Source organism: Pararhodobacter sp. (genome assembly GCF_034676545.1).
In the GTDB taxonomy this organism is placed as follows: domain Bacteria; phylum Pseudomonadota; class Alphaproteobacteria; order Rhodobacterales; family Rhodobacteraceae; genus Pararhodobacter.
The window spans coordinates 1-50376 of sequence record NZ_JAUCBZ010000013.1; the positions used below are offsets into that span (position 1 = coordinate 1).

The window sequence follows — 50376 nt, forward strand, 5'->3', positions numbered from 1 at the left end:
ATTGAAGGAAAGAGTATTACCCACATACTGGCCGAAGTCTTCCGCCTCCTGCGAAATTCTTCTGCGCTGCGTGGAAGAGACCCGCGCCAGGGGTTATGCCTTGAACCAAGGCATTCTGATGCCCGGTTCCTGGGGGCTTGGTTTGCCGGTGCGCGATACACAGGGCCGTCCTGTTGGTGCGCTCTCGATCGCGGCAATCGAAAGCCGTCTCCAGGAAGACCGTTGCGCTGAGTTGGTACCGCTTCTGCGCGAAGAGGTCCGCATTCTGGAGGCTGCATTGCGCCAGCCCTCATCTCGCACGGCTGAAACACAATCGAACATCAAGCGTGCGCCCTCCACGGTCGCCACGCGCAACAGAAAGGTGTCCAGATGACACGCGCCTGTATTGTAGGTTACGCCCATTCCCCGTTCGGCAAGCTCGAGGATCCCGATACCGAAAGCCTGATGGCGCGCGTCTCCGGTGCGGCGCTGGAGCATGCCGGCGTTTCTCCCGAACAGGTTGACGGCATCTATGTCGGCGTCATGAATTCCGGCTTCCAGAAGCAGGACTTCCAGGCTGGCCTCGTGGCCCTTGCCGATGACCGCCTGGCCTATACACCTGCCACGCGGTTGGAAAATGCCTGCGCCACCGGCTCTGCCGCCATCTATTCGGCGATTGATTTTATCGAATCCGGCCGTGGGCGTATCGCACTCGTGGTGGGTGCAGAAAAGATGACCGCCAAGCCAACTGCTGAAGTGGGTGATATTCTGCTGAACGCCTGCTATCGCAAGGAAGAAGCAGATATCGAAGGCGGTTTCGCCGGTGTGTTCGGACGCATCGCGCAGACCTATTTCCAGCGCTATGGTGACCGGTCTGAAGAGATCGCCCGTATCGCCGCCAAGAACCACAAGAACGGCGTTTCCAATCCTTATGCGCAGCTGCGCAAGGATCTGGGCTTCGAGTTCTGCAATACGGTATCGGATCGCAATCCGCTGGTCGCCGGTCCTCTGCGCCGCACCGACTGCTCTCTGGTTTCCGATGGCGCAGCTGCGCTGGTTCTCGTTTCGGAAGATCTTGCCCGCGAGATGCCCCGCGCCGTGGCTTTCCGCGCACGTGCGCATTTCAATGACATCATGCCGCTTTCGCGTCGTGACCCGATCGCCTTCGAAGGCGCGCGCCGCACCTGGGCTTCAGCTCTTGAGCAGGCCGGCATGACGCTGGATGACCTCAGCCTGGTGGAGACGCATGACTGCTTCACCATCGCCGAGATGATCGAATATGAAGCGATGGGTCTCGCCAAGCCGGGTGAAGGCTACAAGGTGGTGCGTGAAGGCATCACCGAGAAGACCGGCCGTCTGCCGGTCAATCCCTCGGGCGGTCTGAAGTCCAAGGGGCATCCCGTTGGCGCCACTGGCGTTTCCATGCATGTGCTGTGTGCCATGCAGTTGCTGGGTGAAGCCGGCGACATGCAGATTCCCGGTGCAAGCGTCACCGGCATCTTCAACATGGGCGGCGCTGCCGTCGCCAATTATGTCTCTATCCTGGAGCGTCTGAAGTGAGCATCGTTGCACCAAAGGGGGGCGTTGCGCCCTATAGCCGGCGTGTGATGAATCTGGCGCATTTTTTGCGCCAGTCTGCTCGCCGTTTTCCGCAGGAAGTTGGTTTTGTCCATGGCGCGCAGGTCCTGGACTGGAGCCAGATTGATGCGCGCGTAGACGCCATGTGCGTGGCGCTGGCCGCCCGTGGCGTGACCAAGGGTGATCGGGTTCTGGTGCAGTCCAAGAACTGCGCGCAGATGTTCGAGTCCATGTTCGTCTGCTTCCGCATGGGTGCGGTGTGGGTGCCCACCAATTTCCGGCAGACCCCGGATGAGGTGGCCTATCTCGCCGAAGCCAGTGGCGCGACGGCGATGATCTCCCACGCCGACTTCCCCGACCATGTGACCGCCGCGCGCCGCGATGCGCCCGGCATCACCACTGTCGTGGCCATTGGCGATGCACCGTTTGGCGAGTCCTATGACGCGCTGGTGGCAGAACATCTCGGCACCCGCTTCACGCCGGCGGATGTCGAGCATGATGACCCGTGCTGGTTCTTCTTCACCTCCGGCACCACCGGTCGTCCGAAGGCCGCCGTGCTCACCCATGGCCAGATGGGTTTCGTGGTCACCAACCATCTGTGCGACCTGATGCCCGGCACCACCCAGGCCGATGCATCGCTTGTGGTCGCCCCACTTTCCCATGGCGCGGGCATCCACCAGCTGGTGAACACCGCCCGTTCGGTGAAGACCATCCTCCTGCCCACTGACAGCTTCGATATTCCCGAAGCCTGGCGCATTGTGCAGGACTGGAAGGTGACGAATATCTTCACCGTGCCCACCATCACCAAGATGCTGGTGGAACACCCCTCGGTGGATGATTTCGATCACTCCTCGCTGCGCTATGTAATCTATGCCGGCGCGCCGATGTATCGCGAGGACCAGAAGCGGGCGCTGAAGAAGCTCGGCAAGGTTCTGGTGCAGTATTTTGGCCTCGGTGAGGTAACCGGCAACATCACCGTGTTGCCGCCTGCACTGCATGAGCCGGATGACGGCCCGCATGTGAAGGTTGGCACCTGCGGCATTGAGCGCACGGCCATGCAGGTGCAGATCCAGAACGACGAAGGCGCAGAAGTCAGCGCCTTCGAGACCGGCGAGATCTGCGTGTGCGGCCCGGCTGTGCTGGCTGGTTACTACAACAACCCGGAAGCCAACGAGAAGGCCTTCCGCAATGGCTGGTTCCGCACCGGCGATCTTGGCCACATGGATGAGCAGGGCTTCGTGTACATCACGGGCCGCGCTTCCGACATGTACATCTCCGGCGGCTCCAACGTGTATCCGCGCGAGATCGAGGAAAAGATGCTCACCCATGCTGACATCGCTGAAGTGGCGATCGTCGGTGTGCCAGACCCCAAATGGGGTGAGGTGGGTATTGCGGTGTGCGTCGCCCGTGCAGGTTCAACCGTGTGCGAGGCGGATGTGATCGGCTTCCTGGAGCCGAAGGTCTCTCGCTACAAGCTGCCCAAGCGTGTGCTGTTCTGGGACAGCCTGCCCAAGTCCGCCTACGGCAAGATCACCAAGAAGATGGTGCGCGAGGCGCTGGAAGAACGCGGCGAGATCTCTGCGTAACACACAACTGTGGAGGCGGCCCGGCCGGGCCGTCTCCCTTTAACAAGAAGATTGGGAGGATATCTTGGCGCGTGAAGGTTCCGTGATCGTCACTGGCGGTGCATCCGGCATTGGTCTTGCCCTGGTGGAAGATCTTCTGAACGATGGCTGGCATGTGATCGCCGCCGATATTGGCGAGGCGGCGCTGGATGCTGCACGCACGCGGCTGGCCGCCCATGGCGACAAGGTGCGTTTTGCCCGTCTCGATGTGTCGGACGAAGCCGGTGTGATCTCGGCGGTCGCGGACTGGGCGAAAGATTTCGGCCCTCTGCGCGGGCTGGTGAATTCTGCTGGCATCGGCGCTGCGACGCCCGCATTCGAGACCACGGTTGAGCAGTTCCGCCGCATTCTGGATATCAATCTGGTCGGCAGCTTTGTCATCTCACGCGAAGTGGCAAAGGCGATGAAGGAGAGCGGTGGCGGCTCCATCGTCAATATTGCGTCGGTGTCCGGGTTGGTCGGCAGCCTTGGCCGCACGGCTTATGGCTCCTCCAAGGGCGGTGTCATCCAGATGACCCGCATTCTGGCGGTCGAATTCGCAGAATTCGGTATCCGCGTGAATGCGATTGCGCCCGGCCCCATCGAAACTCCAATGGCGAAGGCGATGCATTCCGCCGTCGTGCGCAAGAATTGGGAAGACCGTGTGCCGATGCGCCGCTACGCCGAGCCAGAAGAAGTGGCCGGCGCGATTGCCTTCCTGCTGGATGAGGCGAAGTCCAGCTACATTACCGGCCAGACCATCGCGGTTGATGGCGGTTTCAGTATTGGCGGTCTGTTGCAGTCTGAGTGACAGACCACTTCCGAGCCCCTGTCTGCCCCAGGGAAGGACGGCCCCGCATCTCAAGGTGCGGGGCCGTTTTGTTTGGTGCCTTCGGGCTCTGTCTTGAAGCGGTGCGCGTCAGATGAACTCAAGAGTCGCGCAGATTGCATCTCACGGCCCATGCGTTCTGTGTAAGAGCCTTTGGCGTCACGAAAAATCCATCGGGTCCACGGAGATGGAACGTTTCAGCGCACGTAGGGCGAAGGTGGAGCGCGACTGGCGGATACCCTCGATGCGGTAGAGGTGCTCGCGCAGGAAGCGCTCATAATGCTCGGTGCCCGCCACCGCCACCTTGACCAGGTAATCATATTCCCCGGTTACGAGATGGGCTTCAACCACCTCGGGAATGCGCGCCACAAGTTCGCCAAACCGGTCCAGAACCTTGTCATCGTGGCGCTCCAGCGTGATCTCGATGAAGACGATGTCGGTGAGGCCGATCGCCTTGTGGTTGAGCACCGCCACATAGTCCTCGATCACGCCGAGTTGCTCCAGCCGCTTCACCCGCGTCCAGCAGGGCGACTGGGAGAGCCCCACCTTTTGCGCCAAATCCGCCATCGTGAGGCGTGCATCCGTGCGCAGGGCGGAGAGGATCTTGCGGTCCATCGCATCGAGTGGCCGGGCGGCCGATGGCGTGCTCACCTTCGGGGCAGATCGGCTGTTCTGTCGGGGCATCTATTTTTCCCGTTTTCGTTCTATGCATTCTGCCAGAGGCGGGAAAATAAGAAAGAAATTTTGATGGATCAGGTCTATCATGAAAGAACAATCCGGCGCTGAACGTAAAGGCCGGGAAGGCATCCTTCAGAAGATGCCCTGATATGGGTGAGGAATGTTGTTCCGTTGTGCGCTGCCGAATTCGCAGTGCGGCATAGAGTATTTCTGTGCCTTTCAGGCATGAGATGCCAGCACATCAGGCGGAATATTACCATTCTCATGCAATCAGGGCGGGTATGAAGCGACCATGACGGGTGCTGCCCGGCCAGAAGCCGTGCCATCGCCTGCGCACGAATTTGGAGACTCCAGATGAGAGCTGCTGCATCGACCCAGTTTCCGCGCTCGCGCACCCTGATTCATCCGGGGCGCTTCAATCCGGTGCGCATCCAGAGCATGCGCTCGGAAGCCGCGCGCCATATCCGTCTGGCGTTGGAGCCGGGCCTGAGCCTGTTTGATGCGCTGGTGAAGCCATTGGCGGAAATTGGCGTCACCAACGCCTCCACCACCATTCTTGGCGGCTATTTCGAGACGCTGGACTACTGCGTCGCCCCGCCGGATCCGAGCGGCAATGCCGTCATCGCCTATACCAAGCCGATCCTGGCTGGAAAGACCTATATGGTCTTTGGCAATGCCACCATCGGTGTGAACATGAAGGGCAATCCGCTGGTGCATTGCCATGCGGCGATCCGTACGGAAAGCGGTGTGGTGAAGGGTGGTCACATCCTCACGGAAGCCTCCATCGTCGGCCCCTATCCCATTCCGGTTCTGGTGACCTCGCTCGACAGTTTCGAGCTGCGCCAGGCCTTTGATCCGGAAACCAATATTCCCCTCCTCCAGCCCCATGCGAAGGCGGAAGTCCATGACTGAGACCGTGACATCCGAGACCAATCCCGTTGTTGAAGCTGGACGCATGGGCCGCGTAGCCTATGCCCGCATCGCGCCGAACGAGGATCTGGTGCAGTGCATTGAAAAGCTGTGCCTGGCCGAAGGCTTCCGCAATGCCTTCGTGCGCGGTGCGCTTGGGAGCCTTGTGGATAGCTGCCTCGGCACGCTGGATGGCAAGATGGTGCACATCAAAGGCCCGGCGGTGGAAATCGTCAGCCTTGCCGGTGAAGTGCGTGAGCAGGCCGATGGCTCCCTCACTGCGGCCCTCACCGGCGTGGTGGCGGACCCGGAAGGCAATGTCTATGGCGGCCCCTTCATTGCGGGTTCCAATCCGGTGTGCATGACCTTTGAGGTTACACTGGAAGAGTGGCTGCCAGAAGCGGCCTGACCAGTCCTGCCTTTGTCAGCGGCTTTGAATAGCAAACCCCTGTCCGGTGAAAGCTGGGCAGGGGTTTTCGTGTTTTTGGCACGTCTGAAACTCGGCCCCGTTTCAGTGAACTTGAGAAACCGCTCTGCATGTTAAGCGACGGCATCTTTTCACGCGAACCGATTGAAGCGTGCCACGCGGTTTTGCAGCGCGGGACACCGGAATTTGCACCACTCATAATAGCCGCTCAAGAGGGCAATTAGAGCCTCTTGAGCGGTGTTGACTGTGCCAGCGAACAGAGCGTGTCTACTGCTCCTTAATGGAGAGCACGCACATGACCACCGCCATCGCCACCCACCTCGAAGCCATTGCCCAGATCCTGAAGGATGCCGCCCACGCGGCCGAGGAAGCGGCGCGGGCGGCTCAGGATGGTCAGGTCAATCTGGCCATTGGCACGGTGGCTTGGGTCGAGGCCAGCCTACCCGATGCGCAGGCCCTCTTAGCGGCCGCCCTGATCCTCCATCGCCGGGGAAACCCGGCCCCCGTCACCCGGACAGGGGACGTATTAACTGCCCGGCCACACCACCTGCGCCGCAGCGCGTGCCCCGGCTTCATCTACCGCCGCCATCACAGCAGCCTTGCCCGCCAGCCGGGCGCGCTCAATCGCCCCGCCAATCTGCTGCCACTGGGTGTATGCGGTCAGCACAACGGCCCCCACATCAGCCAGCGTATCGCCGGTGATGCCGATCTCGGCCGAGAGCAGCGGATAATTGGCCGGGTCCGGGTCAGCATCCTGTGCCAGCCGCTCGGCTTCGCCGGCTTTGGCCAGATATGTCATCGCCTGCCCGCTGCCGGGCGTGATGTAGCGGGCGCGCTCTGCTTCGGCGGCGCTGTCAATTTGCGCCGTCAGATCCGCCTTGAGCGCCGCCAGATCAACCAGCACCGGCTCAGGCTCTGCCACAGGTTCCGGGGCCAGCCACACGTCATCCACCAGACGCCAGCCCGCGCGGACCTCGGCTGGCACCTCATCAAACTCAGCCGCCAGCAGGGGATGAAACGCGGTAGACGGGTCGGCCGCAACATCCACGGCCACGTTATCAATAATGCGTGCGTACATATTCACCACTCCACCACAACAAGGCCAGTACCACCCGGAGCATTGATGCTGCCAGCACCGCCGCCATTGCCCACGGTGATAGTCGTTATCGCGCCTTCCGCGAGATCGAATTCGCCGTGAGCCCAGCCGCCGCCGTTGCCGCCTCGGGATGCGCCATTGGGCACAGACCCCACGGTCCCGCCCGAACCGCCGCCATGCCCCCCGTTGCCGGGGTTTGTTGGTGCGGATGCGCCACCCGCCGCGCCACCGCCACCGCCAAGATCACCGCCATTGCCGCCCGAGCCACTCGGCGGCGAGCTGTTGATCCGTTGATAGCTTCCGCCACCACCAGCACCCGCGCCCCCAGCACCAGCAGTGACTGTGGGGGTGCCAGCCTCTCCCCCGGAACCGGCCAGAATATCTGTAGGGAAGCGCGGCGTCCGCAGTCCACTGATACCCGCCCCCGGCACCCCCGCTGATGCCGATGATGCAGCCCCGGCACCCGCTCCCGGCGCAGCACCGGCCCCAATTCCACCGGCGCGCCCGCCAACTCCTCCTCCGCCGCCAGCGGCAGTCTCAGTCGCATCAGCGTTCCCGCCATTACCGCCATTCCCGAGGTACGACCCCGCCGCCGCACCGCCGCCACCGGAATAGCTGCCACCGGCCCCACCAGTCCCGCCCTGCGCCTGGAAATCCCCGCCGACACCATTGCCAGGAGCCGCAGCCGTAGCGCCTGTGGCTGACATGTGCGCCCCGAACGAGGATGTGCCACCGTTACCCGTGCCGGCAGTGGCCGCATTGGCGTATGAGCTCTCGCCGCCGCCAACGCACCGCACGCGATAAGTGCCGGCAACCGGGGCGCGGAACGAGAACGTGCCGGCCACTGGAAACACCACGAACATGCCTTGGCCATAGATGCCAAGCGTATGTGTCAGGTTACTGTCTCCGCCACCGCCGCCCGCCGCCGCGCGCAAAGTCTCTGAATGATACCGATGCATAGATCACTCCTCCCGCCCGATGAGGGTCACGGATACGTCTGATGTTGTGGTGCGCACATAGACCCGCGCCCCGGCAGGCAGTGGCAACGGATGGCGGGCCAACACGTCACCGGCCTTGATGAGCGCTTCCCACTCGATCCAACTGGATGGGGCGGGCGCAACACCATTGGTGACAGCCACGGACACCCGCCCTTCAGCGCGCCCCCGATTGACGATGGTGAGCAGATATGTGCCGCCGGCAGACACGCCGCCGGCCGTGATATCCAGAAGTTCGTCGGCCGCCGGCGCGGCCTGATAGATGGGCATTGGGGACCTCACAAACATCCGTAGAAGAGGAGAGCTGGCGGCTTGTTGCGCGCCTGTGGTGAGACCAGCCGCCATGCGGCCCCGTCATTGAGCAGATCCAGCACCGCGCCCGCTTGCCAGTCCCGCCCCAGCAACGGCCCGCCATTGTCGGCGCGCACGATGGGCTGTGGCGGCAGGTCACCCAGTTGCAGTGTCGCGGGTCCGGTATTTTGAGCACTCACAACCACCCGGAGCGGCATGCCCGTCAGATCGACCAGCGAGAGTGGTGCAGGCTCAAGGGCGAGGCTGAGCGCATCACCGGTGCCTTCAGCGGCTGCAAAGTTGGCGCGCTGGGATCGGATGGCCCGCAGAACCTGCACAAGGTCATCCCCCGAAAGGTCATACCCCGCGCGCGCGATCAGGGCGGCAAGTTCTTCCTGCACGCCGTTGAGCCAATCGGCTGTAATTTCGGTGCCGACGATCCCGGCAGGCAGGTTCTCGGCCCGGAACCCGCGACGCCCGTCGCCAATGTCGAACGTGTCGTGACCATTGACGCGGTCCATCAGCCAACCCCTTCAAATGTGATGACAATGCTGGTGTGTGCGGGTGCGATACGCCGCAACTCGCAGTCGAGGGTCAGGGCCATGGCTGGCGGCGTGCCCACCGGCACCATGACCTGCCACACGAACTGCGCCCCCTCTGGCCTCAGGCGATGGCCGGCCCGCGCGACATTGGCTCGGGTGGGCCAGAATTCCCGGATGTTAATTTTTACGCCCAGTTTTGAGGCGACGCCGGTGTAGTAGGCGATGGATTGCCCCCCGCGCGCAGTCCAGCGCTGGTGGGCAAGACGACGCCGGTCTGCCAGAGGCAGGGTTGAGGGATCGCCTCCGCATGATGGGCCAAGCACTCGTTCGAAGTCCGGCAGGCAGTGCGTGGCGGTGCGCGGATCAATCTCATCCATTGCCGCGCCGGCGGCTGCCTCGATCTCGCTGATCAGGGTCGCGGCCGGCATCAGGATCGCCGCGAGCAGGCTGCCCTCATCACGGGCCGGCCAGATCCAGCCCGATGGCAGGAGGGCCATCAACCCGTCATGCACATCTGAGGGCGTGCGGCTCATTCGGGAGGCTCAAGAATACGGATCGTCCCCGGAACAGCCAGCTCCTGCCGCTCCACGGCAATGGTGGCCGCTGGCGCAATCAGGCGGTGCCGATATTCACCGGCGGCAGACGAAATAGATTCTGAGAGACGGGACAGGTACAGATTCCCACCGATGTGCGCTTCAGCGGCGAAGAACGTCCGAACGGATGCTTCCGCTGCCGCGCGGACAGGGCCGTCGAACGGGTTGATCTCAACCGTCAGATCGACCGGCCGCAAGATGGCTGGCAGGATGACAGGGTGCGCCGTCACCGGCCGCTCCCGCTCAATGAGCGACGCGATGGCCTCCATTTCAGAGGCGCTGGGCGGGCGTGGTGTCAGGCGCGAGCCCATGGCCACAATGATGGCGACAGTGCCGGCACCCGCCCAGTCGCCATAAACACGCACGGACGAGGTCGCGAAGGCATTCGAGATCCAGCGTGGATAGTCGGATGCCGCACCACCCTGCGCTGGAGTCTGGATCTCGACCAGCAGCCGCGCAAGCAAGGCGTTGTCGGCTTCAATGGCCGCTCCGCCCACCAGACCGCCATCATCGACGACGGCGACCTGGTCTGTGATGGGGATAACCGTCGGCACATTCAGGGCAATGTAAGCTGCCGCATTGCCCGAGGGGCCAACCTCGGCCGCGCGCAGATCCAGCAGCGCCGTGCCAGCCTCTCCGATCGTGACCGTGCTGTCCACGATATAGGCCACATCACCAGACAGCACCGTGCCCATAGGGATGATGGTTCCGGGTGCGCCGCTAACTTCGGCGCGACCGATCGCTGGCGTCGCGGGCCGCCGCACCACCCCCCAGATGGAGGCGTGGCGCTCCAGATGCTCCGCATCCGCCGTATCCGGGAAGTATTGCTGCCCCCACCAGCGCAGATGAAGATGCGTCTCATAGATGCCCATCACGAAAGTGCGGATGAGGGCCGCAATCATGCCGCGCGGTGAGCGCACGGCCCGTGAGATGGCGGCAGGGTCGGCGTCTGGTCGCGCCTCACGGATGGAGGCTTCCATGAGCGCTTCCATGCGGCGGGTCAGATCGCGCGGGCTGGATACCGGGAAGGGCATCAGGTCAGCCCTCCAATGTCACGGGATTTGCGCAGCTCTCGCCCGTCGACCCGGATACGCTGCAACAGCCTGCCCGGATGCGGGCGCGTCACATCGATTTCCGCGCTCTTTCCGGTCTCTTCCTCGGCCCACGCGAAGGCCTCCTTAAGCCATTCGGTGCACATGAGGCTGGCAATACTGCTGTCCTTCGCACGCTCCAGCAGCCACAGGCGTGAGCCAATCGGACGATAATCAATGTCCAGTGCATCACCGGCCCAGCCGCGCCGCTCCACGACGGTTGCTGGCGCATTGAGTTCGGAGACGCCGCTGGGAAGCTCGTCATCCTCACGGGCGCGCCGGTCACTGCCGAAGCTGATCAGCATGGCGGTGGCGGGCGTTTCATCCAGCAGCAGATCGCCATCATCCCCCAGCTGAAGGTCACAGCGGCGGGTGGCAGGATCATACGCGAAGGCGATGTCGAGGAATGCGGCCATGTGCGCGAGTATCTCGCGCGCGCGCAATTGAGGTCATGGCCGCATATGCGTCACGGCGTGCCGACAATCAGATGTCGGGGGCAGGATCAGGCCCGATCACGGGTGGGACGGATACCGTGATGCCGCCCTTGGTGACGGCCACATGATGACCGCCCGCCGCAATCTTGGCCCAGCCTGTGCCGGCGGCAAAGCGGGAACCATCCGACATCCGCCCGCGCACAAAGCCGGCCTGCATATCCACGGTGCCGCCCGCATAGGTGCATGTGATTGACCCTCCGGACGTGATCGACACTGGCGCGGGCGTCGAGACATCGACAGGTCCGGCGCTGGTCACCCTCACGGCACCGGTGGCGATGACATCTATTGATCCATCTGCCTTGATGTGGACCCGGGAACCGTCAACCGGGCTGTAAAGCGCAACTTCTCCCGGCTCGAGATTGCCCAGCCGGTTGCCCGGTGAAGCAATGGGCAGTGCAACGCGATCACCCCCATCGCCACCGATGGCCAGCACCACAACGAGGCCATTGTCCTCGGCCCGCGATGCGAAGCCCGTAGGATACAGCACCTCGACATCTGTCAGATCATGCCCGGCATAGAGGGACACATCCACCGTCTGCGTTTCGGCCTCATCCTTCGTGGTGCGCACCACACCACGGCTCACCATGCCACGCATCTGCAGCGCAAGTTCCGAGAGTTTCAAAGCGGCCTCGCTGTGCTGTCCAGTGGTCCGGAGTGCCCGGATGACCCGCGTTTGCGCCCCTTGTGCTGCCCCTGCCTGTTCGTGCGGCGGCCGCCCACCGGCTCACGGTCATAGGCATCAGGAGAGGTCACCCGCAATGCGGTCACCTCTCCCCCATCCTCGCTGTAGCGATAGGTCACGCCCGCAATCAGCATGTCGCGATCCACATCGAGGAAGGCATCACTCACGGCAGAAATCTCATTGGGCCGCCAGAGCTCCCCGCTCTCGCCCCGATAGCCCTTGACCTCATAATCAAGGCTCTCCGCACTGCCGCGTGAGGTGCGCTCCATCCATTCGGCCTGGCATTGGGCGCCATCATCCGTCAGCTGGGTTCGGCCGAGGGTGACAAGGGGCCGGTAGCGGCGCATCTCTTCATCGCGCGCGCGCCCCCATATACCGACGCCTGCCATCTCATGTTCGAGTTGGGCATCAATCCATGCAGGATGATTCATTGCCAGCGCTGGCGCGAACAGGGCGCGAGCAAACAGGGGCTGCGCCGTGCTGTCGAGTGGAGACTGCTTCGCGTTATGCTTGGCACGCTTGCGGCGCTTGCCGCCGGCAGCTTCTGCCTGCCCCTTCACGTGGTATTCGGAGTGACGACCTTCCGCCGAGAACTCGCCGGATGACCCGAGCAGATTGCCGGGGAACCTCAGGGGCGATGGCGCGCGCCGCGCACCGGTGCGGGTCACGACGAGCCCTCCGACACCATCACTGGTGAGCAGGCCTCCGCGCTGGCGCAGCCCCTTTTCCAGCGCACTCAGTGCCGTTTCACCGGGCTCGAGCACATACCGCTCAAAGGGCTCACCGACATCAACCTCGCTGCGCCACTCGAGGCCATAGGGTCGCACCACTTCGCGACCGATTTCGTCCATGGTTTTGCGCCGGAACTCGGAGGGTCCCTCGACGGTCGCAGCGCCATCGATCAGATCTCGCGCCTTGTCCGATCCGGATACCGAGACACGGGCACCATCCTGTCCGGCGGCTGGCGAGAGCGTATCCACCCAGCCCACCAACACCAGCTCGCCACTCACATAGACCTTCGCTTCAAGCCCCAGCGCCACCTTGTTGCCATAGCGCCCAAGGGTCGCGAACGGGAATGCTGCCCAGTTGCGCGCACCATCCCGCAACTCGAAGCGGAAAGACCCGGTCATGTCCTCGATGTCGCGGGTCACCTCGGCACTGGTCCACTCATCATATGGGGTGCCATCCAGCACCAGCGTGAAGGCGCGCGTCGCCCGGATCATGGCAGCACCTCAATGGTGTCGGTCAGCACCGTGCCGGGATGCGGCAGACGGTTGCGGGTGACGATGTCGCCATGCATGGCGATCACGCTGCGCGGATCGTCTCCGGCATAATGCTGGGCCAGAAGCCAGACACTGATGCCCATTGGAGGCCTGACAGTCAGCACCGATGGCAGCCGCCCGACCACCTCGTGCAGGTCGCGTGCGAGCTGGGCGCGCAGCTGGGCGATGGCCGACCACAATGCGCCGCCCGCACCCGGCAGTGCGAGCGCTGCATCAGCCGCCATATCCATGGCTCCGGCAAGATCCGCATCGAGCGCAGCGCGCATGGCATCTGCCTCCTGCCGGCTCTCATAGGCGATGTCGGTCGCCGCCCGCACCGCATCAGCCAGCACGGCGCAGTAGGCTGCCAGCCGCGCCGCCTGCGCTTCAGCACCCAGCGCATCGAGCGCCGAAATGTCTGCCGCTATGGCGCGCAGCAGCGCGACGGCCCGGCGCGGGGTGATGATGGCGGCAGGCGCGATATAGCCGGCCGCAGCCCCTATGGCCGGGGCAGGCCGGGAGAGCGCGGCATCCGCGATGGGGCGGGCAATCGCGACAAGAAGAGATGAGAGCTCTGTCATGACGCACCCGAAATGGCAGCACCGATCTGCTGGATACCCGTCTGCACCAACGGCATCAGGGCCGCACCTTCCGGTGCCATGGCAATGCGGGAGGATATGGCCCCGGCAACGGCACTGGCGGTCGAGTGCACTTGCGCGCGCGTGGCAACCGTCGTGATGCCGCCAAGGGCCGCGCCGCCATATCCGCCAGCGGCAGCGCGCAATCCGCCAGCGGCGGACAGCACCTGCGAGGCTGTATCCACCAGCGGGGCAAGGCTCAACTCAACCGGGGTGAAGCCCACATCGATCCACGCCACGCCCAGCTCGTTGTCGGCAAGGGAGATCTGGGCCGGGCGCTCGATCAGCACCCGCTTCTCTCCCAGCCATGGATGCAGCAGCGTGCCGATTCCGGGAGTCTCACAGGCCCGCCGGAACGCCTCGGCTTGCGCCACGTAGTTATCACCCACGAGGAGGGCGCGGACATCGATCGTGCCCGGCAGACGCCCGAAGTCGTCACTGGCCGGCGTATCGACACCCGGCATCCATGTCAGCAGGATGCGCCGGCCAACCTCATGCCGGCTGTTGATGACGTGGAACCTCACACCCCGGAACGCCGCCGGCATGAGGCCGGGCAGCAGGTCGCGCCAGCCAGTCCAGATTGACATCACACCCTCCCGACGACGCGGCCATTATCGGCTTTCTGCAACGGCACGGCCTTGTTCGTGGTTTCCACCTGCCGCACTTCGGAGCCCGGCGCGGCGGCAACAATGATGCGCCCGCCAATATCCGTCTTGCCGGATACGGCAGCGGCCGAGGCGAATTTGGGGCCAGCGACAGGCGCAAAGCCCTGCTTCTGCGGTGCGGGGGCGCTGGCGGGGCCGGACACTGGCGCAGCGGGAGCGCTGGCACCCGGCGTGTTCTCGTTGGCGGCGGCGGGCGCGGCGGGGCTACCCCCCATCCATGCCGGCAGGGATGGCATCTTGATGATGCCGGACAGATCAATGGAGCCGATGGCCCCGAGGATGCGCCCCGGCAGGCCCGCGAACCAGTCCACCAGGCTGTTGATGGCTTCTTTCACCGAGTTGGAAATCTTGTTGCCGATGTCCGTTCCGATTTTGGCCCAGTCCTCATCTTTCCAACTGGAGAGTTCGTTGATCAGGTTACCTGCCCAGTTTCCTGCCCATTGAAGAACTGAAGATGCGACCGACTTTGCGCCGTTCCATAGCCCGTTGATCAGTTCCGCACCCTTGGCCGTCAGCGCAGCCGGATTGGTACCGAAGGCCCCAAGGATGCGATCCAGAAGCCCCTTCCCCCACGCGTAAACCTGCCCTCCAATCACTCCAAAGGCAGACCCGATGGCAATGCCAATGCCACGCACCACGCCCGCGATCTTGGACGGCCAGCCGCCGAACAGATTGTCCAGCCAGCCCAGCAACGCCGCACCGCCAGCCCGCAAGGCATTGCCGATCATCGGCAGCAGCCGGGCCGCGATGCGCACGAGGGCTTGGCCGGCACGCGACAGGCCAGCCTGCGCCTTCGCCAGCCCCGCTTCCATGCCCGCCCAATCCCCGGCAAAGAGTGCTTGAAAGAACTCGATAAGGCCGCTGAAAGAGGTCTTTACCCCCTCCCAAAGCTCGCTGAAGAACGGCGCGAAGCCCTCCCAGTCCTGATAGATCAGGTAGGCAATGGCCGCGAGCGCAGCCAGAAGCAGGCCGAGGGGCGAGAGCACAAGCGCGATCACGGCAGCCAAGGCACCAAAGGCAGCCGAAAGCACCGTGAAGACAGGCCCGGTCAGCGCCAGCCCGGCGACAAGGGCGAGGAATGCGCCGAAGCCGCTTACAATCGTGTCGACCATGCCCGGGAAGTCTTGATCGAGCTGATGTACCCATTGGAGCAGCGTTGTGCCAAAGGCATTGATCCACGGCAGGTTCTGGCCGAAGGCAATGCCGATGCGGTTGGCCATCTGCGTGCCGATCTCTTCCGTGATTGCCAGCTGGGTCTGAAGCCCCTCAAACTGGGTCGCAAAATCCTTGGCGATGACATCAAGCCCAGCCTCGGAAATGGCCTGCTTAAACTCTTTGTACTTCTCGATATTGGCCAGCATGGGCAACAGGAAGTCGAGCACCTGCATATCGCCAAAGATCTGCGAGAGCTTGCCGGAGCCTGCAATGGCCTTGATCTGCTCGACAGCGGCCGCTGCCGCCTCGGCATCCGTCATGCCCTCGCCCTTGCGCGCCCGGAAGATGTCCATCGCCTTCTCGGTTGAGACCCCCGTGACCTGCATGATCTTCTGGATGGCGGACTCGATCGGGTTGAGCCCCTTGGCCGAGGCATCCTGCATCACGCCAAGAATGTCGACGCCCGCTTTCTTCTCAAAATTCTTGACCACTTCGGGGGATAACAACTTGGACAAGAAATTCTTGAAATTGTTTGCCGCCGCCGAGGTGTTATCGGTGCCGAACATGGCGACCTGAAGGGATGCGCCGATGGTCTCCACCGCTTCCAGTCCGGTGACCCGGAACTTGGCGAACTGTGACGCGAGCTCAGGCAGTTCTTTTGCCATATCCCGGAATTCGAAACGGCCGAGCTTGCCCGCTGTCACCAGCTTGGCGAGCGCGATCTCCATTTCTCCGGCACTAATCTTCAGAGAATTTGAAAGGGCGAATGTCACCTTCGCGACATCTTCCGGGACCGCGCTGGATGCCTTGGCCACGCGGCCAATGGTGGGCATGAGCTTGTCGACCAGTGTCTCTTCCGCGCCAGCCGCGATCAGGAGGCCCTGCGCTTTGAGCAGATCATTTGAGGCAATGCCAACCTCAAGCGCGAGCTTGCTGACAGAGGACGCCAGTTCGCGGATGCGCCGCTCGGCAGCTGTGCCGCCATAATCGGCCGTGACGACAATATCCCGCAGTGCCTGGTCAAATGCTGCCGCGCTCGCGATGGGGGCCGCAAAGCTGATGGCGGCTGCCGCAGCGCCGAGAATGCCGATGCGCTGGCCAAGGGCCGCGAACTGCGCAAACCGGCGCTGGAGCGCGCCGAGCGGACCCGTGATCCGGTCAACCAGCCGCACGAGTATTGATAGGTCCATCGTGCGGCCGGCCATCTGCTACTCCTCTTGCGCCTCCTTCACCCGCACCCGGTAGGCGGCGATCGCGTTCCACCAGAAGCGGGCATCGTCGATGGTAAGGCTGTCGATCTCGCTGGCCGTGAAGTTGGATTCGACGACCAGCCCGCCGATGATCACGAGCGGGTTTTCGTCTGCTTCCCATTGCCGAAAAAATGCTGGACGCACTCCTGCGCATCCATGATGTCGCCGCCATCCATCCGGTCGAACAGGGCATTCATGACCGCCTCACGGATTCCGGTTGCGCGTGCCATCAGGACGATGAGCCGGCTGGCCTCGCTCGCGGCGGAAACCGCCCGGATGTCTGCCCCGACAAGGCCACGGAAACTCAGCTTGTCATAGGTTTCCGTGCGATCCCCGTGTCGCGCCGAGCGCACGGTCAGTGCGACAGGCTTGCGCAGGGGCAGCGTCACTGTGCCATCCGGATTGAGGATGGCGCGCACAGGCAGCCCGCCGCCCAGCTCCGCATCCTCATCCACCACGGTGACAGTGCCATCCTCATCGATGACAGTGGCCGGGCCAGTGTCACGGCCAGCATCCTCATTGGGCAGATCATCCAGATTGATGATGGCGGCATCCTTGGTCATGTCAGCAACTCCAAAAGACATTGTGCGCGCAGGCGCAGAGGTGCATGGGGGCGTCACGCCACGATCTCGAGATAGTCGCCAGCCGCCCATTTCAGGTCGATCGATCCGCCCTCGCCGGCGGTCATGGTGGGGATGTCGCCTTCCAGAAAGGCGTCGGGGAAGGTGTAGGTCTGGTTGGTGTCACAGATGACCTGCAGTTCACCTTCAACTTCGCTGCTGTACTGGTCACGCCAGCGCTGCCCCTTCTCGAGGTGCGTCTTCGCCGAGACCTCGGACCCCTGAAACTCAGCAGACCGGGCAACCTTGCGCCCGTAGGTGACAGCAGTGTTCTTGATGCCACCAAGACGCAGCTTTGCGCCCTTCTCGACCGGGATATTGCGGCCGAGCCAGATGATGTCGACGATGCCGAGAACCTGCATCCGTTCCTCCTCAGACCTGGAATTCGAGCGCGCCGGCCAGCACCATCAGATTGCCGATGATCTGCACGCGCTTGCGGGAATTGAGCCGGTTCTTGTCGCTGTCATCTCGCGCAAAGACACTCTTGCCCACGGTGGTTTCGGCATCCTCGATCCAGCCTCGGCGCTCATAAAGGTCACAGCGCGCCCCCCAGCTGCCATGGACGCGGCGGGGCGTTGCGACATTGTCCGCATGATTGGCTGCCGCAGTGCCGTCATTGGCCAGCTTGTGGCGTGGCCACTGGAGCTGGGCATAGGCCCCCCAGTCGTACCGGATGCGCGACAAGGTCTTGGGGACCATGATGTCCAGCCATGCCGTGTCGGCGACGCCAAGGTTCGAGACCCGATAGGCAGTAATGACGCGATCCAGCGTGACGCGCCCGTCCTTCAGGCGCGAGAAGGTCGAGATACCCTTGCCGAGCAGCAGGTTCTGTTCGCCCTCCTCAAAGCAATCGGGTGCGGCAGGTGCTTCAATTCCCACGAGCACGAGAGAGCGCAACTGGCGGGCCGGATCATTGGTCAGATAGTGGGATGCGACACCGGCGAGCGAGGCGGCCCATTTGTGGGGTGCGGAAGGCGAGCCGTGCGCACCGATCAGGGTCAGGTGACGCGAGTTGGTGAGCCCACCCTTTGTCACCAGTCCGGCGTAATTGCCCCGCACGCCGGCATAGGCATGAGCGTCCAGCCGGGCCATGGCCGAGTAGCGCTCATCCAGCCATGCGGACAGCTTGGAGAGAGTGGTCGCATCGGTCCACGGCACCACCAGATCCGTGAACCACTCATTGCCGATGGCATCGAGGGCATCATCAATGTCGGGGTTGGTCGCGCCGCCGCTCATGGACGAGACAGCAACAGACAGGCCAGCCGGCACGGCATCACCCTGCCGGCGCGCAACAGCAATGTGGTAGCCATTGCCAACCTCGCCCTTGTGGCGGGCTGTCAGGGTCACCACGCCCTCTGCGGCACTGGCCGTCACCGGCAGATGGGCCATGGCATTGATAGCCGCGGCGACGGCGATCGCGATGGCAGCAAGGCTCTGGCCTGCCGTGACCGCGATGGCGAGACGCTCATCCTCGACGTAGACGGGCAGCGGACCGCCAAAGGCAGGCGCGCCTGTAAAGGTCAGGGTTCCGGACGCGGCGATACCGGCTGCCGCATCCGGCAACAGGATCAGCATGCATTCCGTGGCGCGGTTCGCGCGTTTGAAGTAATCCACCATCTCGGCCCCGACCGAGCCAGCGCCAGCCAGCGCAAGGCCCTGTTCAGGGCGCGTGATGGCAGTGATGACTTCAGGGGCAGCGCTTCCGGATGCCAGCTTCTGGCCGATGATGATGGTGCGGGCCGGATATTCAGCCAGCCCCATGTCGTCATAGACCGGCTTGACCTCGGTATAGACGCCGGGCTTCCGCCAGTTCAGCGGGATTTCGTCGAACGAGATTTCAGTCATTTGTTTCCCCTGATTTGCGGCGAGGGCTGGCGGCCTTTACGGCTTCAGCGGGCGACGATGGCTCAGCCTGCCGGGGGACACTGTCCCGGCGTGGGCGACCGGTCACGACTGATCCGTCCCGTAAGCGGCGACGCCAGAAACGATCCATCTCGACATGGTCTCCTTCCGCCGGCAGCACACCGCCGGGATAGGGCAAGGGGTCGCCGGAGACCGGGATCAGATAGGTTTTCATGGCGTGGCTCCGGGTAGAGAGATGACATCCTCGACCTCAAGGCCGGGCGCATCGAAGGATGAGACGAGGCGAGTGAAGGCAGGTGCATCGGCACCTGCACCCAGCAGATCGCCGAGCGAGGTGTGGACGTTGAAACTGACGATGCCGGCGGCAGCGCCCAGCGTTTTCCAGCCGTCAATGTTGGCCTGGTTGGCGTCGGTCACCTGAATGGTGCCGACATTCTCAATGGTCTGCCCATGCAGCGCCGCGCCAAGCGCCATGACGACCGGATAGAGGCCGGGGCCATGGCGGTCGCCCATATGCACATTGCTGCGCTCGGAGTTTTTAATCACGGCCATCAGCCGGAAGCTGAGCGTGCCGGCGAACATCCGGCCCATCTCGCCATTGGCCTTGAAACCCTCCCAGCCGAGGTGCATGCGCGGGGTCTGTTCGGAGAGGCGGCGGAACTCATCCGGGGTCATCGGCAGACCAATGACAGCCGGAGCCATCCACTTCTTGGGATCAAACCATGGCGCGACCAGATCGGCGACAGCGCGATGAACCAGCGTGACGGGATCGGTTTCCACCGCCATATCACAGCCCTCCATTGGGCGGGGTGACAAAGGCCGGTTGGCGATCATGCCAGCGGGCCTTTGTGGCCACGGTTGCGGTGCTGTCCGCCCCTTCGAGGACAGCACCGCCATCCGCCAAACGCTCCAGCCACGCGATGACATCCTTGCGGGCAAGGCGCATCTGCTCGGTCGGCTCCCGCTCCACGCCATGCGCCAAATCGAACCGGGCCAGCACGCAAGCGGCCCGGACAAGCTCCGGTGTGGGCGAGGCGATGGGCGTGCGGTAGCGCCGGCCGAGATAGCTGTCGATCAGGTGAGAGGCATCGGTCAGAGCTCCCTCGATCCGCGCCGGCAGGATCTCTTCCGGGATCTCCCCGCCCGCGACGGAGAAGCGGATCATCTCCGCCTCACCGAAGCGGGACGTCATGTCGGCGATGGATGCGTACATGCTCAAGAGGCTCTTTGTGCGCGGTTAAGAGGCGGGTTTGGTACGGCGACGGCGCGTTGTCGGGGCGGCATCGACGCTGGTGTCAGTGTCGGCCGGGGAGGCTTCATCCGCTTCCCCCTCTCCGGCCTCGCCCGTTTCCGGTTCAAAAGGTTCGGGCTGTGCGAGCTGGGGCGCGGCTGTGCCGGCGGACGCACCCTCGGTATGGGTCAGCGCCAAGCGCCGGCGGGTGAGTGCGGCCCGCACATCATCTCGGATATCTGGAAATGGCTCGCCGCCCGCAGCCGCCGCGCGAAGTTGCGCTCGGATGTCATCGAGCACCACATCCAAAAATGTCGGCTCACGGTGCCCATCACCCTCAATGACCGAGATCAGGGGGTCGCCTTCCAGAAGCTCCAACTGTCCGTTCGTCAGTTCGCCGGGGCCATAGGTCCGGTGTGCAGGGTGCTCAATGCCGGCCCGGCGATGGCCGGGACGTGAGCAGATGATGGTGTAGGATTTCATCGCGTCGCCCTCCCTCACGCCAGCCACGGAACGACAAGCAGTTCGGCGGTGCCCTTCCACTCATTGGTTTCACCGCCGGCCGCCAGATCGCTGTTCAGCAGCTTGCGCGCCGTACTTTCGAGGGTTGGAGAAACCACCAGCACCTTGCCGGAGAGGCCCAGCGGGCGGCCATAGTCGCCCTTCATGGACGCCAGAGCGGCGCGGGCATTGCCATAGGTCGCGCCCGTCAGAGGCTGCTTCGAACCCCACGAGAACTGCCAGAAGCCAAAGCCCACGGCATGCCGGGCGTCGACCCCGTAGACGAATTCCTTTCGGCTGAAGACATTCTCATCATCAGGGCTGTCCTTGCGGACAAGCTGCCATGCCTTTCGAACCTGAAGTATGACCGGCTTCAGCGCCCGGCTGTTGTCGATCAGGAACCACGGCGCTCCGGTGCCGCCATCGGTATTGGCAACCGAAACGACCTTGCCGTTTTCGTCCAGGACAGGATGATCGGCGTCGAAGAAGGGCTGGCCGTCATAGCAACGGGTCGAGAAGCCAGCCTTGAGAAGGCCCCACACCAGCTGGTCGTAATGTGCCCCGGTGGAGCGGCCGAGCTCTTCGAACAGCGGGCGATAGAGCCCGATATTGTCATCCTCGATGTCGTTCCGGTCGACCTTGACGGTCAGCTCGAAGTCCCGGTTGCGGATGGCATAGTCCGACTGGGACAGGTTCTGGACGTGCCGATCACCAAGCCATTCCCGGACATTGGGGATCTTGCCGATCCAGCCATACTCTTCCTTTGCGGTGGTCGACGGTACGCGCGTGGCGATGCGCTCCCACTGGGGAGCCGCCTCGGCAAACCCGCCTGAAAAGGCGGTGTTGAAACCCACGAAAAGGGTCTGAAGGTTATCTCGGTTGATGATCATGTATCGCCCCGATCAGAAGTCGACCCACACGCCATGGACATCGACATCGCGCACGATGCCGGCCTTGGAGCGGGCGTTGGTGTTGCTGGTTTTGGCGACGGTCTGATCGTCGACGATGTAGCAATCCTTGCCGACATCAGCGCGCGTGAGCTCATCTGCACCGGCGCTGTTGCCAAAGCGGAAGCAGCCGCGCTTGACAGGAGCCGCCTCGGCACCGGCTGCGCCGGCACTGTTGTCGACGGACTTGCGCGCAACGGCAGCGCCGTGAAGGGTCGCGGCTTCCGCGCCCGGCGTCAGGTTGCCGGCTGCGTCCAGAGCGACCAGTGAGCCGGCATGGATCTTCTTTCCGGCAGCAACCGGGAAGACGAAGTCATCGCCATTGCGTTCGACGGTGTCGCGGGGAGAGGTGAGAGCCACCATGTCAGAGCGCCTCCATGCTCAGCGCCTTGCGGCTTTCTGCAAATGCCTTGGGATCGATCCCCATCATCTCGCAGACAGCGCGCTCGTCCGCGTGGAGCGAGACTTCGCCGGGCGGCACGGGGGTCGGCACGATGGTGCGACCACCGATGATCCCCATCATGGAGGCGATCTCCTTTTCGACCGCCACCGGGTCCGCCATATGCCGGTCGATGTAGTGAGTGCGCAGCTGCACCAGCGCCACCTTGCCCGCCTTGATGCCCTCATCAATGACGCGCTCGGCCTCTTTGCGCGCCGTGATGTTCTGGAGCGTGGTGAGCTGGTTCTGGAGATCCACCACAGTCTGGCGCAGCTGGGTGTCACCCTGCTGGCCGGCGGCGTGTCGGGACTGGAGCTCGGTCACGAGGGCATCGGCCGGGGTGGCGGCATCCAGCCCCGCTGCCGTGGCAATGGCCTTGAGACTGGCAGCGTGCGTTTCCACCGCCGCGTGGTTGGCGGTGACTGCGGCCACCACATCGGCCTCGGGCGCATCTGCCCCGAGACCCAGTGCGGTGCGCAGCTGGGCGATCAATTCCATATCGGTGCTCCGGTTATGGAGAGTTGCGAGCTGAGTGAGGTTAGGGTCGTTGGTCAGCGAGGCACGCAGCAGGGCCACGACCTCACCATCGGGCTTGCGCAGGATGGCCGGCGAGATGCCCCGGTATTCACGGGCGGCCACCATCTGGCGGCCAGTCTGCGTCCATTCTACCTTGCCCCACACACCATCGGCGCGGGCTTCAAGGCCCACGATCCAGCCCCGTGCGGGAGACTCGCCGCCCTGCTTGCCGGCCAGATCAATGGCGTGGTTGACGTCGAGAGGGAGACGTCCGTTCGCACGCTGCAGCGAGGTCGCAATCACCGCCTGCGGATCACGCAGGGTGTAGGGGCCGCGCCCATCCTGCCCACGAAATGTGCCTGCCGGAATGAAGTGCACCCATTCAGGAGCTTCGCCGGCAGGCAGTTCGGGAAGTGCGCTATGTAGGAGAACGGTTTCCATGCCGGCCAGAATGGCGGATGGAACGGGCGGCGTTCATGGCCGCAGATGCGTCAAGGGGAGGCCGGGAGGGCCGCGCGATATGGGCGGGCGTGGCGGGCGCTCAGGGTCAGGCGGGGGCGATATAGCAATCGAGCCCGGTGTGTGCCTGCTGCCCCCCTCTTAGGGCTCTTAAAGCCTCTTAGGCGACTGCACTGAGGATTACCCCAGCCCGATCGCCCTGTCGATGGCATCCACCAGCGTTTCGAGAATGACCTGCTCATCCTCATGGTCGATCCCGAGATAGGGGCGCGCGGGGATGGTGACGCTGTTCGCGCCGACCATCTTGCCGCCCATCTTGAAATAGAGCCGGTCGGATGACTTGGGTTGGATGACACCGCCGAACTGGTGGATGGCCCCATAGATCTTGTTGGTGCCCACCTCGACATAGTCATGGCCAGCGCGCCGGGTGATGGAGCCCATCAGGCCACCGCGCATCCCGCTCTCGCGCAAGATGCCCGGCCCCTTCTTGCCGCTGGCATAGACCGGATTAAGGGGAGCCCACGCCGCACCACCGGGGCCGGAGGCGCGCTCGAAACGCTGGTGAACATTCTCAACCAGCGCGGTGCCGATCGCGGCCATGATGGGTTGGGTGTTGGTGACGTGCAAGGCGAGCTGTGTGAAGGCACGGATAGCGGCATCGCCGACCACGCGGGTCTCGAGGATCACGCCAGCCATGCGGCTAGTTCTGCCCGCGCTCGATCTCGGGAGCGTCGTCGCTCCAGACAGATGCAAGGCGACCGCGCACCTTGATGTCTTGGGCGGCGGCTTCAGCATGTGTGACGGCCTGCTGCAGGCCAGCATCATCGAAGGTCTCGTAGATCGCGCGCACGGATGCCTTGCCGCCATTGAGGTCGACAAGACGATCAATCAAGTTTTGGCGACTTTCGACGCGCGCCACGAGCAGGCTCCACTACGATCTTAGACCCTGTCCGCTCCACCACCCGAAATGGTGAGCCTGGACGGATCAGGAATTCGTATTCCGGATGTTTCACGTCAGGAATACGATTGACATAAGCACCCCCACTATAGCCCTTCGGCAAACGAACCTCAATGATGGCTCCACCCTGAAAATTTTGGGCTGTCTGCGGATTGATGCTGGTGGAGAGGAAGCCCGGTTCCCGGATGGTTTCGCCCACCTTCACATTGTCCCAAGGGGTGCCCATCTTGACCCCGCGATGCACCGTGATCGCCCGTGAAGTTTTGGCCCGCGCAAGCGCTGCGTCGAGAGCCCTGATGGCGGGCATGTAGCTGTCGGCATCCAGATGGCCACGCAGATGACTATTCATGAGCCGGTAATCCGACCCCTTATACAGATCGAGCGCAGCACTTTCGGTGGGTTTGAGGCGCTTGCCCCACGCCCGGAAGTCATTGTGCAGGAGATTGTCTGCGCGGAAGCGCTCCACCTCTGAGCTGTCAGGATGCAAATTGACAGGGGGCGGCTCCGGTACAACGGGCTTGGGTGGCGGCGCTGCCGGCTTGACGGTGAGCGTGGCATTGCCCGGGAGCTGCACCCGCTCCGCCTTCCACTCGCGCCCCGGGTTGTAGCCAAAGCCCGGATCAATCCCCACCGGCACATGCAGCACCTCGCCCGTGTGCGGGTTGACCCACTGGCGCGTGTCGATCACGGGCGCACTATCCGGCCCGGTGCGGCCCATGCGGGCCATGCCGCGCGCGGACACCGGCCGCACCCGGCAGCCGCAGCGCCAGCCATTCGGGGGATAGTGGCTGTCCCACCACGGATCATCCGCCCGCAGCAATGTGCCATCCCAAGCCTTGTGGTGGGGGCGTGGGTGCAGGGAGCCGGAATGCACATATTGCCAGTAAGGAAACGCGGCGAGCGTCTCCGGCTCACTCATCTGCTGATAGCGTCCGGCCGAATAGGCCATGCCGAGATTGGTCTCGTAAATGATCCGCGCCCGCCATCCCGGCGTGCCGGTATGCTCCCAGCCATGACGACTCACAATGTCGTCAAACGACTTGCGGAACTCCTGAAGCGATGCGCCCTTTTCAATCGCCTTTGCGACCTCTGTCCGGAAGTCTGCGACCAGATCGCGGGTTGTCGCGCCAGCAACCGTGAAGCTCTTTGAATTTGCCTTGCCGAACACATCCGTCCAGTGCTCGGACGTGGTGTTCGTCTTCTGCCGCAGATAGGCGATGGCCTCATCAAACGGCAGATCCATGGCGCTGAGGGTGGTCACCGGCCGCGCTCCCGTCAGTCGTCGCGGGTGGCGTCGATGATGGAGGCCATGCCAACCATGTGCGCCAGCGCCATGCCCCGCGCCATTGCCTCCTGAAAGGCTTCCGGCTCGAGCTCGAGCCGGTCGAGACGTGCCAGTAGATCCTGCATGTCCTCGGCTGCCTCGACCTCGGCGCGGACAGACTCTGTCAAGCCGGCCAGTGCGCCGGCCGCATCCTCGCCAAGACGGCGCGTGAGGATCTCCAGATGATCCGGCTCCGGCTTGCGCCCATGAAGATCAAACAGGCGATCCAGCATCCCGCCTGACTGGCTGGGAGCGCGGGTCTGGAGAGCCGGCTCCGGCGCAGGAGCGGGAGCAGCGGACCGACCACCGATGACCCGCACCGGCTTGCCATCCACGCTTTCGGCGCGCACCTCAAAGCCGAGCCGGTCGAGGATTTGGCTTTCCTCGACTTCAAGCCCGAGCGGCCCCAGCTTGGAAATTGCTTCAACAATCACGGGGATCGGCAGTTCATCCGGCCGTCCGATGGTGACTGTCGGATACTCTTCCTGTGCCCCGAAGGTGAAAGCCACCATGGGCGCGGCGATCTGCCGGGTGACAGTGGCGCTCACCAGTCCGGCGTCAAACCGCTCCAGATCCTCCTGCACGAGACGGTGCTCTTTGCCCACAGCGTGCCCGCCGGCAATGGCATCCGTGGTGGCGGTCTGACCCAGCACCAGCTTGGAGACCTGCCGGTCCATCCAGTCGGCGCGCTTTTCGTAGAGCTCTGATCCGTCGGCGCTGTTCTTCTGCTCGATAAACTCGATACGCATGTTCTCGGGCACAATGGCCGCGCAGTCTCCTGCAACATTGGAGACGGCGCGCCACAGCACATCAAGTTCATCATCCGTGGCAGCTGAATGGTAACGGCCAAGTCGGATTGGCATTCCGTAATTCTGCACGAAGATCGCCCAGTCCCGCTGGGTGAATGCCTTGTACATCCACGCCCAGCTTGCCACGCGGGCAAGGCCGGCGCGGATGGTCAAGCCGCTTTTGGCCTTGTGCCGGTGCACCACGAACCGATGCGGCTCCAGCGGCAGCTTGCCCGCAGCATCGAGCAACTGTGGCTCGTCGAGGGTGAGATCATCAAAAGTGAACCAGCGCGGATCGCGCCAGTGGAGCGCGGCCGGCATCACTGAGCCGGGCTTGCTCTCCCACTCGATCTCAAGAATCGAATAGCCCTTGCCGATAGCATCCAGCATGTCGAACAGCGCACCGGCCAGCACCTTCTTTCGCAGCCATGCCCTGACAAGATTCGCGTGCTCTTCGTGGGCCGGGGAATCGGATACGGCCTCGACAATGATCGGCAGCTGGGCAACCTGACGTTTCCGTGTGCCCAGCACCGCCAGATAATGGAGGTCGCGCTCCTCGATGTCCTCGGCCAGCTCCAGATAGGCGAGCGGGTCTCCGGTCGCGGCCGCACGGTGGATCGCGGCAAGACGCGCCGGGGTCAGCCCGTCAGCGGGATGCCCGGAAATGGGCGATCGGACACCGGCCAGCGTCGGCCCCGCCACCGGCATGCGATCAAAGAGAGCCTTGTCGATCGGCTGGCCATCAGGGCCGAGGATTTTGGAATAGCGGGCCATCACAGCGCCCCCCTGATGTGTCGGCCAGCATGGGCCATGCCGCGCCCATCCGTGTCACCGGCATGGTTCGGACGCGCCCATCCATTGCCTGCGCCGTAGTCATTGTTCGCGCGCGCTGTGGTCACGGCCCGATAGCCATATTCGGTGACCTCGGCCCGGCTCGCGGCAACGGCAAGTGCGCAAGCGATCGCGCTGTCACCGTGGCGCTGGCCACCATCCTTGCCTGTGGTGCGCTCCGGGACACGGATGACACCCCGCACAATGGTGAGTGCACGGAAGTCACCATGCACGTCCCGGTCCTTCGGCAAGGTGATGGAGGCATCCTCAATCATCGCCTTCATTGGCGGCATGTTCTCGCGATACCAGCCTTCCGAAAGCATCACCTGCTCAATGCGAGAGCCGTATCGCTGGGCAGCAACCTCGGCCAGATACTGACCGTTGCCGCGCGCATCCAGTTTGCCGGCCTCAAAGCGCGGCAGGCGATCACAAAGATAGAACAGGATCTGTTCCTGCTGGCGGAACGGGACATTGCGCAGTTCGATGATGAAGGGCGTGTGCCTTTGAAGGCCCTGCTGGATGGCCAGCGGCCAGAACACCGAAAGATCGCCCGACCGACCGAAGTCCACGCCGACGGCATGCCGGTCCATCTGATCCAGCCGCGCGAGCTCCGGGGCAAGATGATCCTCACACCAGCGCAGGGCAGCCTCTTCCCGATCACGTTCCGGCCGGTGCACGAAGTCATCCGGGCAGGAGAAGCGCAAGACTGGGGAGGTGGCCAGCATGCGCGCTTCCACCAGCGTGCCGGGAATAGCGGCACCGCCCGACTGGCGCGGAATGCAGAACAATTCTTCATCGGCGGCTTCGCCATACTGGGCAATGATGTCCGCACGCCATTTCGCCTCGGCCTCGGGGCTCCAGACCTTGCCCTGCGCGCGGCAGATGCGCCGGTAAAGGCCATCTGCAAGGGCGTCATCGAACGTGCAGCGTTCAAGGTGATAGGGTTTGCGACCAGCCCGGATGTCCTCAACCAACTCATTGAACGGATTTTCCGCGCCATCATGCGTGGAGATCACAAGCACCTTGCCACCCCAGATCAGGAGGGCGAAGGCAGCCTTCAGCAGTTCGTCCAGGTCGTCGTGGAACGCAGCCTCATCAATGATGACCAGCCCCTGCATGCCGCGCAGCGCACGTGGCACGGACGGCAGGGCAAGCACCTTGTGCCCCGAGGCATAGTCGATGCGAAAGACCTTCACGTCGCGGTCAGGGTTATCCGGATCACGAAACAGGTCTTCGCGAACAGATGATGCGATGGCGAAAGAACGACTGGCGGCGGCGACATAGTCAATGAACTCGCGCGCCATCTCCAGATTATAGCCGATGTAGAACACATCCGAGCCGCCAGAAGCCTTCGCGGCACCCGCCTTCAGTGTGGCAATGAAACTGGCCGCCCATGAATAGCCGGTGCGTCGGCTCTTCTCGACCACTGTCACTGCATGGGCATCGACCGCGCGCGACAGGCGCGACTGGTAGGGCAGGAAAACAGACTCGGTCACGGCGTCGGCCATGGTTCACCCTTCCAGAATGCTCTTGTGAATGGCCGCAATGTCTTCAGTTGTCAGGCCGCGCTCACGCGCAGCGCGGCTGGCGCTCTCGGCCGCCATGGATCGCGCCTTCTCCGCTGCCCGCTTTTCAATTGCGAGCGTGCGCGCCACATCGTCCTTCGCGGATTTGCCGAGATGGTCGATGGCCTTGGCCAGCTGCATGATCTCGCCGGGAGACATGTCGAGCTTGCCCTCGCCATCCGAAGCGGCATCCAGCGCCGCCACCTGTACGCGGGTGAGAATGGTATGCAGCATCGCGATGTTGCCACGCGCCACCTTGCTGTCATCGACCTCGCCCAGTTCGCGGACCATGGTCTCCGCGATCATGCGCTGGCGGGCAACCATCTCCTTAACCCGTTCCGCCTCTTGCAAGTGCCGGTGCAGCGCCGAGCGCGACGGCACCGGCACGGAGAGCGTATCGAGCTCGCGCAGCTTGGCGAGGATCTGATCATAGGTTGCGCCCTGATCCCGCAGGCGCATGATCCAGTCCCGCACCTCCTGCGGCAGCGCATCAACAGATGATCGGCGCGACATCACAGATACCCCGGCAGCTTGTCAGCCACAGCCGGGTGCGGCCGGCCCCGCGCCACATCAAGGCCAAGCCCGGTCAGCGTCGCCTCTTTTTGCGGGCCAAGCGCGGAAGGGAACTCCACCAGCGTCACCAGCCCGAGCTGGGCCAGATAGTCGACATCCGCCAGCACCTGGTCGCGCCATGTCGCCTGCCGTCCCTCAACCACAAGCGCCGCGATGACGCCCGCGCCAAGCGCATGACCTTCAGCGGCAGCAAGGTGCTCAAGGATCAGCCGGCGGCGATCCTTCGATAGTGTTTCGGTCAGGCTCATCTTGCCCGCTCCTCATTGAGCTTCTGCTGTAGGAGCAGGTTCATGGTGTGCTCCACCCTGCCCATCATGCGTTCGGTGCCGCGCACCGCCTCGGCCGTCACTGCGCTTGCCCGTTCCACTCCCGCGAGACGGTCCCCGACCTGCTCCAGATCCTTGCGAGTGGGCAGCCCCTCCGTCGCAACTTCAAGGCGTGTCAGGCGCTCGTCAGTATCCGAGCGGCGCTGATCCACATGGGTGCGAATATCGGCCAGCCCCTTGCTGACTGCTGTCAGCGCTTCCTGATGCTCGGCTTTCGTTGCGAACTGACTGCGCAGCCAGAGCAATACCGCGCCAGCCACGAAGGGCGACATGGCGGATGCCAGCCAGACCCAATCCTTGACCACATCAACCCAATCCATCACCGCCCCCGTGCGCGGGTTGCGCGCTCATGCTGACCCTGACAGGCAATGCAGCGGGTGGCGCTGGGCATGGCGATGCGGCGACGAGGCTCGATCATCGCACCGCAGTCCTCGCACTCATCCGGCCCCTGCACGTCCAGCTTCTGCCGCGCCCGCGCGATGCCGGCCTCGCAGAACGCATCCGCGAGGCGCTGCGCGTTGTCGATGTCATCCGCCATCAGGTTGCACGGCGGGCCAGCCATGTGCTGGCGGTGCGGTACAAGGGCGGGGCAAGGGCAAGGGCTGCGCCTGCAATGATCTCCAGATCAGCGGCCGTCACCAGCCCTCGGCCGACCAGCACCGAGCCCCCGATCGTGATGGCGTAGCGCAGCATCTGCGGCCAGAGCGACTCCAGCGCGAGGGGCGCGGGCATGGCCTGCGCGATCGACGCCACTGCTTCCGGGCTCACGCCCAGCACCGCAGCGGTCCCGTTGATCTCGCCGACCTTCTGCGCGGCCGTGCGCAGGGCGGCTTCCATCTTGTTTGTCATGTCACGCCTCGTTGGTGGAGAGTTTGCCGGAGCCGCTCAGGGCAATCTTGCGTGCATCAGGCGCGGGCCACGTTGCCGGCCAGCGCGTGTCGACATGCCGGCTCTTGGCAACGCGCGTGATGTTGACTGTGTTTGACTGGTTCCCGCCGAGGACGTGATAGGCTTCGGCGTCTTCGCCAACATAGATACCGACATGCCCGCCGCCGGAGCGGCTGAAGACGAGCACGGCCCCAAGGGTCGGTGCGCAACGCACCCCGAACTTCGCCCAGTTCAGAGCGCCAAGCGGATTGGCAGGGAGGGTTTCAGATGGCAGCGTCGCGCCAATGCAGTGTGCCAGGAACAGGCCGCACCACGGGATGTCGTCATTGTTGTAGTAACTGGCGATCCACCCGCCGAGCTTCTTGGCCCAGCCCATGATGGTGGGGTTGCTGGCCTTGCCGGCAATCTCTTTCGTGCCCTGAAGGCGCTTCGCTTCTTCGTACCATGGCAGGATAACGCCAGCCAGCGCCCGGGCAGATCCACCCTTCTGCACGATGGCGGCATTCAGGGCGGCCAGAGTCTTCTCGCCAACCGTGCCGGGCCACTTTACGCCAACGGCATAATCGGCCTGAAACTGCGCCACGGCAGCCGTGGTCATGCGTCCGAAAGCGCCGTCGGCCCCGGAAGGGCCAAGGTCATAACCAAGCTGGATCAGCTGGGCTTGCAGGTTTTTGATGCTGTACATGCACGGCTCCAGTTTGGAGCCAATGTGCCGCGCGTGACCGCAACAAGCCGCAGTGACATGTAAGACAGGATCAGATCGGGAGGACCATCTGCCGGGCGGCAATATCCTGATCTCGAAGGATGCGATAGACCGTGCCCCGATCGCAGCCAAGCGTCAATGCCACACGATCAACGGGCAAACCCGCCATGCGGTAGACGACAGCGCGCCATTCGCGTCCTACGGGGATCTTGAGCTGATTGCCCGGGAACGCTTCTGCCAGCTTGGCGGTGGCTTCAATGCCAATCACGCCAGACAGCACGTTCGCCTCATCAACAGGCGGGTGTGGCACATAAATGATGGTGCCCCCGCGCGCCTCGGCCAGCTTCAACGCCGCCTCGGGGCCGATCAGCTGGGCATATCTGGCGATTGCGCCAATGGGGCGGGGCAGCACATCCGGGCGTGGAAACTCTCGCGTCATGTGCTGCCCTGCCTCCTCACTTGCCTTTGAGCGCCCTCCGCAAGAGGTCGCCCAGATCCGTTTGCTTGCGGTCGAGATCCGCATCTGATGCGCGCCGTATCCACGACCGGGCCGGCACATCGTTGATGCCAAAGTCCTCAAGCCGCTTGATCTGGCGACGCAACACCTCCTCCTTCCGCCATCGCGCAAGGGAGATTTCACGCGCATTCAAGTAGTAAGCCTCTGTGTTCCACTCGAAGCCGGTTTCGCGGGTGAGCCAGCCCTTCAGGGCCTCAATCACCTGTGCTGCCTGCGCATCATCGCGCAGCCAGTTCACGTGGTCTAACCCTGTCTGGCGTTTTACGAAGGCGATCATCGCGGAATCCTTGCGGTCCTCGAAGACACCAAGGTTCCAGCCCACGATCCAGATCGCGCGGCACACACCGACATACTTTCCTGAAAGCCTCTCAGCCCCCTCTTTGAGAGGCGCTGAAGAGCCACCGGAGAGCAGCTTAAGGCGATCCATGACACGCCCCGCCTCGCTCACGCTCAGCCCCTTTGAGCTGCGCTTTCCGGTCTCGGCTTCGAGGACATCGCGATAGCTGGCGTCATCCAGACCAACGCGGGTTTTAAGCGCATGGATCGCGCCGATCTGGCGGGCGGTTGCGGTCATGGGCGCTCTCCCTTCGCCGCATCAGAATGGAAGTGCTCAACCGTAATGGTCGTATCCACACCATTCGTCATGGTGTTGTAGAGCAGCGTTGCCCATTTGGACTTCGCCTGAGCCTCGGCAACAGACGATGCCCAGTAAACAGCCGAGCCGCAAAGCAGCATCGCTAACAATACCGGCCACCAGTTCCCTGCCTTGCCGGAGACGTAGCCGATGTTGATGGCGATCCAGCACATGAGCACAGGGCCGAACATGGCCGTCGTTTCCTTCAGAAAACTCATTGCGCGGCTTCCCTGTGCGGCTTGGGGTTCCAGATGCTGTGGCCCGGCCATTCCTCAATCGCGAAAAGCTCCGCGCAGAAGGCGTCCGGACGCAGGGCTTCCACTGCCTTGCGCGCCTCGGGCGGCTTCTGACTGTGCTCCCGGCGCGGGCTCTCGATCAGGTTTCGGATGGACCGGCTACCGATCCGGGGACGGCCAATGGTGCCAATAAAAAACGGCTCACAGGAGCTGCGAAGGATGTAGCCGGTGCCAAAGGCACGCTTGCCATGGCGCGTGGTTTTGGTCCAGCTGCCACCCGTCTTGTACTCAAAGCCCCAAGCCGACATCACCTTGAGCGCTGTCGGCACCTTGGGCCAGATCGCCCAAAGCCAGAGCAGGCAGTCGCCACCAGCCAGATGGTCCACCGGCAGTGCGCAGATTTCGTTGTCCGACATGGTGTCGTAATGGGCTTCCGGTGACTTCGCATAGCCATCAGGGCCACGCATCTCGTATGCCCACGGCGGATCAGCAATGATCGCGCCGTAGGTCAGTGGGCGAAGGGGATCGAAGGGCCAGTTCATAGGCCGATCTCCTCGCCTGCCGCGATACGCTCATCCATGTCCTTGCGGAGCTCTTGCAGCCAGTTATCAAGATCGCAGATGCGGTCCTCAGCGTCATTGCAGGGGCCTTGATCGACACTGTTCCAAATGGCGATGATGTCAAAAAGGGCGGCCTTAGCGTCTTCAATGCGACAAGCAGTCCGACGCATTGCCAAGGCCGGCGTCCAGCGTTTCGGCGGCGGATAACGGTTAAGATAGGATCGTGCGCGCTTGCTCATGCCGCATCCCCCACCTTGACGATCTCTGTTTCCAGACATTCGTCCTGTTCAGCACAGCTGATGCCCATATCCGTGAGCGGGCCGTAGCCTTCGACAAACTGATCTTTTGGCCATTCCGTGATGATGTCTCGTGCCGTGAGCTGGGCCAGATGCTGGATATGATCGTCCAGATCAAAGAACGGGTAGAAGCTCGCCCGAAACTCTTCCATGAACTGTTCGGAGAACTTGTCTTCATCAACTGTCACAGAGATGATCTGACGAACTTCAACGGTTTTTGTGATGAGTGCCATCGCTCAGCCCTCCCCAATGATGGAGGCAAGCGCCTGCTCGATCTCGTTACCGCTCTTGTACAAGGCAAAGAGAGCCTCGCCCTTGGCTGTGCCGTAGCCATAGTCGCCCGGCGCACCGAACGCGGCGTGCAGCTCTTTGAGCTCGGCGCGCACTCGCTCCAGCAATAGTATTGCCTCGATAACAAAGATTGCATCATCAGCCGAAACGAAATGAGCGACGGGCTTATTAACGTCGATCACCCCCCAATCGTCGTGGAACACGAATTCGGGATGGGTGTCGCTGGAGGCCCAAGGCAGGGGCGTAGATGGTATGCGCATCATAGCCTCCCTCAAACCTTGGCCAGATTAAGCAGGATGGCGACCCCTTCGTCTTCGGGGCTGACGCGTTCCCTGAGCTCGAGGTAGCGCTTGGTGCCAATGACCCGGATGCTGTCGCGGATAGCCTGCATGGCGCGGTTCCAGTCGGGATCGTCGATCTCAAGCGACAACAGCGAGTAGAGATTGGCCTGACTGATTTTGCCTTGCTGATCGACCTGGAAGGCACGGTTCACGATTGCGCGCAGGTTGGCATTGGACTCTGCCCCCCACCTCCTCATGCACTCATCAACAATCTCTTTCGCGACCTGAAGTTCAGGCCCGTACTCGATCATGTACCCGATTTTGATGGCGACCTTTTCCGTGCCGTCATAGGTCGAGTAAGATACGTTCCCCTTGGGGCCCCCTGATTTCGCACCATAATGCTGAGACAGCAGATCCTGATACGCAATGATCCGCGACAGGGATCGCTCCTTGAAGCTGGCAAGAGCTGCATGTAACTCGCGAGACTCTGCAACGATCTCGCGCACCATCTCATCCCGCAACAGATCTTGCGCCCTGACGTTCTCCAAGGGCGTAAACGCACCCTTGGCATCGCGCATGTACTTATTGCCCTCCATCACAACGATGGGATGAGGCGCATCTGCCATCGGGGCAACGGCTTCAGCTTCATTTGACATGGTTTTCTTCCTTCACAGTGACGTATCCGAGCCCGATCAGAGCCTCGGCGAGGGCGTCATGGGCGGCGGTGATGGGTGGTGAGACGAACAGGAACGCCGCCCTGTCCTCTGATTGCGCGGCCAGATAGGCTGCGCTTTTCATCGCGGCCCGGTGCATCTCCCAAACCCACTCAAAAGTGGCGATGAGCTGCTCCGGCGAGACCTCTGCAAGGATCGCCCGCAGGCGTCCGCTGGAGAGGATGCGTGTCGCCAGTGCGACCGGATCATCCGGGAGGCTGCTCATCGCCATCCTCCATCATCCGGCGCACATGGCGCGCGGCCCATTCCGCGCCCATGGATACGAGCTGGTCGCGATACTCACCGTGCAGATCGCGAGGCACCCAGTTCGGAATTGTCACCCACCCTGTGCCAAGAGATCGGGTGACCGAGGCCCTCGCGGTGCGCCCCCGCTCGGAGGGCGTCATCTTGCGGATGGAGACGCCGTGCTGGCGTGCCGCAGTGAGCACAAGATGGGTTGTGCTTCCCATCTCAATTGCGATGGCAGGAGCCGTCAGGCCACGCTCTGCCAGCACCCGTAATTCATGGATGCGGGACGGGTCGATATAGCCCTTGGCCCTTCTCATGCCGCCACCGCCCCGACCTCTTCGGCCGAAAGCTGGGACCATGCTGCGCGGATATGCTGGACGGAAAGCGTCTCACCCGTAGTGGATGCCACCATGCTGGCGAGACGTAGCGCCTTGGTCATGCCGCGCAGGGCCGCCGACTTGCGGGCAATCGTGCGCAGCAGAGCCGCCTCCTTGGTGGTTGTATCAATGCCCCACGCCCGGATCAGGCAGGAGATGTCTTCATCCTTTGGTTTGGTCAGGATGGTGCGCATCCCGGCCCGGCTATAGAGCTGGGCAAAGCGGGGGTCCGGCACCTTGCTGTTGCCCTGCAACTTTGCAAGTACCGCCTCATTCCCCGCGACAATCACGCCGCAACCCGCCTTGTCCTGAAAAGAGCGGAGCTGGTCGAGAGACTGCGTTGTCAGATGCTGCGCCTCATCCACGATCAGCAGCGCCTTCGCGCCGCGCAGTTGTTTTGTGATGGTGCGGGATATGCGGGCCGGCTGGCGCTCATCCAGCCCCAAGACATCTGCCAGCTCACCCAGCATCTTGTTCACGGGCGCAATGCTCGGCTCCATTGTCGCCAGATACACATTGGAAGACCGACGCTTGTACTCTTCGAGCGCAGTCGTCTTTCCAATTCCAGCACCACCGACAATCACCGCGAAATCAGGTGCGGCCTGCGCAAATGAGCAGATGCCGATGATCGCATTTGCTGTTGGCGTCCCCACGAAGGGCGGCGCATCTGGAATAGTGGAGCGCACGCGGCTGTTCTCGCGCCGTGTCTCCAGCCAGCGCTGCACATCCGCAGCCTTGTCGGCGACGCGGCCCTTGTAGGTGCGACCCATCCAAGCCGTGAACGTGCCGTAGGGAATGCCGCTTTCGTCAGATACACTCTTCTGAGACAGGTTTTCCGCTGCCATCACAGCGCGGACTTCTGCGCGCAGCACATCGAATTCATCAGAGACGATTGTTTCAGCAGTCGTGTTCATGGTATTTGTCCTTTGCTTTGTAAAATTGAGCGGCGCGGGGGATCAGTCCTCTGCGCCGTTCTCTTTTCCGGTCGGTACGAGGTGGAGCGTGGCGCGGCTGAAGTCCGCCAAGAACGCATCCTGATCGTGGACATATTCGACCTGCCGGGCGGCACCGCCGGTGCTCCCGAACACAGGCCGCACAACGGTTGGCTCGGGCAGCGGCGCAGGCTCATCCACCTTCGACAGGAGGGTCGCAACCTCAGCCGCTGACAGCTGCCGCTCTGCGCGGGCCATGGCCTTTGCAGCATTCAGGAAGTCATTGCGGGCACGGGCATGGTTTCGGGCGGCATCCGCATCAAAGAAGCCGGTTGTCTCAACGCACTGCGCGGCACCAAGATAAGACCCGTCCAGCCGGTAGATATGCGCATCTTGGTGCATGGCCTGCGGGTCCACCCGCAACACCAGCTTCTGGCCGATATGGTTCACCAGAAACTCAGCCCAGTAGCGGTTCCCGGCCAGATGCACCGCACCATCCGGCTTGCGTGCCGTCACCGCCTCGGCGGGCAGCAACCACTTGCGCTGTTGCGCCGGGCTGGCCTGCCGGATCGGAGCATCCTGATAGGAGGCCCGGAAAGCCTCCGAGAATGACCGGCCGGCGCAAACCTTTGAGCGCCGCCCCGTGCGGGCATTGTGTTCCGCAATCCCCTCGGCAACCACGCCGAGGAAAGTCTCCAGCGGCACAGCCTTGCTGCCGTAGTTCTCGGGTTTGTTGGCAATGGTGTTGCCGGTCCAAGCCCCCTCGAAACGCACATCGCGGGCAATGTTTTGCGCAAAGTCACGCCATGCGCGTTCAATTGGCTTGGCCTGCCCATGGAAGGGCGTTGCCCAATGCAGGGTGCAGCCCATTTCCGTGACGACACCGGCCGGCTCATCATCCTTCACCTTGAAGCGATAACGGGTCGGTGCGCCGCCTGTAATCCACTTGCTTGCAAAGTTGCGGCCGTTGTCGAACACCACATGGTCAGGGATACCGTAGGTCTCGACCATGTCACCAAAAGCGAGGCGCACCGCCGCCTTGTTTTCGGATTTATCCACCCGCCAGCTGAGGATCATGCCGGAATAGAGATCCTGAAAGCCCACAAGGCAGGGTCGTGTGACCTCCCCATCAGGGAACTGCACGAACACATCCCACTTGTGGCCGTCAGCATTGACCGCCTCGAGCGCATGCAGCGCCGTACGGTCACGTTCCTGCGCTGGGTAAAGGCGCTTGAGCGCCTCCGGTCCCTTCCGCAGGAAGATGCGTGTGGTTTCATCCAGCTCCGCAATCCGCCGTTCCAGCGTCTTGCGGGACGGGATAGTCCAGCCATGTTCCTTCGCAGCTGCTTTGAGCTGGCGATAGGCATGGGCATGGGATAGCCCCTCCTGCCGCAGATAATTCCCCTTGTACATCTCCCATGCTTCAGGGGTGCAGTCAGCCTTCTTTGGTGCCGAGGCATAGTGCGGCATCAGGTGCGGCAGCCAGTCCGCACGCGGCACCCCGGCCACCATATTCGCCCAGTTGTAGAGGGTGCGTAGGGAGGCCCCCACGCGGGTGGCAATCTCCATCATGGCGAGGTCTTTGGGACGCCCGGCCATCTCCAGATCATGCACCGCTTGCAGTGCTTCAAGCCTGCGCCGGGCTTCAGCCTTCCGGCTGTCCGGCAATCTCTCAAACCACTCCCACAATTCGGAAGAGGTCTCTGTGCGCTCCCGCTTTGCCGCAGGCTGTGCAGCCTTCCGCAGCCGTAAGGCCAGCGCAGCACGTGCTTCTGTGGGCAGCACATCAATGCGATACTCGCGTCCGCCACCGCGACCCTGTCGCTTGCGCCAGATTCCGAGATGATTGTCGGAGGTGTATTCGCGGTCAGGGTCATTCCCCCCCACGCGCTCTATCGCCAGCTGGAGGCCGCGCTCGGTTTGAGCGAGACCCGGCAGACCGAGATCCACAAACTCAGCCGCAGTCCACCATTCGCGGATTTCAGATGTTCCACTCATGACCGCCCGCCCTTCAGCAGGCGGCGGCGGAATTCGATCTCCGCATCTGTTTTCGTCCGATGCTCCATAAGTTCAGCCATTTCAATGGCCGGCAGATGCCTGCGCTCAATCACAGCCCATCCATGACGGGCAGCGAGCAATTCCAGCAGGCGGCGATCCTTGGTCACCGCCAGCAGGGCATCCAGCCGGGTGAGATTTATCGTGAAATCAGCCCGCCCTTCGGAGGCGTAATTGTTGAGGACATTCTCGGTGACAGGGTCGCCGTCGAGATAGTCCGTCATTGCTTCGGCCACGGCCGCCCGGGGGCGACCACAGCTTTTCAGCGTTTCCGCCACCGCCTTCGAAATGGACCGATTGAGGGAGGATGCCTTGACGCGCTCTGCCGCAAACGCCGCCACCGGTGATGACGGCTGCCAGTCGAGCAGCAGATCAAGCTGATCCAGAGTGGAGCGAGTGCGACGGCGCGCCATGTCAGCCTACCGCCCGTTCGTAGTGGGACGGCCATACTGAGCGCGGCTCGACGAGCGTGACGTTGCTCCATGCCTCGCTAAGATTATCTATCGGGCATGTCCCAGCATCTCTCACCGAGTATTTGAGAGCCCAACTCTCCAGCGGCAGGCATCCAATCTTGGCCAGCCGCAGGTTCAACCGGCGCTGGAGCACATCAATGGTCAGGCGCTTAAACGCCAGTTCATGGGCAAGCCACAGAAAGACCTTGTCCAAACGACGATGGAGAGCATCGCGACGGCGGTGGTAGGGGCGCGACTTCAATGTAGGCCCCCATTCGCGGCGGCGACGGTCGGGGTGCGACCTCATCACAGCACCTCATTCGCAGCAGCGGCGGCAACGCCAGCCTTTGACGATGGGGGCATATGGAGCGCGGCGGGAATGGCCTGCCACTGGGGAGCACCCTGCACACCCGATGCCGGCCCCAGCTTGTTCAGCAGGTCAGCCACCATCTCTGTGGAGACGCAATCGCCCACATATGCCGACTTGCGCAGCAGCGTCGTATTCGCCACCAGCGCCATGGTCGGGGCATTTTTGATATTGGCCGGCGACAGCCGGTAGCTGCCATCAAAGAACACCACCCCCTCAGGGGCTGTGGTGGAGGCGCGGCAGACGAAATAGTCCATGCGTGCAGTCATTGGATCACCAAGAGGAAGAAAGCTGCGAGGGCGGCGAAGGCAGTCAGGCCGACACCGATGGCTGTAAGCAGGTTCCGCGCGATGGTGCGGACCTCGGAAATGGGGCGCGGGTTCATGCCGCCTTGGCGGGCCGGATGACCTCACCCTCTTCGATGAGCCAGTCGACAAAGCGCTTCCGGGCGCGCGCGCCACCGCGCCGCCATGCCGTAAGCAGGCGGTCAAACTCATCATCGTCATTCGAGGAAACGACGGGGCGCACCCCCTGAAGCAGGGCGGCGGCAGCCTTCACCGACTTGGCCTCGCCATTCAGCATGTTGGCGACAGCCTTGCGCTGGAGGGCGGGCTCCAGCTTGGCCAACGCATCCAGTTCCACGCCCTTGTCAGCAATCCATGTGCTGGCAATCTGTGCGCGCACATCGGGAGCAATCTTCGTGTAGCGGGAAATTGAGAGCTGGATCATGCGCTGGGAAAGACCCAGCTTTTCAGCGACATCTGCCGTGAAGGATGTAAACGAAAATTTTTCGTTTACATCACCCCAGCGCGCAACCGCATGAGCTACGCCCTTTTTTGTCTCCGGATAAAGCTCCTCATAGATCCGCTGACGCTCAGCCAGATGCGACGCCCGATCCAGAGGCGAGAGTTCGCGCCGGATCAGGTTTTCATCGATCTCAACCAGCCGCTGTTCGAGCTTCGAGCCCGTAAAAATAATGGCGTTGATCTCAGGCCATTCCAGCCGCGTGGCGGCGGTCAGACGATGGAGGCCGGCAATCAGGACATGGCGCCCCTTCTTGTCCGCGATGGTAACTGTGATGGGGTTCTGGAGCCCGCTCACGGACAGGGACTGTGCCAGCCCGTCTGCCCAGTCACTGTCCATCTGGCGCAGTCGATCATCTGGTATGTCGATCTGAGCGAGTGGAATTGACAGGATACGATCCATGATAAGATCCGCTTAGAGGGGATGGGATGTTCAGACGGCGGCGGCGTTTTGCCGGTGACGTTCAGGCTGATCAGGGCTAATCATCTGATCAGTGGTGATCAGTGGCCGGTAGCGAATGGCGGGGATGCGACTGCCATCAGCCCGATACCGGGATGGCCAGACCTGTCGGGGGGAGACCCCCAGGAATTCGGCGATGGCGAATTCGCCATCGAAATGGGAGCGCCGCAGGGCGCTTCGGCAGGCGTGTTCAGGCAAGCCTGCATCACGGGAGAGTGCATAAAGGGTAGAGCCGAGCATCCGCACGGCAGCCTTGATCTCTTCTGGATGCCAGTCACCGGAGGGTAGCTTCGCTACTTTCCACCGGCCGTTCGGTTCACGGATGGCCACAAATTCACTCCTCGCTGATCCGGTGTGCAGACCGGATTTTCGGGGCCTCACTGGTTCGGTTCGGAAATAATGGACTTCAAAATGGACACGGTCAACTCCATAAATCCATTTCGGAGTTCATTTGCGAGTTCCCGCTCACGTTTTGCGGTTAATACATTGATATATATGATTAATATCAAGCCCGAAATGTCGAGCAAGTCCGCGTCGTTGCTTTCGGAGTTTTGGAAATGAAGTCCGAAATGAGCTATCGCGAGATCCGTGCACGCTTTGAGCGGCTGATAGGGGATGCTCCGCCATTTCAGTGGGCTGGCCAGCGAGCTATATCTCCAGCCACTTTCGACAGGTTCTGGAACAAAGAGCAGATGCTGAAGCGTTCGACATTGGCGCGCATCGCAATAGCAGCGGGTGTGACGCCTGAATGGCTGATAGATGGCAGCGGACCCGATCCATTCAGCCCGGCAGGCATACCTGCTGGTGGCTCGGGATTAGAGATGCGCGCCGATCCTGTTGATGCACCCTCTCAGAGATTGCTGCCTCAAAGGATCGATGGGCTCTTCCCGGACCTTCTTGCATTTGTTGTTGATGCAATTCAGCGCACATACAAAGACGCAGGGGCAAGCCTTTCAGCACTCGACCTGGGCAGACTGAGCGCCGAAAAATACAATGAAATCATTGCGGAAATTCCTGAGCCGGAAGGCTGGCCCGTGGCTGTCAGGATGATGGCCGTCCAGCTCCGCAAGGACATCGCGTCCACAGCCGCCAACCCCAGCGCTAGGAAACGCGAGGCCTCGTGATAGTGTCTGGAGGTTGTGATTTACAAACCTGAGGTAGCAATGTTCCGAAAATTGTCAGCCGCGACATTCGTCGCATTCGCTTTGGCGATCACATCCGTTGGCGCAATCGCAAGTGATTTCACGATTAAGTCTGATAACCTTGCCCCGGCATTTAACAAAGCAGCCAAGAAGTTAGGCGCTGATAACAGGATGGTGCGCGGGAAATGCCAAAGTGAAGTGAAATTTGTTTGCCAATACGAGGCGGGAAGTGGCGTTTCACTTTTGGCTGTGGCTGACAACCCTAAGAACAAGGACATATCGAGCATTCGGATTGTTTATGCGAGCAAGGATCGGGCGGATGTCATGAACTTTGCAGAGACTGTCGGTGTGCTAATGGCCCTGCTGGTACCTGCGGCCGACAAGGACGAACGCGGCGCGGCAATGGTTGCCCTCCTCAGCAGACTGAAGGATGCCGACGAGGGCAACGTCGACCTTCATGATGTGAACTTCAGGATCAGGGCGGCGGCAGACATCGGCGTAGTTACAACCGTGACCAAGCCGTGATACTAAGAGGGTGTTCGCGGCCTCTAAGAGATCGGTAACAAAGGCTCATCTAAGAGATCGCCATTCTGCAAATTGCAATGTCTCAAATCGCTCTCAATGAGCCTTCTGCAAGACAATCCAAAGGCGAGCCGGCGCGGCGCGAAAATGGCCGGGAAGCATTGGAGCCATTCGGTTCCATCCCGATATATCCCGGCCAATCCCACCTAATCCCGCCCCTGCAATACTAAGTGTCTCCTATCACCGATGCCCCCTGCGCTTGAGCATGGGACGCTTATGCTGTCGTTCGGGTTCTCGCGGGGGACAGAGATGGGCGAAGTTTGATTCTTTCATCTCTACTTATGCTGTTCAGCTTCATTTGGTTTCACCATGCGGAACACATGGCCTGAAACTATCCATTTACTGGCCGGTTTTGCATATTCTGATCCGCTGGAGCCGTTTTCAGATTGACCAGTTCGAATCTTCATGTCACGAATTCGGAATTCCAAATTCAGAGTTCGGAACGCAAGGCCGCCATTATGACCACCGCCGTGAACCTGCTGGATCCATCCCCCATCCTCGTGGACCGTGTTCATGAGCAGCTGGTGCTGGCCATCACGGCGCGGCGGTTGGAGCCGGGCGCGCGCATTCGGCAGGCGGAACTCGCGCATCAGCTGGGTGTGTCTCGCCAGCCGGTGAGCCATGCGCTGCAATTGCTGAAGAAGCAGGGGCTGGTGCAGGAGACGGGGCGCAAGGGGCTGGAAGTGACGCCGCTTAACCCAGACCATATCCGCAATCTGTATCAGGTGCGTGGGGCGCTGGACACGCTGGCTGCCCGGCTGGCGGCGGAACGTATTCGGGCAGGTCAGGTTTCACGCCTGGAAAGACAGGAGCTGGAAAGATCGGTCAAAAACGGTCTGGCTCTGGATCCTGATACAGATGCGATTGATTTTGTTCTGGCCGATGTCGGTTTCCATAATCTGATTTACCGTATGTCAGGCAATCCCGGCATCATGGATACGCTGGAGCCGCAGATCCCGCACATCATGCGCTCCATGCATGTGGTGCTTATGGCCATGCATGTGCGCACACAGAGTGACCGCGTGTGGGCCGAGCACGCCGCTATTGCGGATGCCGTGCTTGCCGGTGATGTGACACGAGCGGCTGATGCCGCCTTCGCCCATGCCGATAAGGCCGGGCGCACAACCGAGCAGCATTTGAGATCAGCCTGAGCCGGATTGTCCGGTTGCAGTGCGAACGATGTTCTCCGGCACAATAATAATTCGCCGGATGACAATCCCAGGGAGGAAGAGATGAAACTCACACAGCAGCAGCTTGAAGTCTTCGATCGCGAAGGCTGGATTTTTATTCCGGATGCTTTTTCTCCGGAAGAAGTGGCGCTGATGCGCGATTCCGCGAATGACGTTTTCCGCGCCCAGCGCCCCGAGATCTGGATGGAAAAGTCCGGCGTGCCGCGCACGGCCTTTGCTTGCCACACCTATAATGAATGCTTCCGCATTCTGGCCAATGACCACCGGCTTGTAGACCCGCTGGAACAGATCTTTGGCGAGAAGTGCTACATGCACCAGTTCAAGATCAACGCGAAGTCATCCTTCTCCGGTGATGTGTGGCAGTGGCATCAGGACTTCCCCACCTGGCACAAGGATGATGGCATGCCCGAGCCGCGGGCCATGAACATCGCCGTGTTCCTGGATGAGGTGATGCCCATTAACGGCCCGCTGATGCTCGTGCCCCGCAGCCATGTGAGCGGCGCGATCGACACCGAGCATGACACCTCCACCACGGCTTACCCGCTGTGGACGCTGGATAATGACAAGGTGGCGGAACTGGTGGAGCAAGGTGGCATCGTGGCCCCCACCGGCAAGCCCGGCGGACTGCTGCTGTTCCATGCCAATCTGGTGCATGGCTCGGCAGGCAACATCACGCCGTATCCGCGCAAGATCGTGTATCTGACCTTGTCGGCGCTCTCCAACAAGATTCAGAAGCCGACCCGGCCGGAGTTCATCGCGCATACCGATTTCACGCCAGTGGAAGCGCTGCCGGAAGACACGTTGACGAATTACGCCCGCGCCCAGCGCAGCACAGAAGCTGCCTGAAAGGACGAGCTGCTCCGGGCGGGCTCAAAAGCTCCCCGGAAACCATGCGACGGCTGCATGGGAGGTATTTGTCAGAAACGATCTGCCAGCGCCTGATGCTGTTCAATTTCGGCCGTCACCCTCCGGTGGCGGCCTTTTTCTGTTCAGGCTCTGATTGGCGCTGACCTCTCGGGGCGATTACCCTCAGGCCGGCTGTGTTAGCACCAGAAGCTCAGCCGTGACGCAGACCGGATTGCCACCCCGGCGGATCTTGCCGCTGCGCATCGTGCCATGCACATCCACTGCGCGCATATGAATATGCGCCATGCCGTCCACCAGCACGCCCTGTTCCAGAACGATCTCGGTAATGGGGCAGGTGATGCGGGGGGCATCTTCGAAATCTGGTGAGATGACACTGCCAAGCCCGAAGATGCGCGCCTGCGTGATGCCCTGCTCCCGGCACGCGGTCTCAATCGCATGGCAGAGGTCCTGATGCGGACGGATACGCAGCAGCATGCCAGCCCCCAGGCTTTCGTCCGCATGGGCGCTCCCGGCGGGGGTGTAGAGCGTGAAGTTGGTTTCCGCGTCCGGCAGGCTCTCAAACCAGGCTGTTGGGCTACCGAAACCGGATATGGCGATGGGCTCTGCAACCCGGCATTCGGAGGTCAGGACATGACCCATGGAGGGCAGATGGTCCTGTGTCTGCCAGTGACCGTGGCAATGCACGAAGGCCTCCCCGTCACGCCATCCGATAATGGCGGTGGCGCCCACAATCCGCGCACCGGCCTCGGGGATGCGGGTCTCGCTGTACCATGCTGCATGGGTGTCATCTGTGGGGAATGAGGGGCCGACAAACTGGAAAGGCGCGCATGCTCCGCCCTTCAGCATCGCCACGCCGCCCCGGCATCCGGCATCCGCGAAGATGCGGTGCAGGCCACTCGTGAGATCTTCTCCCACCTTAAGCGTGCCTTCGAGTGGCACCAGACCGGTGCGCAGAATCTGGATGCGATCCGTGGCCGCAGGACCGGGATGGCGGATGATGTGGGTCAGATAGGCATCCGTTGCAGCCGTTTGCGTATGGTTTTCCGCAGGTTCGGATGCCGCGATATCGACAGGGGCAATGTCAGTCATGATGGGGCCTTGGGCAATTGTGCTGTGTTATCTGGCCCGGCCTGAAGCCGGAGCCGGGTTCTGGCCGCACTCTGTTTGTGAATGCGTTCTCCCTTGGCTCCAATATACATATATCAGCCATGGTCTTATGTGCGATCTGATTTATAGTTTCAGGAATTTTTGGATCATTTGATCCATAGTTAGTCAATTTGTGAGATCATATGGCCCAGGAACGTGAGCTGGATGTGTTTGACCGGCGAATCCTCCAGGTGCTCTCCAATGAGGGGCGCATCAGCTGGCGGGATCTGGCAGACCGGATCGGCCTGTCCTTCTCGCCCACCTTGCGCCGCGTGCACAGGCTGGAGGCCGAGGGCACCATTCGCGGCTATATGGTGGACATTGACGAGCGCCGGATTCTGGGCGCGATGACCGTCTTCATCTCCGTCACGCTGGAACGGCAGGTGAAGGAGATTCTCGATAATTTCGAGGCCCGTGTGGCCGAGATGCCGGAGGTGGTCGGCGGCTTCCTGATCAGTGGCAGCACCGATTACATGCTGCATGCGGCGGTGCGCGATCTCGCTCATTATCAGGCGACGCTGGATTATCTTACCACCTTGCCGGGGGTGGCGCGCATCCAGTCCAACTTCGCAGTGAAAACCTTCATCCGCCGCACCAATCCGCTGATTGAGCCGGGTTGAAAACAGCAGCCTTGGGGTGTCCATGGCTTGGGTTTTTCCGGGGTCAGCGAGAGGTCGAATATCGCCGTTCCGCTCTCCCGCTCCGGCGCAGGGCGCGCAGGCGAGGGACGTGGAAGATAAAAAAAGCGCGACCCGCAGGCCGCGCTTTCATGTCATTGCACATGTTGTGCAGAGCTCAGCTTGCGACGCTCTGCGCGTTCACGCTCTGGCGCTTCACCTGCATCTTGTTGAGCGCGCTGATATAGGCCAGCGCGGAGGCGACCAGAGTATCCGGGTCGGCGGCGCGGGCGGTCACAGCCTTGCCATCCTCTTCCAGACGCACGGAGACTTCAGCCTGTGCATCGGTGCCGCCGGTCACGGCATGCACCTGATACAGCTCCAGCCGCGCGGTGTGGGGCACCAGCGCCTGAATGGCGTTGAAGATGGCATCCACCGGGCCATTGCCCTCGGCGTCCTGCGTGCGGACCTCGCCTTCCACTTCGATTTCCATGGTGGCGCGCTGCGGGCCCTTCGTGCCGGCCACAACAGCCAGAGATACCAGCCGGATATGCTCATTGGCGGTGGCAATGCCGCTGTCCACCAGCGCCTCAATGTCCTCGTCGTAAACCACCTTCTTGCGGTCGGCGAGGTTCTTGAAGCGGGCGAAGGCATCATTCAGGGCATTCTCGCCCAGCTCATAGCCCAGAGACTTCAGCTTGTCGCGGAAGGCGGCGCGGCCCGAATGCTTGCCCATGACCAGCGAGGTCTTGGTGACGCCCACGGTCTCCGGCGTCATGATCTCATAGGTCTGGGCGTGCTTCAGCATGCCGTCCTGATGGATGCCGCTTTCATGCGAGAAAGCGTTCCGGCCCACGATCGCCTTGTTGTACTGCACCGGGAAGGAGGTGACAGCAGACACCAGCTTGGAGGCGCGGGTCAGCATCCGGCTGTTGATGTCGGTGTGATAGGGCAGCACATCGCGGCGTACGGACAGCGCCATCACCACTTCTTCCAGTGCGGCGTTGCCGGCGCGCTCGCCGATGCCGTTGATGGTGCATTCGATCTGGCGTGCACCAGCATTCAGGCCCGCCAGTGAATTGGCGACGCCCAGCCCCAGATCATTGTGGCAATGCACGGAGAAAATGGCCTTGTCGGCGTTCGGCACGGTTTCGATCAGGGTGCGGAACATCGCGCCATATTCGTCCGGCGTGGCATAGCCCACGGTATCCGGCAGATTGATGGTGGTGGCACCGCACTTGATCGCCATTTCCACGCAACGGGCCAGATAGTCCAGCGGCGTGCGGGTGGCGTCCATGGCCGACCACTCGACATCTTCCACCAGATTACGGGCCTGGGTGACAGTGGCCTTGATGATCTCCAGCACCTCTTCCTGCGTCTTGCGCATCTGGAATTCCAGATGCAGCGGAGAGGTGGAGACGAAGGTATGGATGCGGCCGCGCTGCGCATGGCGCACGGCTTCACCGGCACGGGCGATGTCGGCGGGAATGGCGCGGGCCAGACCGGCGATGGTGGCGCGCTTGGTGCGGCGGGCAATCTCGGCCACGCTCTCGAAATCACCAATGGAGGCGATCGGGAAGCCGGCCTCGATCACGTCCACGCCCATCTCGTCCAGCAGGTCCGCCACTTCCAGCTTTTCTTCCAGCGTCATGGACGCACCGGGGCACTGCTCGCCATCACGCAGGGTGGTGTCGAAAATGATGACCCGGTCGTTCTTGGAGGCGGGCGCGGGGGTGTTTGCAGCTTCACTCATCGCAGTGGTCCTTCTCACATTCCGGCGACGCGCATGGCGCGGATATCAAACCGGATTATTAGCCGATACAAAACCGGGTCGCGTCCCCGGTATGACGATCCCCTGAGCGCCCAGGCAAAAGCCCGGCCGGCCCTCAGGGGCGGCTAAGGAGGAGAAGCGCGCGCAGAGCCGCGTTGCCCGGAGCTTTGGTGGCCCGGGAGAGAGAAGTGGCAGTCATGGTCGTTGTGAACGACACGGGATGCAGACTCTCATCTTTGAACGCGTGGTGGCCACCAGATAAACACCCACCCGCCAAATTGCAAGGATGTCCTGATGCCAGCCTTCCAGCCTGAGCGTGTATCATGCTCTGGCCAGATAGGGGAGTAAACGCGGACGTCAAGATGGCAGGGGAGCCGTAAAGACCACCGCCTGCATGCACTTTCAGGTGTTATGGGCCTGTCGTCGGCGGGGTTGCGACGGGTACTTCAGCCCGCAGTGCATCAGATGCCTTGGGGATGACAGCCGGGACGACACGGCTGGCGATGTCCAAGGCAAACCGGAAGACGTCATCCAGGCTGCCGCCATTTACGTCGGCCAGCGCCTGATCCTCCAGTGCGCGAGACGTCTTGTCGAGACCGGTCCGGTCGCTGTTCTCGATGCTGGTGTTCATTGTCGCCATCCTCATGAAGGCCGGTCCGGCCCATTGGCCATCGAGAGGACTGTAAAACGCATCCCTGACAGCAACCTTACAACACAGGTTGATGTCGCGGATGCGTGTTCGGCATGTATGCGCCCATAGACGGGATCAGGCCTTGGCCATATCGGCTACAGGCGTTGGGGCATGAGATGGGTGATCTCATGGCTCATCACCAGTGTGCCATCCTCGCGCCGTGCATGGCTGCGCCGGAAGATGACCTCCCAGCCGGGGCGACTGGAACTGGCGCGCCGGGAGAGCACTTCCGTGTCGAAAATGATGGTGTCATTCACCCGCACCGGGGCATGCCAACGCATCTTGTCGCAACTGATCCCGACGCCGACGGGACACAGGATACGGGCTTCATCCGTCTCCATGCCTTCCACATAGTCTGTCGGCATGCCGGTGTGACGCACGAAGCAGCCCATCCACGCCATCGCCACATGCCAGCCGGAAGCGATGAGCACGCCGAACATGCCGCGCTCCGCCGCCTTGGGGTCGGTGTGGAACAGTTGCGGGTCATACAGCTTTGCGAACCGGATGATCTCATCTTCGGTGAAGGTGAACTGGCCGATTTCTTCCGGCCCGCTGCTCTCTGCCACGGTGTTCTCGGCCACGGTGCTCTCCCGCCTCAGTTCGCGAAGCGGAAGTGCAGCACATCGCCATCGGCGACCACATAATCCTTGCCCTCAAGGCGGAAGCGGCCAGCCTCACGGGCACCGGATTCGCCCTTGAACTTCACATAGTCCTCATAGGCGACGGTTTCAGAGCGGATGAAGCCCTTTTCGAAATCCGTATGGATGACGCCGGCGGCGGCCGGTGCCCGCGTGCCCTGGGTGATGGTCCAGGCGCGCGCTTCCTTGGGGCCAACGGTGAAATAGGTCACCAGATCCAGCAGTGCATAGCCTTCGCGGATAACACGGTTGAGGCCCGGCTCTTCCAGTTCGATGGCGTCGAGATATTCCTTCTGCTCCTCGGGCGGCAGAACGGCGATCTCGCTCTCGATCTTGGCAGAGACGACCACAGCGCGCGCGCCTTCCTGCTTGGCGCGCTCGAACACCTGTGCGGAGAGGCTGTTGCCTTCGGCGGCGGAGGCTTCCTCAACATTGCACACATAGAGTACGGGCTTCGCGCTCATCAGGCCCAGCATGTCGAAGGCTTTCTGCTCATCGGGCTTGATCTCGGCGAGGCGGGCGGGCTTGCCCTCGCGCAGCAGCACAAGGGCGCGGTTCATCAGGTCCAGCGTTTCCTTGGCGTCCTTGTCGGCGCCCTTGGCCTTCTTCTCCAGCGCGGCGGCACGCTTCTCAAGGCTGTCGAGGTCGGCCAGCATCAGCTCGGTCTCGATGGTCTCGATATCGCTCACGGGTGCGATCTTGCCGTCCACATGGGTGATGTCGCCATCCTCGAAGCAGCGCACCACATGGGCGATGGCGTCGCACTCACGGATATTGGCGAGGAACTGGTTGCCGAGGCCCTCACCGCGCGAGGCACCGCGCACCAGGCCGGCAATGTCCACAAAGGTCAGGCGGGTTGGCAGGATCTGGGCCGAACCGGCGATAGCGGCCAGCGCGTCAAGGCGGGCATCGGGCACCGCCACATCGCCGACATTGGGTTCAATGGTGCAGAAGGGGTAATTGGCCGCCTGCGCCGCCGCAGTCTGGGTGAGTGCATTGAACAGGGTGGACTTGCCCACATTCGGCAGGCCGACGATACCGCATTTGAAGCCCATGATGCCTTACCTGATATGGCCCGCCGTAAGGCGAGGCTGAAGTGCAGAAAGCGCGGAAGGCGGCGCGGCCGCAGCGGCCATGCCCCGCGCAAGGGAAGAGGTTGGGGGCAAGTTGGCTGGAAAGGCGCACAAGTCAAGACGCCAGCGCATTTTCGAGTGAAGCG

At 62.4% G+C, this 50376-nt stretch carries 68 protein-coding genes; 11 read left to right on the forward strand and 57 right to left on the reverse strand.

Translation table 11 applies throughout. From position 1 onward, the window contains the following. The 4 genes from VDQ28_RS02860 to VDQ28_RS02875 all read left to right on the forward strand — a co-directional run. Nucleotides 1-373 (forward strand): IclR family transcriptional regulator domain-containing protein (locus VDQ28_RS02860; protein WP_323034506.1); only part of this gene is annotated, 373 nt, incomplete at its 5' end. After that, nucleotides 370-1539 (forward strand): acetyl-CoA acetyltransferase, encoded by a 1170-nt coding sequence (locus VDQ28_RS02865; RefSeq protein WP_323034507.1) that lies wholly within the window; start codon nucleotides 370-372, stop codon nucleotides 1537-1539. The genes VDQ28_RS02860 and VDQ28_RS02865, both read left to right, overlap by 4 nt. A 2-nt stretch (nucleotides 1540-1541) precedes the next feature. Beyond that, nucleotides 1542-3143, forward strand: a complete 1602-nt coding sequence (locus VDQ28_RS02870) for an acyl-CoA synthetase (RefSeq protein WP_323034572.1) — start codon at nucleotides 1542-1544, stop codon at nucleotides 3141-3143. A 64-nt stretch (nucleotides 3144-3207) separates the two neighbouring features. Beyond that, nucleotides 3208-3972, forward strand: a complete 765-nt coding sequence (locus VDQ28_RS02875) for an SDR family NAD(P)-dependent oxidoreductase (protein WP_323034508.1) — start codon at nucleotides 3208-3210, stop codon at nucleotides 3970-3972. Nucleotides 3973-4149: 177 nt separating this feature from the next. Here the strand turns inward: VDQ28_RS02875 and VDQ28_RS02880 are convergent, their stop codons facing one another. Continuing rightward, on the reverse strand, nucleotides 4150-4674 hold the full coding sequence (locus VDQ28_RS02880) for an Lrp/AsnC family transcriptional regulator (protein WP_323034509.1): 525 nt from the start codon (nucleotides 4672-4674) through the stop codon (nucleotides 4150-4152). A 348-nt stretch (nucleotides 4675-5022) separates the two neighbouring features. On the opposite strand from VDQ28_RS02880, the gene VDQ28_RS02885 reads away from it, so the two are divergent. Beyond that, a complete protein-coding gene (locus tag VDQ28_RS02885; RefSeq protein ID WP_323034510.1) occupies nucleotides 5023-5580 on the forward strand; it encodes a DUF296 domain-containing protein in 558 nt (185 codons plus the stop codon). Then, nucleotides 5573-5986 (forward strand): PPC domain-containing DNA-binding protein, encoded by a 414-nt coding sequence (locus VDQ28_RS02890; RefSeq protein ID WP_323034511.1) that lies wholly within the window; start codon nucleotides 5573-5575, stop codon nucleotides 5984-5986. Before VDQ28_RS02885 ends, VDQ28_RS02890 begins: the two co-directional genes overlap by 8 nt. A 544-nt stretch (nucleotides 5987-6530) precedes the next feature. Here the strand turns inward: VDQ28_RS02890 and VDQ28_RS02895 are convergent. From VDQ28_RS02895 to VDQ28_RS03145, 51 genes are all read right to left on the reverse strand, one after another. Then, nucleotides 6531-7082: a hypothetical protein gene (locus VDQ28_RS02895; RefSeq protein WP_323034512.1), complete on the reverse strand. Its 552-nt coding sequence runs from the start codon at nucleotides 7080-7082 to the stop codon at nucleotides 6531-6533. 2 nt (nucleotides 7083-7084) lie between these two features. Then, nucleotides 7085-8059 (reverse strand): hypothetical protein, encoded by a 975-nt coding sequence (locus tag VDQ28_RS02900; RefSeq protein ID WP_323034513.1) that lies wholly within the window; start codon nucleotides 8057-8059, stop codon nucleotides 7085-7087. 3 nt (nucleotides 8060-8062) lie between these two features. Then, a complete protein-coding gene (locus VDQ28_RS02905) occupies nucleotides 8063-8365 on the reverse strand; it encodes a hypothetical protein (protein WP_323034514.1) in 303 nt (100 codons plus the stop codon). An 8-nt stretch (nucleotides 8366-8373) separates the two neighbouring features. Beyond that, nucleotides 8374-8907, reverse strand: a complete 534-nt coding sequence (locus VDQ28_RS02910) for a hypothetical protein (protein ID WP_323034515.1) — start codon at nucleotides 8905-8907, stop codon at nucleotides 8374-8376. Further along, entirely contained in the window at nucleotides 8907-9461 is a 555-nt protein-coding gene (locus tag VDQ28_RS02915) for a putative phage tail protein (protein ID WP_323034516.1), read from the reverse strand. The genes VDQ28_RS02910 and VDQ28_RS02915 overlap by 1 nt, the downstream gene beginning before the upstream one ends. Beyond that, a complete protein-coding gene (locus VDQ28_RS02920; RefSeq protein ID WP_323034517.1) occupies nucleotides 9458-10555 on the reverse strand; it encodes a baseplate J/gp47 family protein in 1098 nt (365 codons plus the stop codon). Before VDQ28_RS02920 ends, VDQ28_RS02915 begins: the two co-directional genes overlap by 4 nt. Further along, the gene (locus VDQ28_RS02925) at nucleotides 10555-11028 is read right to left on the reverse strand and encodes a phage GP46 family protein (RefSeq protein WP_323034518.1); all 474 of its coding nucleotides are present in this window, start codon (nucleotides 11026-11028) and stop codon (nucleotides 10555-10557) included. The genes VDQ28_RS02920 and VDQ28_RS02925 overlap by 1 nt, the downstream gene beginning before the upstream one ends. Before the next feature lie 67 nt (nucleotides 11029-11095). Continuing rightward, complete coding sequence (locus tag VDQ28_RS02930) at nucleotides 11096-11728, reverse strand: phage baseplate assembly protein domain-containing protein (protein WP_323034519.1); 633 nt, start codon at nucleotides 11726-11728, stop codon at nucleotides 11096-11098. Then, nucleotides 11725-13011: a phage baseplate assembly protein gene (locus VDQ28_RS02935; protein WP_323034520.1), complete on the reverse strand. Its 1287-nt coding sequence runs from the start codon at nucleotides 13009-13011 to the stop codon at nucleotides 11725-11727. The genes VDQ28_RS02930 and VDQ28_RS02935 overlap by 4 nt, the downstream gene beginning before the upstream one ends. After that, nucleotides 13008-13631, reverse strand: coding sequence for a hypothetical protein (locus tag VDQ28_RS02940; protein WP_323034521.1), 624 nt, complete (start codon nucleotides 13629-13631; stop codon nucleotides 13008-13010). Before VDQ28_RS02940 ends, VDQ28_RS02935 begins: the two co-directional genes overlap by 4 nt. Next, nucleotides 13628-14275: a DNA circularization N-terminal domain-containing protein gene (locus VDQ28_RS02945; protein WP_323034522.1), complete on the reverse strand. Its 648-nt coding sequence runs from the start codon at nucleotides 14273-14275 to the stop codon at nucleotides 13628-13630. The genes VDQ28_RS02940 and VDQ28_RS02945 overlap by 4 nt, the downstream gene beginning before the upstream one ends. After that, complete coding sequence (locus tag VDQ28_RS02950; protein WP_323034523.1) at nucleotides 14275-16713, reverse strand: phage tail tape measure protein; 2439 nt, start codon at nucleotides 16711-16713, stop codon at nucleotides 14275-14277. The genes VDQ28_RS02945 and VDQ28_RS02950 overlap by 1 nt, the downstream gene beginning before the upstream one ends. Before the next feature lie 3 nt (nucleotides 16714-16716). Next, nucleotides 16717-16854: a hypothetical protein gene (locus tag VDQ28_RS02955; RefSeq protein WP_323034524.1), complete on the reverse strand. Its 138-nt coding sequence runs from the start codon at nucleotides 16852-16854 to the stop codon at nucleotides 16717-16719. Next, nucleotides 16851-17321 carry a phage tail assembly protein gene (locus VDQ28_RS02960; RefSeq protein WP_323034525.1) on the reverse strand — a complete coding sequence of 157 codons (471 nt, stop codon included), beginning with the start codon at nucleotides 17319-17321 and terminating at the stop codon, nucleotides 16851-16853. Before VDQ28_RS02960 ends, VDQ28_RS02955 begins: the two co-directional genes overlap by 4 nt. 53 nt (nucleotides 17322-17374) lie before the next feature. After that, complete coding sequence (locus tag VDQ28_RS02965; protein ID WP_323034526.1) at nucleotides 17375-17740, reverse strand: phage tail tube protein; 366 nt, start codon at nucleotides 17738-17740, stop codon at nucleotides 17375-17377. 10 nt (nucleotides 17741-17750) lie between these two features. Next, nucleotides 17751-19223 (reverse strand): phage tail sheath subtilisin-like domain-containing protein, encoded by a 1473-nt coding sequence (locus VDQ28_RS02970; RefSeq protein ID WP_323034527.1) that lies wholly within the window; start codon nucleotides 19221-19223, stop codon nucleotides 17751-17753. Next, nucleotides 19216-19455 carry a DUF2635 domain-containing protein gene (locus VDQ28_RS02975; protein ID WP_323034528.1) on the reverse strand — a complete coding sequence of 80 codons (240 nt, stop codon included), beginning with the start codon at nucleotides 19453-19455 and terminating at the stop codon, nucleotides 19216-19218. The genes VDQ28_RS02970 and VDQ28_RS02975 overlap by 8 nt, the downstream gene beginning before the upstream one ends. Then, complete coding sequence (locus tag VDQ28_RS02980; RefSeq protein WP_323034529.1) at nucleotides 19452-20027, reverse strand: hypothetical protein; 576 nt, start codon at nucleotides 20025-20027, stop codon at nucleotides 19452-19454. The genes VDQ28_RS02975 and VDQ28_RS02980 overlap by 4 nt, the downstream gene beginning before the upstream one ends. A gap of 1 nt (nucleotide 20028) precedes the next feature. Further along, nucleotides 20029-20454 (reverse strand): DUF1320 domain-containing protein, encoded by a 426-nt coding sequence (locus tag VDQ28_RS02985; protein ID WP_323034530.1) that lies wholly within the window; start codon nucleotides 20452-20454, stop codon nucleotides 20029-20031. Nucleotides 20455-20478: 24 nt separating this feature from the next. Then, a complete protein-coding gene (locus VDQ28_RS02990) occupies nucleotides 20479-20955 on the reverse strand; it encodes an HI1506-related protein (RefSeq protein WP_323034531.1) in 477 nt (158 codons plus the stop codon). A 14-nt stretch (nucleotides 20956-20969) separates the two neighbouring features. After that, the gene (locus tag VDQ28_RS02995; protein WP_323034532.1) at nucleotides 20970-21863 is read right to left on the reverse strand and encodes a Mu-like prophage major head subunit gpT family protein; all 894 of its coding nucleotides are present in this window, start codon (nucleotides 21861-21863) and stop codon (nucleotides 20970-20972) included. A gap of 12 nt (nucleotides 21864-21875) precedes the next feature. Further along, nucleotides 21876-22283, reverse strand: a complete 408-nt coding sequence (locus VDQ28_RS03000; RefSeq protein WP_323034533.1) for a hypothetical protein — start codon at nucleotides 22281-22283, stop codon at nucleotides 21876-21878. 1 nt (nucleotide 22284) lies between these two features. Continuing rightward, entirely contained in the window at nucleotides 22285-23316 is a 1032-nt protein-coding gene (locus VDQ28_RS03005; protein WP_323034534.1) for a phage protease, read from the reverse strand. Between the two features lie 198 nt (nucleotides 23317-23514). Continuing rightward, complete coding sequence (locus VDQ28_RS03010; RefSeq protein WP_323034535.1) at nucleotides 23515-24030, reverse strand: phage virion morphogenesis protein; 516 nt, start codon at nucleotides 24028-24030, stop codon at nucleotides 23515-23517. Nucleotides 24031-24034: 4 nt separating this feature from the next. Further along, nucleotides 24035-24253, reverse strand: a complete 219-nt coding sequence (locus VDQ28_RS03015; protein WP_323034536.1) for a hypothetical protein — start codon at nucleotides 24251-24253, stop codon at nucleotides 24035-24037. Beyond that, nucleotides 24219-25553: a phage minor head protein gene (locus VDQ28_RS03020; RefSeq protein WP_323034537.1), complete on the reverse strand. Its 1335-nt coding sequence runs from the start codon at nucleotides 25551-25553 to the stop codon at nucleotides 24219-24221. The genes VDQ28_RS03015 and VDQ28_RS03020 overlap by 35 nt, the downstream gene beginning before the upstream one ends. A 14-nt stretch (nucleotides 25554-25567) precedes the next feature. Continuing rightward, a complete protein-coding gene (locus VDQ28_RS03025) occupies nucleotides 25568-27178 on the reverse strand; it encodes a DUF935 domain-containing protein (protein WP_323034538.1) in 1611 nt (536 codons plus the stop codon). Further along, nucleotides 27178-28743: a hypothetical protein gene (locus VDQ28_RS03030; protein WP_323034539.1), complete on the reverse strand. Its 1566-nt coding sequence runs from the start codon at nucleotides 28741-28743 to the stop codon at nucleotides 27178-27180. Before VDQ28_RS03030 ends, VDQ28_RS03025 begins: the two co-directional genes overlap by 1 nt. Before the next feature lie 3 nt (nucleotides 28744-28746). Further along, complete coding sequence (locus VDQ28_RS03035) at nucleotides 28747-29313, reverse strand: DUF3486 family protein (RefSeq protein ID WP_323034573.1); 567 nt, start codon at nucleotides 29311-29313, stop codon at nucleotides 28747-28749. Continuing rightward, nucleotides 29313-29621, reverse strand: coding sequence for a hypothetical protein (locus tag VDQ28_RS03040; RefSeq protein ID WP_323034540.1), 309 nt, complete (start codon nucleotides 29619-29621; stop codon nucleotides 29313-29315). Before VDQ28_RS03040 ends, VDQ28_RS03035 begins: the two co-directional genes overlap by 1 nt. After that, nucleotides 29618-30019 (reverse strand): DUF2730 family protein, encoded by a 402-nt coding sequence (locus VDQ28_RS03045; RefSeq protein WP_323034541.1) that lies wholly within the window; start codon nucleotides 30017-30019, stop codon nucleotides 29618-29620. Before VDQ28_RS03045 ends, VDQ28_RS03040 begins: the two co-directional genes overlap by 4 nt. After that, entirely contained in the window at nucleotides 30019-30237 is a 219-nt protein-coding gene (locus VDQ28_RS03050) for a TraR/DksA C4-type zinc finger protein (protein WP_323034542.1), read from the reverse strand. Before VDQ28_RS03050 ends, VDQ28_RS03045 begins: the two co-directional genes overlap by 1 nt. Beyond that, nucleotides 30237-30548, reverse strand: a complete 312-nt coding sequence (locus tag VDQ28_RS03055) for a hypothetical protein (protein WP_323034543.1) — start codon at nucleotides 30546-30548, stop codon at nucleotides 30237-30239. The genes VDQ28_RS03050 and VDQ28_RS03055 overlap by 1 nt, the downstream gene beginning before the upstream one ends. A 1-nt stretch (nucleotide 30549) precedes the next feature. After that, nucleotides 30550-31272: a TIGR02594 family protein gene (locus tag VDQ28_RS03060; RefSeq protein WP_323034544.1), complete on the reverse strand. Its 723-nt coding sequence runs from the start codon at nucleotides 31270-31272 to the stop codon at nucleotides 30550-30552. A 70-nt stretch (nucleotides 31273-31342) separates the two neighbouring features. Next, nucleotides 31343-31729: a hypothetical protein gene (locus tag VDQ28_RS03065; RefSeq protein ID WP_323034545.1), complete on the reverse strand. Its 387-nt coding sequence runs from the start codon at nucleotides 31727-31729 to the stop codon at nucleotides 31343-31345. 16 nt (nucleotides 31730-31745) lie between these two features. After that, nucleotides 31746-32381, reverse strand: a complete 636-nt coding sequence (locus VDQ28_RS03070; RefSeq protein WP_323034546.1) for a regulatory protein GemA — start codon at nucleotides 32379-32381, stop codon at nucleotides 31746-31748. Beyond that, nucleotides 32378-32659, reverse strand: coding sequence for a hypothetical protein (locus VDQ28_RS03075; RefSeq protein WP_323034547.1), 282 nt, complete (start codon nucleotides 32657-32659; stop codon nucleotides 32378-32380). Before VDQ28_RS03075 ends, VDQ28_RS03070 begins: the two co-directional genes overlap by 4 nt. Beyond that, nucleotides 32656-33219: an MT-A70 family methyltransferase gene (locus VDQ28_RS03080; protein WP_323034548.1), complete on the reverse strand. Its 564-nt coding sequence runs from the start codon at nucleotides 33217-33219 to the stop codon at nucleotides 32656-32658. Before VDQ28_RS03080 ends, VDQ28_RS03075 begins: the two co-directional genes overlap by 4 nt. After that, nucleotides 33216-33476: a hypothetical protein gene (locus VDQ28_RS03085; protein ID WP_323034549.1), complete on the reverse strand. Its 261-nt coding sequence runs from the start codon at nucleotides 33474-33476 to the stop codon at nucleotides 33216-33218. The genes VDQ28_RS03080 and VDQ28_RS03085 overlap by 4 nt, the downstream gene beginning before the upstream one ends. Beyond that, complete coding sequence (locus tag VDQ28_RS03090; protein ID WP_323034550.1) at nucleotides 33473-33766, reverse strand: hypothetical protein; 294 nt, start codon at nucleotides 33764-33766, stop codon at nucleotides 33473-33475. Before VDQ28_RS03090 ends, VDQ28_RS03085 begins: the two co-directional genes overlap by 4 nt. A 3-nt stretch (nucleotides 33767-33769) precedes the next feature. Then, complete coding sequence (locus VDQ28_RS03095; RefSeq protein ID WP_323034551.1) at nucleotides 33770-34087, reverse strand: hypothetical protein; 318 nt, start codon at nucleotides 34085-34087, stop codon at nucleotides 33770-33772. Between the two features lie 8 nt (nucleotides 34088-34095). Further along, entirely contained in the window at nucleotides 34096-34761 is a 666-nt protein-coding gene (locus VDQ28_RS03100) for a DUF3164 family protein (protein WP_323034552.1), read from the reverse strand. Beyond that, complete coding sequence (locus tag VDQ28_RS03105; RefSeq protein ID WP_323034553.1) at nucleotides 34751-35044, reverse strand: hypothetical protein; 294 nt, start codon at nucleotides 35042-35044, stop codon at nucleotides 34751-34753. The genes VDQ28_RS03100 and VDQ28_RS03105 overlap by 11 nt, the downstream gene beginning before the upstream one ends. After that, nucleotides 35025-35384: a hypothetical protein gene (locus VDQ28_RS03110; RefSeq protein WP_323034554.1), complete on the reverse strand. Its 360-nt coding sequence runs from the start codon at nucleotides 35382-35384 to the stop codon at nucleotides 35025-35027. The genes VDQ28_RS03105 and VDQ28_RS03110 overlap by 20 nt, the downstream gene beginning before the upstream one ends. Continuing rightward, nucleotides 35381-36358, reverse strand: a complete 978-nt coding sequence (locus tag VDQ28_RS03115) for an AAA family ATPase (protein WP_323034555.1) — start codon at nucleotides 36356-36358, stop codon at nucleotides 35381-35383. The genes VDQ28_RS03110 and VDQ28_RS03115 overlap by 4 nt, the downstream gene beginning before the upstream one ends. Before the next feature lie 42 nt (nucleotides 36359-36400). Continuing rightward, nucleotides 36401-38374, reverse strand: a complete 1974-nt coding sequence (locus VDQ28_RS03120; protein ID WP_323034556.1) for a transposase domain-containing protein — start codon at nucleotides 38372-38374, stop codon at nucleotides 36401-36403. Next, nucleotides 38371-38844: a hypothetical protein gene (locus VDQ28_RS03125; RefSeq protein WP_323034557.1), complete on the reverse strand. Its 474-nt coding sequence runs from the start codon at nucleotides 38842-38844 to the stop codon at nucleotides 38371-38373. The genes VDQ28_RS03120 and VDQ28_RS03125 overlap by 4 nt, the downstream gene beginning before the upstream one ends. A 1-nt stretch (nucleotide 38845) precedes the next feature. Next, complete coding sequence (locus VDQ28_RS03130; protein WP_323034558.1) at nucleotides 38846-39145, reverse strand: hypothetical protein; 300 nt, start codon at nucleotides 39143-39145, stop codon at nucleotides 38846-38848. 44 nt (nucleotides 39146-39189) lie between these two features. Continuing rightward, entirely contained in the window at nucleotides 39190-39507 is a 318-nt protein-coding gene (locus tag VDQ28_RS03135) for a hypothetical protein (protein ID WP_323034559.1), read from the reverse strand. 124 nt (nucleotides 39508-39631) lie between these two features. Then, nucleotides 39632-40456: a ParB/RepB/Spo0J family partition protein gene (locus VDQ28_RS03140; protein ID WP_323034560.1), complete on the reverse strand. Its 825-nt coding sequence runs from the start codon at nucleotides 40454-40456 to the stop codon at nucleotides 39632-39634. A 30-nt stretch (nucleotides 40457-40486) separates the two neighbouring features. Beyond that, nucleotides 40487-40843: a helix-turn-helix transcriptional regulator gene (locus tag VDQ28_RS03145; RefSeq protein ID WP_323034561.1), complete on the reverse strand. Its 357-nt coding sequence runs from the start codon at nucleotides 40841-40843 to the stop codon at nucleotides 40487-40489. Between the two features lie 239 nt (nucleotides 40844-41082). Between VDQ28_RS03145 and VDQ28_RS03150 the strand changes: the two genes are divergently transcribed. The 4 genes from VDQ28_RS03150 to VDQ28_RS03165 all read left to right on the forward strand — a co-directional run bounded on the left by VDQ28_RS03150 (nucleotide 41083) and on the right by VDQ28_RS03165 (nucleotide 44273). Further along, entirely contained in the window at nucleotides 41083-41637 is a 555-nt protein-coding gene (locus tag VDQ28_RS03150; RefSeq protein WP_323034562.1) for a hypothetical protein, read from the forward strand. Nucleotides 41638-41676: 39 nt separating this feature from the next. Then, on the forward strand, nucleotides 41677-42180 hold the full coding sequence (locus VDQ28_RS03155) for a hypothetical protein (RefSeq protein WP_323034563.1): 504 nt from the start codon (nucleotides 41677-41679) through the stop codon (nucleotides 42178-42180). 443 nt (nucleotides 42181-42623) lie between these two features. Then, nucleotides 42624-43388 carry a GntR family transcriptional regulator gene (locus VDQ28_RS03160; protein WP_323034564.1) on the forward strand — a complete coding sequence of 255 codons (765 nt, stop codon included), beginning with the start codon at nucleotides 42624-42626 and terminating at the stop codon, nucleotides 43386-43388. An 81-nt stretch (nucleotides 43389-43469) separates the two neighbouring features. Continuing rightward, entirely contained in the window at nucleotides 43470-44273 is an 804-nt protein-coding gene (locus VDQ28_RS03165; RefSeq protein ID WP_323034565.1) for a phytanoyl-CoA dioxygenase family protein, read from the forward strand. A 183-nt stretch (nucleotides 44274-44456) separates the two neighbouring features. Here VDQ28_RS03165 and VDQ28_RS03170 read toward each other — a convergent pair whose 3' ends face one another. Continuing rightward, nucleotides 44457-45383, reverse strand: coding sequence for a PCC domain-containing protein (locus VDQ28_RS03170; RefSeq protein WP_323034566.1), 927 nt, complete (start codon nucleotides 45381-45383; stop codon nucleotides 44457-44459). Nucleotides 45384-45583: 200 nt separating this feature from the next. On the opposite strand from VDQ28_RS03170, the gene VDQ28_RS03175 reads away from it, so the two are divergent. After that, nucleotides 45584-46060: an Lrp/AsnC family transcriptional regulator gene (locus VDQ28_RS03175; protein WP_323034567.1), complete on the forward strand. Its 477-nt coding sequence runs from the start codon at nucleotides 45584-45586 to the stop codon at nucleotides 46058-46060. Nucleotides 46061-46235: 175 nt separating this feature from the next. Here VDQ28_RS03175 and VDQ28_RS03180 read toward each other — a convergent pair whose 3' ends face one another. The 4 genes from VDQ28_RS03180 to ychF form a co-directional block, all read right to left on the reverse strand. Further along, entirely contained in the window at nucleotides 46236-47810 is a 1575-nt protein-coding gene (locus VDQ28_RS03180) for a 2-isopropylmalate synthase (protein WP_323034568.1), read from the reverse strand. 427 nt (nucleotides 47811-48237) lie between these two features. After that, the gene (locus VDQ28_RS03185; protein ID WP_323034569.1) at nucleotides 48238-48459 is read right to left on the reverse strand and encodes a hypothetical protein; all 222 of its coding nucleotides are present in this window, start codon (nucleotides 48457-48459) and stop codon (nucleotides 48238-48240) included. A 155-nt stretch (nucleotides 48460-48614) separates the two neighbouring features. Further along, nucleotides 48615-49100, reverse strand: coding sequence for a MaoC/PaaZ C-terminal domain-containing protein (locus tag VDQ28_RS03190; protein WP_323034570.1), 486 nt, complete (start codon nucleotides 49098-49100; stop codon nucleotides 48615-48617). A 14-nt stretch (nucleotides 49101-49114) separates the two neighbouring features. Then, nucleotides 49115-50212: a redox-regulated ATPase YchF gene (ychF, locus tag VDQ28_RS03195; protein ID WP_323034571.1), complete on the reverse strand. Its 1098-nt coding sequence runs from the start codon at nucleotides 50210-50212 to the stop codon at nucleotides 49115-49117. Between the last annotated feature and the right edge of the window lie 164 nt (nucleotides 50213-50376).

Coding starts and splice junctions, on each gene's coding strand:
- VDQ28_RS03080 (WP_323034548.1), bottom strand. CDS start 33,219: ATGAACTGGCCCTTCGATCCCCTTCGCCCACTGACCTACGGCGCGATC.
- VDQ28_RS03165 (WP_323034565.1), top strand. CDS start 43,470: ATGAAACTCACACAGCAGCAGCTTGAAGTCTTCGATCGCGAAGGCTGG.
- VDQ28_RS02965 (WP_323034526.1), bottom strand. CDS start 17,740: ATGCAGGTTCTCGGCATCGTCGACATCATCTGGCTCGGCCGCAATATC.
- VDQ28_RS03000 (WP_323034533.1), bottom strand. CDS start 22,283: ATGGTGGCTCTCACCTCTCCCCGCGACACCGTCGAACGCAATGGCGAT.
- VDQ28_RS03085 (WP_323034549.1), bottom strand. CDS start 33,476: ATGAGCAAGCGCGCACGATCCTATCTTAACCGTTATCCGCCGCCGAAA.
- VDQ28_RS03055 (WP_323034543.1), bottom strand. CDS start 30,548: ATGACAAACAAGATGGAAGCCGCCCTGCGCACGGCCGCGCAGAAGGTC.
- VDQ28_RS02925 (WP_323034518.1), bottom strand. CDS start 11,028: ATGGCCGCATTCCTCGACATCGCCTTCGCGTATGATCCTGCCACCCGC.
- VDQ28_RS03125 (WP_323034557.1), bottom strand. CDS start 38,844: ATGGCGCGCCGTCGCACTCGCTCCACTCTGGATCAGCTTGATCTGCTG.
- VDQ28_RS03050 (WP_323034542.1), bottom strand. CDS start 30,237: ATGGCGGATGACATCGACAACGCGCAGCGCCTCGCGGATGCGTTCTGC.
- VDQ28_RS03185 (WP_323034569.1), bottom strand. CDS start 48,459: ATGAACACCAGCATCGAGAACAGCGACCGGACCGGTCTCGACAAGACG.
- VDQ28_RS02980 (WP_323034529.1), bottom strand. CDS start 20,027: ATGGCGGTGGAAACCGATCCCGTCACGCTGGTTCATCGCGCTGTCGCC.
- VDQ28_RS03040 (WP_323034540.1), bottom strand. CDS start 29,621: ATGAGCCTGACCGAAACACTATCGAAGGATCGCCGCCGGCTGATCCTT.
- VDQ28_RS02905 (WP_323034514.1), bottom strand. CDS start 8,365: ATGCCCATCTATCAGGCCGCGCCGGCGGCCGACGAACTTCTGGATATC.
- VDQ28_RS03135 (WP_323034559.1), bottom strand. CDS start 39,507: ATGGACTATTTCGTCTGCCGCGCCTCCACCACAGCCCCTGAGGGGGTG.
- VDQ28_RS03115 (WP_323034555.1), bottom strand. CDS start 36,358: ATGAACACGACTGCTGAAACAATCGTCTCTGATGAATTCGATGTGCTG.
- VDQ28_RS02945 (WP_323034522.1), bottom strand. CDS start 14,275: ATGTCAATCTGGACTGGCTGGCGCGACCTGCTGCCCGGCCTCATGCCG.
- VDQ28_RS02990 (WP_323034531.1), bottom strand. CDS start 20,955: ATGAAATCCTACACCATCATCTGCTCACGTCCCGGCCATCGCCGGGCC.
- VDQ28_RS02985 (WP_323034530.1), bottom strand. CDS start 20,454: ATGTACGCATCCATCGCCGACATGACGTCCCGCTTCGGTGAGGCGGAG.
- VDQ28_RS02995 (WP_323034532.1), bottom strand. CDS start 21,863: ATGATCATCAACCGAGATAACCTTCAGACCCTTTTCGTGGGTTTCAAC.
- VDQ28_RS02880 (WP_323034509.1), bottom strand. CDS start 4,674: ATGCCCCGACAGAACAGCCGATCTGCCCCGAAGGTGAGCACGCCATCG.
- VDQ28_RS03100 (WP_323034552.1), bottom strand. CDS start 34,761: ATGTCAAATGAAGCTGAAGCCGTTGCCCCGATGGCAGATGCGCCTCAT.
- VDQ28_RS03090 (WP_323034550.1), bottom strand. CDS start 33,766: ATGGCACTCATCACAAAAACCGTTGAAGTTCGTCAGATCATCTCTGTG.
- VDQ28_RS03010 (WP_323034535.1), bottom strand. CDS start 24,030: ATGGCTGGCGTGATCCTCGAGACCCGCGTGGTCGGCGATGCCGCTATC.
- VDQ28_RS03065 (WP_323034545.1), bottom strand. CDS start 31,729: ATGACGCGAGAGTTTCCACGCCCGGATGTGCTGCCCCGCCCCATTGGC.
- VDQ28_RS02910 (WP_323034515.1), bottom strand. CDS start 8,907: ATGGACCGCGTCAATGGTCACGACACGTTCGACATTGGCGACGGGCGT.
- VDQ28_RS02895 (WP_323034512.1), bottom strand. CDS start 7,082: ATGTACGCACGCATTATTGATAACGTGGCCGTGGATGTTGCGGCCGAC.
- ychF (WP_323034571.1), bottom strand. CDS start 50,212: ATGGGCTTCAAATGCGGTATCGTCGGCCTGCCGAATGTGGGCAAGTCC.
- VDQ28_RS03005 (WP_323034534.1), bottom strand. CDS start 23,316: ATGGAAACCGTTCTCCTACATAGCGCACTTCCCGAACTGCCTGCCGGC.
- VDQ28_RS03110 (WP_323034554.1), bottom strand. CDS start 35,384: ATGAGAAGGGCCAAGGGCTATATCGACCCGTCCCGCATCCATGAATTA.
- VDQ28_RS02970 (WP_323034527.1), bottom strand. CDS start 19,223: ATGACTGAAATCTCGTTCGACGAAATCCCGCTGAACTGGCGGAAGCCC.
- VDQ28_RS03170 (WP_323034566.1), bottom strand. CDS start 45,383: ATGACTGACATTGCCCCTGTCGATATCGCGGCATCCGAACCTGCGGAA.
- VDQ28_RS03070 (WP_323034546.1), bottom strand. CDS start 32,381: ATGACCGCAACCGCCCGCCAGATCGGCGCGATCCATGCGCTTAAAACC.
- VDQ28_RS02950 (WP_323034523.1), bottom strand. CDS start 16,713: ATGGCCGGCCGCACGATGGACCTATCAATACTCGTGCGGCTGGTTGAC.
- VDQ28_RS03105 (WP_323034553.1), bottom strand. CDS start 35,044: ATGAGCAGCCTCCCGGATGATCCGGTCGCACTGGCGACACGCATCCTC.
- VDQ28_RS03030 (WP_323034539.1), bottom strand. CDS start 28,743: ATGGCCGACGCCGTGACCGAGTCTGTTTTCCTGCCCTACCAGTCGCGC.
- VDQ28_RS03140 (WP_323034560.1), bottom strand. CDS start 40,456: ATGGATCGTATCCTGTCAATTCCACTCGCTCAGATCGACATACCAGAT.
- VDQ28_RS02900 (WP_323034513.1), bottom strand. CDS start 8,059: ATGCATCGGTATCATTCAGAGACTTTGCGCGCGGCGGCGGGCGGCGGT.
- VDQ28_RS02920 (WP_323034517.1), bottom strand. CDS start 10,555: ATGCCCTTCCCGGTATCCAGCCCGCGCGATCTGACCCGCCGCATGGAA.
- VDQ28_RS03150 (WP_323034562.1), top strand. CDS start 41,083: ATGAGCTATCGCGAGATCCGTGCACGCTTTGAGCGGCTGATAGGGGAT.
- VDQ28_RS03035 (WP_323034573.1), bottom strand. CDS start 29,313: ATGTCGCGCCGATCATCTGTTGATGCGCTGCCGCAGGAGGTGCGGGAC.
- VDQ28_RS03045 (WP_323034541.1), bottom strand. CDS start 30,019: ATGGATTGGGTTGATGTGGTCAAGGATTGGGTCTGGCTGGCATCCGCC.
- VDQ28_RS03060 (WP_323034544.1), bottom strand. CDS start 31,272: ATGTACAGCATCAAAAACCTGCAAGCCCAGCTGATCCAGCTTGGTTAT.
- VDQ28_RS02915 (WP_323034516.1), bottom strand. CDS start 9,461: ATGAGCCGCACGCCCTCAGATGTGCATGACGGGTTGATGGCCCTCCTG.
- VDQ28_RS02975 (WP_323034528.1), bottom strand. CDS start 19,455: ATGAAAACCTATCTGATCCCGGTCTCCGGCGACCCCTTGCCCTATCCC.
- VDQ28_RS03095 (WP_323034551.1), bottom strand. CDS start 34,087: ATGATGCGCATACCATCTACGCCCCTGCCTTGGGCCTCCAGCGACACC.
- VDQ28_RS02960 (WP_323034525.1), bottom strand. CDS start 17,321: ATGACCAAGGATGCCGCCATCATCAATCTGGATGATCTGCCCAATGAG.
- VDQ28_RS02935 (WP_323034520.1), bottom strand. CDS start 13,011: ATGATCCGGGCGACGCGCGCCTTCACGCTGGTGCTGGATGGCACCCCA.
- VDQ28_RS02885 (WP_323034510.1), top strand. CDS start 5,023: ATGAGAGCTGCTGCATCGACCCAGTTTCCGCGCTCGCGCACCCTGATT.
- VDQ28_RS03025 (WP_323034538.1), bottom strand. CDS start 27,178: ATGGCCCGCTATTCCAAAATCCTCGGCCCTGATGGCCAGCCGATCGAC.
- VDQ28_RS03180 (WP_323034568.1), bottom strand. CDS start 47,810: ATGAGTGAAGCTGCAAACACCCCCGCGCCCGCCTCCAAGAACGACCGG.
- VDQ28_RS03175 (WP_323034567.1), top strand. CDS start 45,584: ATGGCCCAGGAACGTGAGCTGGATGTGTTTGACCGGCGAATCCTCCAG.
- VDQ28_RS03155 (WP_323034563.1), top strand. CDS start 41,677: ATGTTCCGAAAATTGTCAGCCGCGACATTCGTCGCATTCGCTTTGGCG.
- VDQ28_RS02890 (WP_323034511.1), top strand. CDS start 5,573: ATGACTGAGACCGTGACATCCGAGACCAATCCCGTTGTTGAAGCTGGA.
- VDQ28_RS03075 (WP_323034547.1), bottom strand. CDS start 32,659: ATGAGTTTTCTGAAGGAAACGACGGCCATGTTCGGCCCTGTGCTCATG.
- VDQ28_RS03120 (WP_323034556.1), bottom strand. CDS start 38,374: ATGAGTGGAACATCTGAAATCCGCGAATGGTGGACTGCGGCTGAGTTT.
- VDQ28_RS02865 (WP_323034507.1), top strand. CDS start 370: ATGACACGCGCCTGTATTGTAGGTTACGCCCATTCCCCGTTCGGCAAG.
- VDQ28_RS02940 (WP_323034521.1), bottom strand. CDS start 13,631: ATGACAGAGCTCTCATCTCTTCTTGTCGCGATTGCCCGCCCCATCGCG.